The sequence below is a fragment of the Serratia sp. GW822-FHT06D09 genome (genome assembly GCF_058799515.1).
Map to the genome: position 1 here is coordinate 171,745 of NZ_JBXALO010000005.1, position 57,485 is coordinate 229,229.

Here is a 57,485-nt window from a genome sequence, read left to right on the forward strand (position 1 = left end):
GACGCTGCCAATCTTGACGTCCAACTGCGCCTTACCTTTTTCCTGGAACGGCGTCAGCAGCTTCATCATGGAAGGATCTTCTGCGATCTGTTGGGTGTAAAACACGCGCTCACTGGTGCCGTCGGCTTTCTCCACCTTCTTCTTCAGGTTGACCGGGATCAGTTGGTAATGCACCAGCTTCAGCTCACCGTTACGGAACTGGAAATCGGCGCGGCCCACGTACTTGCCCCACTCATGCGCCTGCACAATCCAGGTGCCGTTCTGACGATCCGGCGCGCACGGCGTGCCCGGCACATAATCCACCTGCTTGTGGTTCTCGCCCGCCATACAGACCGGATCCTGCGAATGACCACCAACGATCATGTCCAGATAGCCGGCAGGCAGGCTGCGCGCCATCTCAACATCGCCCGGCGCGTTGGAGCCGTGATTGCCGTCATCGTAATGGCCCATGTGCGTTGCGGCGATAATCACGTCCGGCTTTTCGTCCTTACGCAATTGCTCCACTACCTGTTTGGCTTCCTGTGCAGGCACACGGAACTCGATGTCGGTAAAATACTCCGGGTTGCCAATCTTGGCCGTGTCATCCGTCGTCAGGCCGATGACCGCAATCTTGATCCCCTGCTTGTCAAATAAGGCATAGGGCTTGAACAGACGCTGCTGGGTGCTTTTTTGATAAATGTTGGCCGACAGCAGTGGGAAGGTCGCCCACTTTTCCTGCTGACGCAGCACGCTGAGCGGGTTGTCGAATTCATGGTTACCGATCGCCATTGCGTCGTAACCCACCAGATTCATGCCGCGGAAGTCCGGTTCGGCATCTTGCAGATCGGATTCCGGCACGCCGGTGTTGATATCACCGCCCGACAGCAGCAACAGACTGCCCCCCTGCGCTGCGACTTCCTGACGGATGCTGTCTACCAAGGTTTTCTGTGCACCCAAGCCATATTCGCCATGATCGTTCTGCCAGAAATGGCCGTGGTGATCGTTGGTGTGCAAAATGGTGATGTCGTAGGTCTTATCCTTTTCCCAGGCGCTGGCGGCTCCCGACAGGAAAGTCAGGGATACGGCCAGAGCGCATGCGGTGGTTTTTAGCGAAAAGCGCATGGCAGAACTCCATATGATCATTAACGGCTTTTTTGAGGTGACCGAAATTGTAACGCGAAACAAAGCCCTTTGATTTCAAATTTTTGCGATATACGTCAAATTATGTCGGATATGGCAAATATTGAACAACTTGCTAAGATATCTGCTCTGTCCTCTAAAACTTACCAGGCTAATAATAAAATGACCGACCGTAGCGATACTGCCATGCCACCGGCCAAGGGCAGCGCGGTTAAAGGGACTGCATTCTCGATTCTCGGTGCCATCAGCGTCTCTCACCTGCTTAACGACATGATTCAATCGCTGATCCTGGCGATTTACCCGATCCTGCAGGCTGACTTCAGCCTCAGCTTCGTGCAGATCGGCATGATTACTCTGACCTATCAGCTCACGGCTTCCTTATTGCAACCGTTAATCGGTTACTACACGGATAAACACCCGCAGCCCTATTCGTTGCCGATCGGCATGGGCTTTACGCTGTGTGGGCTGCTGCTGCTGTCCTTCGCCAATACCTTCCCGCTGGTGCTGCTGGCAGCGGCGCTGGTCGGCACCGGTTCCTCGGTATTCCACCCTGAGTCCTCCCGCGTTGCGCGCATGGCCTCCGGTGGCCGACATGGCCTGGCTCAATCGTTGTTCCAGGTCGGCGGTAACTTTGGCAGCTCTCTCGGCCCCCTGCTGGCCGCGCTGATTATTGCGCCTTATGGCAAAGGTAACGTGGCCTGGTTCTCACTGGCCGCGCTGTTGGCTATTGTGGTGCTGTTGCAAGTCAGCAAATGGTATCAACATCAGCACCGGGCAACAAAAGGTCAGCCAAAAGCGTCCTCGACGGTGAAACCGCTGCCAAAACGTACTGTCACCTATGCGCTGGGCATCCTGCTGGTGCTGATTTTCTCCAAATACTTCTACTTGGCCAGTATCAGCAGCTATTACACCTTTTATTTGATACATAAGTTCGGCGTTTCCGTGCAGAATGCGCAGTTTCACCTGTTTGCATTCCTGTTTGCCGTAGCAGCAGGAACCATAATTGGCGGGCCTCTCGGCGACAAGATAGGGCGTAAATATGTCATTTGGGGCTCAATACTGGGTGCTGCGCCATTTACGCTGGCTTTACCCTATGCTTCTCTCTACTGGACCGGCATTTTAACCGTCATTATCGGGGTAATTCTCGCTTCGGCATTTTCGGCCATTCTGGTTTATGCACAGGAGCTGATCCCCGGGAAAGTGGGCATGGTTTCCGGTTTATTCTTCGGTTTTGCTTTTGGTATGGGGGGATTAGGCGCAGCCGTTCTTGGTTATGTCGCAGATTTGACCAGTATCGAATTGGTCTACCAAATCTGTGCTTTCTTGCCATTGATCGGCATTATCACCGCATTACTGCCTAATATGGACCATAACTCGTAATACCCCTGATAAAACCCGGCTGAATCATTGCGCTCAGTCGGGTCATCTCCCGAACAAACCAACGTTATTTGACTTATTTAGTGTTAAATCCCCTTACTGCCCTGCCCAAAGCGGAATCCTCTGCTTTTTCGCAAAAAAGCTCAATTTAGCTAAGCAAGACGCGAACAAATGCAATAAACTAAATGTATCTTTTCGTAACTTTGTTGCGTTTCCCCTCTGCTGCCATGCATAGCTAGAAGGAGTCTGGATGCATAATTCAACACCCTTAATCACCACCATTGTCGGAGGGTTAGTACTTGCCTTCCTCCTCGGAATGCTGGCGAATCGCCTGCGCATCTCCCCGCTGGTGGGGTATCTTGCCGCAGGCGTGCTCGCCGGCCCTTTTACCCCCGGTTTTGTTGCCGACACCTCGCTGGCACCGGAACTGGCGGAAATCGGCGTGATCCTGTTGATGTTCGGTGTTGGCCTCCATTTCTCGCTTAAAGACCTCCTGGCAGTTAAACATATCGCTATTCCCGGTGCCGTGGCACAGATTGCCGTCGCCACTCTGTTGGGTATGGGGCTATCAAAGCTGCTCGGCTGGGATTTGATTTCCGGCCTGGTGTTCGGTCTCTGTCTTTCTACCGCCAGTACCGTGGTGCTGCTGCGTGCGCTGGAAGAACGCCAACTGATCGACAGCCAGCGCGGGCAAATCGCCATTGGCTGGCTGATCGTTGAAGACCTGGCGATGGTGCTGACGCTGGTATTGCTGCCTGCGTTCGGCAACATGCTGGGCAATGACAACGCCAGCAGCGGCCAGTTGCTGACTGAGCTGGCAATCACCATTGGTAAAGTCATCGCCTTTATTGCGCTGATGATTGTGGTAGGCCGCCGGCTGGTGCCGTGGATCTTGGCGAAAACCGCCAGCACCGGCTCGCGCGAGCTGTTTACCCTTGCCGTGTTGGCACTGGCGCTCGGCATTGCCTATGGCGCGGTGAAGCTGTTCGACGTTTCCTTTGCCCTGGGAGCCTTCTTCGCTGGCATGGTGCTGAACGAGTCGGAGCTGAGCCATCGCGCGGCCCACGATACCTTACCGTTGCGCGATGCCTTCGCCGTGCTGTTCTTTGTGTCGGTCGGCATGCTGTTTGATCCGATGATCCTGATCAACGAGCCGCTGGCGGTGCTGGCAACGCTGGCGATTATCGTGTTCGGGAAATCGGCGGCAGCGTTCCTGCTGGTGAAAATGTTCGGCCACTCCAAACGCACCGCGCTGACCATTTCTGCCAGTCTGGCGCAGATTGGCGAGTTCGCCTTCATTCTGGCCGGCCTTGGGATCACGCTGGGCATGATGTCGGAGCACGGCCGCAATCTGGTGCTGGCCGGGGCTATCTTGTCGATTATGTTGAATCCGTTGCTGTTCACGCTGCTTGAGCGTTATCTGGCCAAAACCGAAACCATGGAAGACCAGATAATGGAAGAAGCGGTAGAAGAAGAAAAGCAGATCCCGGTCGATATGTGCAACCATGCGCTGGTGGTCGGCTATGGCCGCGTCGGCAGCCTGCTGGGGGCAAAGTTGGCCGAAGCCGGTATTCCGCTGGTGGTGATCGAGAACTCCCGCCCACGGGTGGAAGCCCTGCGTGAACAAGGCATCAAAACGGTGCTGGGCAACGCCGCCAATCCTGAAGTGATGGATCTGGCGCGACTCGACTGTGCACGCTGGCTGTTGCTGACCATTCCCAACGGTTACGAGGCCGGTGAAATCGTGGCTTCGGCACGTACCAAGCGGCCGAACATCGAGATCATCGCCCGTGCGCACTACGATGACGAAGTGTCTTATATCTCCGATCGCGGGGCGAATCAGGTAGTGATGGGCGAACGAGAAATCGCCAACAGCATGCTGAATATTCTCAAACTGGATACGCTGAGCGAAGAAGAGAAAATGGGCGGTTGCCCGATCTGATCGGCGATTCGATATAAAAAAGGTCCGGCATGCCGGACCTTAATCTGATGACAAGTTGTTTTTGAACCCGAGATAGCCGGGCCTAGCGCACCGAGGGGCGGTTATGGGACACATCCTTGTGTCCCACCCTGCGGGCCGACTTGGACGTCGTTCCCATTTGCTCCCGGCAAATGGGTCGGCGGGCAAGCCGCTACGACCCCTTCGGCACGCTCTCCCTAATAACGGGCTTTATGAGTAATCTAAGGTCCGGCTTGCCGGACCTTTTGCTTGTTAGCGTTCCCAGTAAGACTCTTCCAGACTGTCTTCCCGCTCCGGCAGGCCACGCGTCAGGCGCGGCGAATGCTGATTCAGCACCTGATAGCTGACACGGTTAGCGTATTTACACACCTGCGCCAGCGAGGAATAGGTCAGATAGCTGCGAACGTGCTTGCTGGAGTTAGGCACGTTATTGCGGTGATAACCGTTGGCGGCGATATCATGCAGCAACGCCGACAGTGCGCCATCACCGGCACCGTTGGTGTTCATGATTTTCTCCGGCCCGCCCATGTAAGGCGCGATGTGCGAATAGATGCGGAACGGATTTTCACAGCTTTCACGGCGCATGGCGCGGCTGAACTCATAGCGGTTGAATTCGGCAATATGCCCCGGCAGCAGCGGATGCTGGGTTTCCCGCTTATTCGACTCTTCGGTATAACCCGCCATATACAGACCGTTTGGCCCGGCGGTGCACAGCACCAGATCCACCCATTCAAGCGCCATGTCAGAGGCAGTCAATGGATCGCTCAACCCGGTCAACTCCAGCGCTTCATCTTCGTTCATCGCCAGGATCGACACGTGTTGTTGCAGGAAGTCGCGCCACCATTGCGGGTTATCGGCGATCACGTACTTGGTGCCCAGCGTCAGTACCACCGGTACGTCGTGCTTTTTGGCAAATTCAATTGCCTGCATGGTGGCAGCCGGCATCGGCTCCCCTTCCTTGCAGCGCACCAAATATGACGTCAGCACCAGCGCCGAAGCACCGGCAATCACCTCTTCCTTCACGCTTTCCGGCCGCAGTTGATTCATCTGCCCGGGGCTGATGGCAAAGGTCCGTTCGCCGCTTTCGCCGATCAGCGTAAAGCAGCGGCCAATAGCACCGTCAACCGCCTGCAGGTGGTTAAGATCGGTACGGCTGGAGGTGTTGCACAGATAGCGATAGGCGTAGCTGCCAATCTTGATATTGCTGCACATCACGCCGAGCAGAACGGAACGGTCGTCCGCCAGCACGGAGTAGTTGTGCAGAGTATTGCCGATGGTGCCGCCGGCAAATTGGTGGGTGATCAGATTATTGTCGATCAGTTCCTGATACAGCGCCTCGGCGACGTCATCCTCAATCACCAGGGAGTGCCCCAGGCTCAGACCGTAACGCTGGACGAAGGCATCGTCCACTTTGGCTTCGATATCCACCAGCGTCTGATCGATACCGACGATATAGGAGGTGCTGATTTCATTTTCAGGCTGAGCTTGCTGCAAGAGCGGATCGCGGGCGTTCACCGGAAAATAGTGTTTGGACTTACGTTTACCAGGAAATTTCATTTATTTGGCGGCAGTGGCAGTTAACAGGCAGAGAATGTTAGCACACTCCTGCCCGATTGATGATGACTGTCACTATTTTGCGCTCTGGGGATCAGAGGTGCTGCGCCACCAGTTGCTGCATCATATCAATGTGCGCCGGTTCGTCGTTCAGCGCAGAAATGTACTCAAACTTCTCGCCGCCCGCCTCGAGGAAGATTTCGCGGTTTTGCTCTTTGATTTCTTCCAGCGTTTCCAGACAGTCCGCCGAAAAACCTGGGCAGATAAGCTGAATATGTTTAACGCCTTGCGCAGGCAGGCCTTTGAGGGTTTCGTCGGTATACGGCGTCAACCAGGGTTCACGGCCAAAACGCGACTGGTAGGTCATCATGACCCGATCCGGCGCCAACGGCAAAGTGTCGGTCAATGCACGAAACGTATCCTCACAACGCTGCGGATAATCGTCGCCAAGGCGTGCATAGCGCTTGGGAATGCCGTGGAATGACAGCACCAGCCGGTCCGGTTGGCCATGCTCGGCAAACGAACGCTCCACGCTTTGACGCAATGCGGCGATGTAGGCCGGGTGTTCGGCATAGTCGCGGATAAAGCTGATCGACGGCAGGCGGCGATAGCCTTTCAGTATGCGCGCCACGCCGTCCCACACGGCTGCACTGGTTGAACAGGAGTATTGCGGGTACAACGGCAGTACTACCAGATTGGTCACGCCCTGTGCCAACAGCTTGTCTATCGCTTCGCCCAGGCTCGGTGAACCGTAGCTCATGCCCAATTCAACCGGCGTGTTCGGCATACGTGCGGCCAATGCGCGCTGTTGACGGCGGCTGTAGACCAGCAGTGGTGAGCCTTCGTCCATCCATACCGACTTATACAGCTTGGCAACGCGCGGCGAACGGATCGGCAGGATCGCACCGTTGAGGATCGGCCACCAGATCAATGGGGCTGTATCCACTACGCGGTCGTCACTGAGGAATTCCTTCAGATAGCGTTTTACCGCCGACGAGGTCGGAGCATCCGGCGTGCCCAGGTTCACCAGCAATACCCCGTGTTTCTCTTGCTTCATCTCAGTTCCCCTTGATTCCTTGCAAGCTAACCCCCTGTTCTGGGTCAGGGGGTTAACGTCGATTAATGGCGCCTATTGTAACGGAAAAGCGCCTCGTCGGAACCGATATCAGCAACAGGCGTTGCCCATGATAAAGGGGAATGATATTAACTCTGCGCCAGTCGCCAGACTGCCGCCACATTACGCGCCGTCACCTCCAGGTTATCGGCCGCTTCCGCCAACGCTTCCTCCAGAGAGACAACGCGATCGAGCACCGAAAAAGCGGCGTCAATGCCGTGCTGGTGCACTACCTGATAATCTTTCGACAGGCTGCCGGCAATGCCGATCACCGGCAAACCAAAGCGTTTGGCCACCCGCGCCACGCCAATCGGCGTTTTGCCGTGGATAGACTGACTGTCCAGTCGCCCTTCGCCGGTGATCACCAGGTCGGCATCACGCAACGCCTCTTCCAATTGAAGGGTTTCGATCACGATCTCAATACCGGGGCGCAACCGGGCGTTTAGCATGCCAAGCAATGCCGCACCCATTCCCCCTGCCGCTCCTGCACCGGGCGCGTTGATAACCTCACGACCGGTAGCCTGTTCCAGCAATGTGCCGTAATGGCACAGCGCCGCATCCAACTGCGTGACCATTTCCGGCGTGGCTCCCTTCTGCGGGCCAAACACCGCGGAGGCTCCGTTAGCACCACACAAAGGATTATCCACGTCGCAGGCCGCCGTGATGCTCACCTGCTGCAGACGCGGATCCACCCCGGAAAGATCGATATAGGCCAACTGCGCCAGCGCGGCCCCTCCAGGCGGCAAAGCCTGTCGATTCTCGTCCAGCAGTGTGGCCCCAAGCGCCTGCATCATGCCGGCCCCGCCGTCGTTGGTGGCGCTGCCGCCAATGCCAAGAATAATCGTCTTAACGCCGCGCTCCAGCGCAGCCAGGATCAGCTCACCGGTGCCATAACTGGTGGTCATGCGCGGATCTCGCTGCGCCTTGGGAGCCAGATGCAACCCGGAAGCCGCCGCCATCTCGATAACGGCAGTTTCTCCCTCTCCCAGCAAACCATAGAAGGCCTGTACCGGCTGGCCCAACGGCCCAGTGACCGCGACCGTAACGATTTCCCCGCCGGTGGCTGCCACCATCGAATCCACCGTGCCTTCGCCGCCGTCCGCCATGGGTAGCTTCACATACTGTACCTGCGGGAAGATCTGGCGGAAGCCGCGTTCGATGGCTTCCGCCACCTCCAACGCACTCAGGCTTTCTTTAAACGAATCCGGCGCAATCACCACTTTTTTCAGCGTTTTCATTACTCTTCCTTATCCCGCCAGATTAAATACGCCAAACATCAACGCCGAGACGGCCGCGATGGTAAAGCCGACCAGTGTTTCATAAGGCAGTAGCTTCAACCGTTGATGCACGGCCATATTGACGCTGCCGCCGGTGGCATGGAAGAAGCTGCCGTGCGGCAGGTGATCCAGCACCGTTGCGCCGGCATGGATCATAGCCGCCCCGGCCAGCCCGCTGACGCCCAGCTCCAGCAGAGTGCTGCTGAAGACACCGGATGCCACGGCGGTACCGGCGGTTGTCGAAGCGGTGGCCATCGACATTAATGCCCCAGAAAGCGGAGCCAGCAGCCAGGCCGGCATGCCGGTGCTGGTCAACCCGCTGATGAGCACGTCCTTCAGCGAAGAGTTGGCGATAATGCCTGCCAGCGTACCGGTGCCAAGCAGCATAATCGCCACCGGCGCCATACGGGACAGGCCGGAAACCATAAACTGGTTGCACTGGCGGATGCGGCCCATCAGCAATGCGCCCACCAGACCGCCCAGCGGCAGCGCTATCAGCGGATCGATAGCGATGCCGGCGATCGGCCGCAGCGACAGCAGAACAATGGCAACTAAGGGTGCGCTGATCGCCGCCGCAAAGCCCGGACGAATGCCTTCGGCTTGCTGCGTCAGCTCTTCCGCCATCACCTTATCGCCCTTATCACTCAAACGGCGGGCCAGCAGATAGGCCACCATCAATCCGCACAATCCTGGCACGATACCGGCCATCATCACCGAGGTCAGCGGCACGTGGAAGTTGTCGGCTGCGGCAATGGTGTTGGGGTTTGGTGACATCACGTTACCGGCCTTGCCGCCGCCGATCATCGCCAGCAGTATCGCCGCACGCGAGATCCCGGCCTTCTGAGCGATGGAAAGTGCAATCGGTGCCACGGTGATCACCGCGACGTCGATAAATACGCCCACTGCCGTCAGGATCAGTGTAGCTACCGCCAGCGCTAACAGCGCACGGGTTTCCCCGACTTTGCGGACGATGGTTTCAGCGATGGTGTGCGCCGCGCCGGACTCGATCAACACCCCGGCCAGCACCCCCGCCGCCAAAATGCGCATCACGGCATTGGTAATGCCCTGCGCACCGGTGATCATCAGCGTCACGGTCTGCACCAGATCGGCGCCGCCGCATAATCCGCCCGCCAGCGCACCGGCAATCATGCCGTAGGCAGGCGGGACCTTGCGTAAAATCAGGACGATAGCGACGACCAATGCCACCAGCGCCCCAAGCGTGGATACCGTTGTCATTATTGTTTTCCCCGTTGTTGGTGTGGGGAAAACATATCCTGAGCGCCGGACATTGGCGTGAGAGAAAGCCACAAAAACATGCGTGCGCACACAGCGGAAAGTTGTGGTTTTACACAACTCAGCCGTGCATCAGCATGCCGATATACAGCTGCAAGGCGTCCGTTAACTGATTGATTTTTAATTCAGTAATGGCTTCAATACGCTGCAGGCGATAGCGCAAGGTATTGACGTGAATATGAAGCTCGGCGGCGGTCTGCGTCTGATCACAATTCCGCGAAAAATAGTGCCTCAGCGTGCTGCGTAATACCCCTTTTTCATCCTGTTCGCCCAAAACCTGCCAGGGGCGGGAAAGCTCTTGAGCCCGCCAGTCTTCACCCAGATCGCACAGCAGTGACGGTAGCGGATAATCTTGGTAAAACAGCGTCTTGTGCCGTAACTTCAAGCGTTTCGCCATCGCCTGGGTGGCGCGAGCCGTCAGGCTTGAACGGTGCAACCCTGCTTCGCCGCTAAAGAAACCACCGACAATCAACCGCAGGTTGAAACGCGACTGAAGCTGGCTCTGTAACTGCTGCGCCTGTTTGCGCTCCTGCTTCACATTCCACTCCCCCTGCACCAGACTGGCAGGACGCAGCAGGATCATTTCGTTGAACCCGGTGATGGCGATCAGCGCTTCGCGCTGAGTCTGCTCCAGCTCCGTCAGCAATTCACGCAGCAGGTGCGGCTGCGTGTCCTGTAATTCTGCGATCCAGACAATCCGTGGCTGTTGCAGATCTAACCCCAGGTAGGCGGCCATCGCCTCCAGCGAGCCTGATGCCGGCTGCGGCTGCAGCAACTGATTGGCCAGTTCCTCGCGGTAGCGTTTTTCCCACTGATGTTGATCCAGCAACGCCGCCTGCTCCACCATCATTTCGGCCGCCATTTTCACCAGTTCGGCATAAGCACGTACCTGCGCGGGTTCACCGGAAATACCGATCACCCCCACCTGTTGGCTGTGAAAACTGAAGGGCAAATTGATGCCGGGCCGCACTCCCTTGAGGTGCGCGGCAGTCACCGCATCGATTTCCACCACCCGGTTTTCGGTCAGCGCCAGAACAGCGCCTTCATGACGCTGAAACAGGCGTGAAGGGTTGCCGGAAGCGATGATGACGCCGTTGCTGTCCATCACATTGACAGAATGGCTGATGATGCTCATCGCCCGCTGCACGATCTGGCGTGCGGTAGATTCTGCCAGCAAATGGGTTGGTCTGAGCATGCGGATTGTCCCCGGGGATTAAGATGGGGGAGTTATACGCCATTTCTCTCGGTGGATTAAAGGGCACAGGCGCAACAAGCCACGGCGATCACAATTCGGCGGGTAAATAATAAAAAAAACGCCAGGCGGATGAGGCCTGGCGCTATGCACAGCAATGAAAAACCGATTAGCCGAGGATGTTCGCCAGTTCGGCGCTCACTTCGGTCACTTTGCGGGTGCCGTCGATTTTACGGTATTGGGTGTTACCTGCAGCAGCTTCTTTGCTGTAGTAGGAAATCAGCGGTGCAGTCATCTGATGGTATTCCACCAGACGTTTACGTACGGTTTCTTCCTGATCGTCTTTACGAGTTGTCAGTTCTTCACCGGTCGCGTCGTCTTTACCTTCCACCTTCGGTGGATTGAATTTAATGTGGTACACGCGGCCAGAAGGGGCATGTACGCGACGGCCAACGATGCGATCGATAATCAGCTCGTCCGGTACGTCAAATTCCAGCACGTAATCCACATTGATGCCGGCTTCTTTCATCGCGTCAGCCTGTGGAATGGTGCGTGGGAAACCGTCCAGCAGAAAACCTTTACGGCAATCTTCCTGGGTGATGCGTTCTTTAACCAGTGCAATGACCAACTCATCGGTCACCAGCTTGCCGGCGTCCATGATTTCTTTCGCCTGCTTGCCCAATTCACTGCCGGCCTTCACGGCTGCGCGCAACATATCACCCGTAGAGATTTGCGGAATACCGTATTTCTCCATGATGAATTGAGCCTGAGTACCTTTACCAGCGCCCGGAGCGCCCAGCAGAATGATACGCATTGCGTAAATCCCCTTGCTATGTAGTTTTTATAAAATTGCGAAAACGCTCAACCATACCATTTCAGGGGGGGCTGGCTCAAGGTACGCGAGGAAATCGATTGCGGCGCCAAAGGGAGGAAACAGAGAATAAAGCGCGGAAAATCGGCAGGAAAAACAAAAAAATACGCCCAAAATTCGCGGATTTTGGGCGTATATACTCGGAATTATGCGGACAACAGTTTATTCATACGACGGATAAACTGATTTGGATCCTCCAGGGTGCCGCGTTCAGCCAGCAGAGCCTGATCCAATAACAGATCAATCCATTCGGCGAATTGTTCGTTATCGCCCACATCGGATGCGCGTTTGACCAACGCATGCTCCGGATTCAGTTCGAAAATGTACTTCACCGCCGGCGCTTCCTGGCCCGCAGCGGCAAACAGCTTCGCCATCTGGGTGCTCATTTCGTCGGCATCGGTGATAACGATAGCCGGCGTGTCGGTTAGACGGTGCGTCAGACGCACGTCCTTCACGCGATCGCCCAGCAGGGTTTTCACACGGTCAACAAAGGGCTCCAGCTGCTTCTCGGCGGCCTTCTGCTCTTCGGTTTCGTCTGCCAGCTTGTCCAACGCGTCATCTGCCTTGCTGACGGATTGGAACGGCTTGCCGTCGAACTCAGTCAGGTAGCTCATCATCCATTCGTCGATGCGGTCGGAAAGCAGCAGCACTTCGATGCCTTTCTTGCGGAACAGTTCCAGGTGCGGGCTGCTCTTGGCGGCGGCATAGCTGTCGGCGGTGATGTAATAAATCTTCTCCTGCCCTTCTGCCATGCGGCCCACGTACTCTTCCAGCGAGACGGTTTGCGCCGAGCTGTCATTGTGGGTGGAAGCAAAGCGCAGCAGCTTGGCAATGGCTTCTTTGTTGCCACCATCTTCCGCCGGGCCCTCTTTCAACACCAGACCAAACTGCTGCCAGAACTTCTGGTAGCCTTCCGCATCGTCTTTAGCTAGTTTCTCCAGCATCTGCAACACACGCTTGGTCAGCGCACCGCGCAGGTTCTGGGTCACACGGCTGTCTTGCAGGATCTCACGCGAAACGTTCAGCGGCAGATCGTTGGAATCTATCAGGCCACGCACGAAACGCAGGTAGTTCGGCATGAACTGTTCAGCGTCGTCCATGATGAACACGCGCTGCACGTACAGCTTCAGCCCGTGCTTGTGATCGCGGTTCCACATGTCCCATGGCGCCTGGGCAGGAATGTACAGCAGGCTGGTGTATTCCTGCTTGCCTTCCACCCGGTTGTGGCTCCAGCTCAGCGGATCGGTAAAGTCGTGCGCGATGTGCTTGTAGAACTCTTTGTATTCTTCGTCGGTCACGTCAGCCTTGCTGCGGGTCCACAGGGCCTGCGCCTTGTTGATTTTTTCCCAGGTGACGGTGCCGTCTTCTTCGTTTTTGCTTTCAATCTCAACCGGCAGTGCAATGTGGTCGGAGTATTTGCCGATCACGGAACGCAGACGCCAGGCATCGAGATACTCATCTTCGCCTTCGCGCAGATGCAGGGTAATTTCGGTACCGCGATCTTCTTTGCTGATATCGGCAATGGTGTAATCGCCTTCGCCGACAGATTCCCAGAACACGCCTTGATCGGCCGGAGCGCCCGCGGCACGAGTGCGCACGGTGACTTTATCCGCCACGATGAACGCGGAGTAGAAACCCACGCCGAACTGACCAATCAGCTGGCTGTCTTTGGCCTGATCGGAACCGATGGATTCCAGGAAGGCTTTGGTACCTGACTTGGCGATGGTACCCAGGTTTTCAATCACTTCCTCACGGCTCATGCCAATACCGTTGTCGGCAATGGTCAACGTACGCTGTTCTTTATCGAAAGAAAGGCGCACACGCAGCTCGCCGTCACCTTCATACAGCTCAGGCGTCGACAGTGCGCGGAAACGCAGCTTATCGGCGGCATCCGAGGCGTTGGAGATCAGCTCGCGCAGGAAAATTTCTTTATTGGAGTACAGCGAATGAATCATCAAATGAAGCAGTTGTTTTACTTCAGACTGGAAACCACGGGTTTCTTGACCTTTCATACTCATTGATTACCTCAAAGACAATAGCTACCAAAAGCGAACAATGAGAATTAAGTGGGGACAAGGGCGTTGTTTTTCAAGCGGCTGGCGGGAAATTTTTGCAGATAGCTGACGGGGCCAAATAGCCCCATCAGAGGAAAACATCAAAACTTGATAACGTGACGACCGGCCAATGAATGCGACAACGTGGTACCGTCGACCATTTCCAGTTCACCGCCCACCGGCACGCCGTGGGCTATGCGGCTGGCGACCACGCCATACTGGCCGCACATCTCGGCGATATAGTTGGCGGTTGCCTCACCTTCCACCGTCGGGTTGGTGGCCAGGATCACTTCAGTGATGCTTTCTTTTTCCAGCCGTTGCTCCAGCCGATCCAGACCGATATCACCGGGCCCAATGCCGTCCATCGGCGACAGATGGCCCATCAGCACAAAGTAGCGTCCGGCAAACTGGCCGGTCTGCTCGATGGCGTGAATATCCGCCGGGCTTTCCACCACGCAGATCTGGCCGTTTTGCTGACGGCGCGGATTGGCGCAGATGGTGCAAACGTCCTGCTCGGTGAACGTACGGCAATCGGCACAGTGGCCAATCTCTGACATGGCGCGGGTCAGCGCCTGCGCCAGACGCATCCCACCGCTGCGATCGCGCTGCAACAGCTGGAACGCCATACGCTGCGCCGACTTCGGGCCAACGCCCGGCAGGCAGCGCAACGCCTCCATCAGTGTTTCAAGGAGCGGGCTGGTCTGCATTAGAACGGCATCTTAAAGCCAGGTGGCAGTTGCATGCCGCTGGATACAGACGCCATCTTCTCTTTCTGGGTTTCGTCGATACGGCGCGCAGCATCGTTAATCGCAGCGGCGATCAGATCTTCCAGCATGTCTTTGTCGTCTTCCATCAGACTCTGATCGATCTCCACACGACGGCAGTTGTGCGCACCGTTGATGGTGACTTTCACCAGACCGGCGCCAGATTCGCCAGTCACTTCCAATTTGGCGACTTCTTCCTGCATCTGCTGCATTTTTTCTTGCATTTGCTGGGCTTGCTTCATCAGGTTGCCCAGACCGCCTTTACCAAACATAGTCGTCTCTCGTCGCTAGGGCCGCGCACTTTACGCGGCGTTTAAATGGGGCGAATACTCTCTTCATCCAGGTCTGCGTCGAAGAACCGGCGCAGCGTTTGGATATTGGTATCCGCAACGATCGACTGGCGCGCCTGCGCCAGTTTTTCTTCATAAATGGCTTGGCGCCACTCCAGCGGAGTCCGCTCCGCCGGATTATCGTCTTCCACCACGGTCAGTTCAACCGGACTGCCGTACAGCTCGGTGAGTGCATCGGTCAACACCTTCTGCGCCGAAGGCGAGTTCAGATGGCGCTGCGACGACCGCAGATGGAGACAAATTTTACCTGGTTCCAGCACTTCTTTAACCGCGTTCAACGCCAGTTGCTGCACCAGTTTTGGAATTTTCAGCTTATCGATTTCTGCCGCCCAGGCATCGCGTTCCAGCGACTCCACCACCAGCTTGGCTGACAGTTCGGGCGTTTTTTCATGCTCAAGAGCCGTGCGCAGCGCTTTTGGCGTCGCCAGCGGTTCCGGCTCGGCCTCTGGCTCGGTCTGTGCACGCCAGCGATAAGCTTCCGGCTTGGCCGGTTTTTGCTGAACAAGTTTTTCCGCCTGGCGCTGCTGGCTGCGCTCAGTCACGGAAGCCAACCGCTCCAGTGCTGAGTTTGCCGGCCGCGCTTTTCCTGGCGCCGCCGGTTCACTCTTTTTTGGTGTGGATGCTCCCTGCCGCAACAGCTGGGTGCGCGCCTTTAATAATTGCGCGGTGGCATCCGGTAAATTAGCCTGCTGATTATTCTGTGGCGCAACCTGGCCTAACGGCGGTGGCGCGTCCTGAAACTGTGGTGGTTGAGCCACCTGCTGAGCCTGCGGTTGCGCCATCTGCGCCGGTGCGGTTTGCACCATCGCCACCGGCTCCGGGATCACCGCTTTCGGGTGAAATGCCAGCGCACGCAACAGAGTCATCTCAACCCCCATACGGCGATCCGGGGCAAAGGCCAGCTCTTTACGGCCGACCAGCAGCGTTTGGTAATAAAGCTGTACGTCCGTCGGCGGCAAAGTACGCGCCAGCTCACGCAGCCGCTGTTCAATGGCAGCGTAATGATTGTCCAGTACCGATGGCAGTAACTGCACCATCGCGATCCGGTGTAGCAAGGCCAGCGTTTCGATCAGCAGGTTTTCCCAGTCAACACCGCGTGAAGCGGCTTGCGCGACCTGCGCCATCACCTTTTCGCCATCAGCGCTCACCAGCGCTTCGAGGATTGCCAGCGGCTGTTCGTCGTCCAACGTACCGAGCATTTGGCTGACGGTGGTGGTGGTCACCTGCCCTTGCCCCATCGCGATAGCCTGGTCGGTAAGGCTCAACGCGTCACGCATACTGCCGTCGGCAGCACGTGCTATCAGCTGCAGCGCGCGCTGGTCGCTGGTGATTTGTTCTGCCTGCAGAACCGTTTCCAACTGGTTGCGGATCTGCTCGACATCCAGAGCCTTAAGATGGAATTGCAGGCAGCGCGACAGGATAGTGACCGGCAACTTTTGCGGATCGGTCGTCGCCAGCAGGAATTTGACGTGAGAAGGCGGCTCTTCCAGCGTTTTCAACAGCGCATTGAAGCTGTGACGCGAGAGCATGTGCACTTCGTCAATCAGGTAAACCTTGAAGCGGCCGCGGGCGGGTGCGTACTGGACGTTATCCAGCAGATCGCGGGTATCTTCCACCTTGGTTCTGGACGCGGCGTCGATCTCGATCAGATCAACAAAGCGCCCCTGCTCAATCTCGCGGCAGTTGTCGCATTGACCGCACGGCGTGGCGGTGATGCCGGTTTCACAGTTCAGGCCTTTGGCCAGCAAGCGCGCAATGGTGGTTTTACCCACGCCGCGCGTGCCCGAGAACAGATAGGCGTGATGAATCCGCCCCAGCGAGAGGCCGTTAGCCAGCGCAGTCAGGACATGTTCCTGTCCGACAACATCTGCAAACGTTTGAGGGCGCCACTTACGGGCAAGAACCTGATAGCTCATTAATACCGGAAAAGTCGAGTAATCTGGAGGGTCATGCTAACACAGCCCCGCGGCGATCCGCGAGGCCGTTGTGGTAATGCAGATCAGTGGCCGGCGAAGTTGACCAGGCAGTAGCATTCAATACCCAGTGAGTTCAAACGCGCTTCACCGCCGAGATCCGGCAGGTTGATAATGAAAGCGGCGTCTTTAACCTCACCGCCCAGACGGCGGATCAGTTTTGCGGTGGCTTCGATGGTGCCACCGGTTGCCAGCAGATCGTCCACCACCAGCACTTTATCACCGGCACTAATGGCATCGGTGTGTATTTCCAGTTGGTCAGTACCGTATTCCAGCTCATAGCTTTCGCTGAGCGTCGCGCGCGGCAGCTTACCCGGTTTACGCACCGGAACGAAGCCCACGCCCAGCGCCAATGCTACCGGTGCGCCAAACAGGAAACCACGCGCTTCGGTGCCAACCACTTTGGTCACGCCCGCTTCGCGAAAGCGCTCAACCAGCAATTCGATGCTGGCAGCATAAGCCAGCGGGTTTTCCAGCAGGCTGGTGACGTCACGGAACAGTATGCCCGGCTTAGGGTAATCCGGAATGGTTTTGATACTGTCTTTAATAAACTGAAGCTGCTGTGCAGTAGCGGTCATAATTATTGCCTGATAAAACTGCCTGATGACTTGCGCGCCGATCGTCTGGAACCCGATCCCGGCATAAACAGGGAATGGGAGGCCACCCGCGCACGAAAACGCCCAAATCTATGCAAACTGACGGACAAATGCAACTTTCCCCTGCATCTTTCAAAACGCAGCCTGAAAGCTATTGAATATCATAGGCCACAATCAGCGCTGTTTTTGTTGCGATAAGTCAACAACCGGCAAGCGCAACATGAAGGTCAGCAAAATAGCCAGCATCAGCAACAGCACTCCACGCACCCACCAGATTTTCACTAGCCACAACGAAAGTGCGAATGTCAGCACAATCACCACCACCGCCTTCCATTTAGCCCCTGGCGGTAAGGCGCGATGCTGCTGCCAATGGCGCAGATAAGGCCCGAACCAGGAGCGGTACAATAGCCAACTGTGGAAGCGTGGTGACGAACGGGCGAAGCACCAGGCGGCCAACAGCAGAAACGGCGTCGTCGGCAGCAGTGGTAATACCACGCCCAACGTCGCCAACACTACCGCCAACCAACCGAGGATAATCAATAACCAACGCGTCATGCGAGCCCTTGTCCATCAACCTGTCTGGCGTTACTTTATCACCGCCTTCCCCCGTGCCACCAGCCGCAACGGGCGGAATATATGCACGGCGCTTGTTTCACGACGCGATCGCGGGCAAGCTGAGCCCACTAACACCCCAATGGAGCCGACGTGAGCACCCAGCGTCTTTTAGAAGCGTTAGAACAACAAATCAAGGTATTGGCCAGCGAGATCACGCCCCGCGGCGACGCGCCGATCCCTCAGGCACGCTTCGATACTGCGCTGTTTTCTAACCGCGGTACACGACTGCGCGATTATCTGGCCGAAGTGCAAAAGAACTTCGCCCAGTTGCAGACGGCGGCCAACGACAATCGCACCACTCAGGTGGCCTTTCTGGCTGAAAAGTTGCTGGCGCAGCTCACCGCCCTGCAACGCGAGCTGGCAACCCAGACGCTGCGCCGTAAGAATCAGCCCAAAGAGGTGGCAGCGGTCGATCTGTATCACAAGCTGGCCGAACATCAGGATTATGAACGTCGGATCATTGCAATGATTCAGGATCGGGAAAGCCTGCTGGGAAGGCAGACGACGCTGGCGGCACAGCAAAAGCTTCAACATGAGCTGGCTGCGTTAGAAGGCCGACTGACGCGTTGCCGTCAAGCGCTGACGCGCATTGAGCGCAGTATTGAACGTAAAGAAAACGGTTTTTGAAGATTTATCACAATATTTTAATGATTATTCCCCCCAATCGGGCTTGTTCACTATACTCAGCCGAACGAAGTATCATTCATCTCAATTAAAACGTGGGTTTTATGTCTCTAGAAAATGCCTCACCAGAATTGCAACTGGCGGTAGATCTGATTTACCTGCTGGAATGCAATGAGATCGATCCCGCCACCGCGCTGGCGGCGCTGGATATTGTCAAACGTGACTACCAGGAAAAGCTGCAGCGCAACGGCGTTACCTCCCCATATCTGCCTGTCGGGCAGTGAAAAGGGTTCAGCCTGCGCTGAACCCAGGATCCTCGTTCTACTCCCCTACCGATGAGCCGTCCTTATCCGACGATAGCGTCCGTTTTACTTCCTGCACCTCGTTGCCCTGCTGATTGTGCAAATAGACCTCGAGCTGGTTGAAAGCAATGTTGATGTCGTTTTCGCGACACAGGCGTTCGATAGAGCGATTCAGTTCGTCAACGGTATAGCTGCGGTCGCGTAGCTCACGTACGTAAAGGCGCAGTTCATGATCCAGCGTGCTGGCACCGAAATTCAGGAAGAACACCTGCGGCTCCGGATCGCTCATCACGCGTGGGTTATCATGCGCCGCCTTGAGCAGCACCGCTTTCACCTTATCCAAATCGGATCCGTAGGCCACCCCTACCTTGATTAAAACGCGGGTGATGGTGTCCGACAGCGACCAGTTGATCAGCCGTTCGGTCACAAACGCCTTATTCGGAATGATCACCTCTTTGCGGTCAAAGTCAGTGATGGTGGTGGCACGAATGCGGATTTTGCTGACCGAACCGGAGAAAGTGCCAATAGTAATGGTGTCGCCGATACGGATCGGCCGTTCGAACAGGATGATCAGGCCGGAAACAAAGTTGGCGAAAATCTCCTGCAGCCCGAAGCCCAACCCGACGGTCAAACCGGCGGCCAACCACTGCAATTTATCCCAGGAGACACCTAGCGAGCCCAGTGCAGTGACCGCGCCCACAGTGGTGATCAGGTAGGTGAGTATGGTGGTGACGGCGTAAGACGTCCCCTGCCGCAGTTGCAGCCGCGACAGCACCACCACTTCCAGCAGACCGGGCAGGTTGCGTGTCATCACGTAAGCGACAATCACCGCCGCTATCGCTACCATCATGTTGCCCAGCGTCACCGCCTGCGCCACGCTGCTGCCGGCGACAGTGGTGGTGTAATGCCACAGCGTAATGCTGTCCAGGTACGAAATGACCGTCACCAAATCTGACCAAATGCCATACAGGGCGCTGGCGAAGATAATAAACAGCACCATGGTGGTCAGACGCAGCGACTGCTGGTTGATCTGATCGAGCGCCAAAGGCGGCTCCTCAACCGGTTCAACCCCTTCAGCCCCCTCTTTCTCCTTCGCCAGGCTCTGACGACGAGCTATCGCGCGGCGATAAGCCAGACGGCGCGCCGCGACGCTCAGCCCGCGAATGGCGGTCAGATAGACGATATTCCACAGGAAGAACAGATACAGGCTGTCGATCCAGCGGCCGGCTAACCGCAACGTGGTATAGAAATAGCCGGCGAACATCAGCCCCAGCAGGATCAGCGGCGTAGCGGCAATGGCGGTGACAATGATCAGCCTTACCGCGTGCGAGCCCTTTTCACGCCAGCTGTCGCGGCACAACGGAAACACCAGCACCGCCAGCAGTGCCAAGGTCAACATCACCACCACCTGGCCGATAACGTCTTCCACCAGACGCAGTGGTGCTTTCTCGCCCAGCACCGACCAGAAGATCAGCGGTAGCAGCGCCAGCCCAAGGCGCACCGTCTGACGACGATAATGCGCACAAAGCTCGGCGGCGAAGTTGAAATGCCGTTCGCAGATGCCGCCAGGTGCCAGCGTGCGGTAGGTAAAGCCGAATATCAGCCAGAACAGCGCCAACTGTTGCGACAACGCCCAGAGAAAGTCACTGAGACCGATTTCTGCACGGTAACACCAGAACCCCACCCCCAACAGCAATGCCGAACCGGGCAGAACCTTCAGCAGAGTCAACACAATGGCCCTGGGGGTGTGCATCTGGCTATCACGCTTTAACTGCCCCACGTCATTGGCCAGTTTCTGCAAATGGGTGTCTATCAGCTTGTAACGCCAGCGCAACAGGCCGATCAGCAACAGCAGCGGGATCAGCATGACCAGTGAATTCAGTCCGCCCTGCAGTATTTTGCCGAAGTCGACTTTGAAATCGAGCGCAGCCAGTTGATCTCTAACCGCCCCTGGCAAAGCTTTCAGCCACGCCAGATCGACCGGTTTGTTGCTGTTTACCCAGAAAATCTGCTGAGTCAGGGTATCGCGCAGCGAGCTGTTAACGCTGGTTAACTGCTGTTGGTTGATCTGCAGGCTGATCGATTGTGCCAACTGATTACTGAGCTGTTTGTTTAACTGATCCAACAGTTCACGGCGCATATCGACGATTTCATTCAGAGCATCCAGCACGTCGGCGCTGGCTTTTTCTTTGCTGTCGGCGACCAGTTTGTTGATGTAATCGTCACCCTTGAACAGGTCGTCGCGCTGCTGGTTGATATCAAACTGTTCCAGGCGCAGATCGGCAATACGCGTGCCCATATCCGCCACCAACGTGCCCTGCGGCAAGCTTTGTTGCTGCTGATACAGAATGCGCGACAGCACCAGACTGCCTTTCAGCACCTGGATCTGCTCCTTGAGATTACGCTCCGCCTGCAGGCCGCGATCCAGCCAGTTCTTCACCCGAATATTCTGCTGGAACAGTACGTTGCTCTCTTCCGTGGCGGCAATCAGGCGCTGGCTGAGCTGGCGGTTAACGTCCAGCTCTTTGCTGACCAACTGGTCGTGCTGGATATCCGTAGCGTCTTCCGGATTCTGCGCCTCTTTGGCGGTTTTTTCCGACAGCGTCAGGCGCTTGCTGTTGACCACTTCTTGCAACAGTTGCACGTTGTGGTCGAGCGCATCGATATGCCCGGTCGTATAATCGCGCTGCTTCTGCAGCAAATCTTGCAGGGTAGTGTTGGCTTCCAGACTTTTGCGTTGCAGATCTATCTGCGCGTTGAGCAGCGTTTGCTCGGTGGCCAGCATCACCAGTTGGCTGTCACGCAACGAGTTTTGTCCCGGCGTCTGATCGTTGATCTGGTTACGAATTTCCTGCAGCCGCTGAGACGCGGTATACATGCTGCTCTGCACCCGTTCCGGTTGAGTCTGTAGCGAAACCAGCTGGCTGTTATAGGTGGACAGGTTTTCCTGCGCCGTCTGTAGGTCATCGAGCGTCTGGTAAAGCCGGGTTTCCAATTGGCGCAGGGAAAGCTGCAGCAGTTCGGCCCGGGCGGCCGCACTGTCGACCGGCGTTTTGAGCGCAGCAAGATCGTCGGTGACCTGGCGCAGTTTGCCCGGTGCCAGCTGCAGCTGTTGCTTAAGCTGCGCGCCATCCTGCCTGGTGCGATCGATGGCATCCAGCAGTTCGAGGGTTCGGGTAAGGTCTTGCTGCGTGAGTTTATTGACCGGCGTCAGCGTCTTTTGCTTATTCAGCGCATCAAGCTGGCTTTGTATTTCACTGCGTGACGGCACATCGCCATTGAGTGCCGCATAGGCTGCAGGTTGGCAAACCGCACAGAAAGCGATCAACAAAAACAGGGCGAAGGCGCGGGAGAACTCCACACCGAACAACGACACGAGCGGCAGAAAAAGGCGTTTGGCTAACCTGCGATGCATGATTTGGCTTCGAATCAATAAAGAAGCCTAAAGATTATCACGATCGCAGAGAGCCAAAGAATAAGAAAAGCGTTGCGGGTGATGTACAAATGCCGCGAGCTTAGAAGGTCAATACTTTCTCCGCCGCCAACGTCCACTGTGCCAGTTCCACCAGCGTTCCGATCTCCACCCCGTCTGCCAACGGCAGCCGACTGACTCCGCGCGCATCGGCACAGGTTTTACACAATTTCACCGGCACCTGCTGCGCGGTGAGAATTTCCAGCATTTGCTGCAGGTGATAGCCTTCATGCGGCTGCTGCCCGGCAATGCCCGCGACCACCGCATCGGACATCAAAAACAGTTTCAGGTTGAGATCGCTCTGCTGCTCTTTCAGCGCAATCGCCAGACGCAGCGCGTTAAACAGCGATTCGTGACCATAAGCGGCGCCATTGGCGATCAAGACAACGGATGACATGGTATTTCTCCTATAAATGATGATGTTCTGCACTCAACGGCTGTGCCGCCAGCTCCCCCTCCTCCGGTTTTATTCGCAAGGTGGGGCTGAATTGGGCCATTTCGATAAATGAGTCGATCAACACCGCCGCCTCGGCTTTCAAATCAAAACTTTCCGGCATAAAAAGCCAGTTTTCCATCAGGCCGGTAATGTAGGCGCGCAGAATGATAGAAGCGCGGCGGGTATGTAAATCAGCCGGCAGTTGGCCGTGGCGCATACTGTTGCGCAGCACGGACTCAATACGGTCGTAACCTTCCAGATAGAGGACTTTACGGGCATCTTGCAACGGGAGCATCTCACCGACAAATTCACACTTATGGAAAACGATCTCCATCAGGGCACGCCTGCGTGCGTCATCTACCGTAGCCGTCAGAATATAAATTAGAATTTCGCGTAAAATACGCAGTGGATTCTCAGGGTACTTTGCCTGATACTCTAGTTCGAGATCGCCTATTTTCGACTCTGATAACTCCCAAACTTCGTTAAACAGGTCTACCTTATTCTTGAAGTGCCAGTAAATTGCGCCACGCGTCACCCCAGCAGCGGTGGCTATATCGGTGAGGGACGTTGCAGAAACGCCACGTTCAGAGAATTCTCGCACCGCAGCGTCAAGAATGTGCTGTCGAGTTTCTTGCGCTTGCTGTTTGGTTTTTCGTGCCATGGCGTTGTTTTTTCGGGGAAGTGAGATTTACATACATTCGTGTATGTATGTACCATAGCACGCACTAATAATTAACGCAGCAATGGGTTTTAAAGCTTGTGATCCATTGATCATTTTGAAATCGGACACTTGAGGTTTTTCTATGAACAAAAACAGAGGGTTAACGCCTCTGGCGGCAGTTCTGATGCTTTCAGGCAGCTTAGTGCTAACAGGATGTAACGATAAAGAAACCCAACAGCAAGGCGCCCAGGCACCGGCTCCCGAAGTGGGTGTAGTGACATTGAAGGCAGAACCTCTCAACATCACCACCGATCTTCCTGGTCGTACCGCTGCGTATCGTATCGCCGAAGTTCGCCCTCAGGTTAGCGGCATTATCCTGAAACGTAACTTCGTAGAAGGCAGCGATATCAAGGCAGGTACTTCCCTGTATCAAATCGATCCTGCTACCTATCAGGCAGCCTATGACAGCGCTAAAGGCGATTTGGCGAAAGCCCAAGCCAGCGCGTCTATCGCACGCGTGACGGTTAACCGCTACAAACCATTGCTGGGTACCAGTTACATCAGTAAGCAAGATTACGACACCGCAGTCTCCAACCTGCAGCAGGCGGAAGCCGCTGTTGTGGCTGCCAAAGCCGCTGTGGAAACCGCGCGCATCAACCTGGCTTACACCAAGGTGACTTCACCAATCTCCGGCCGTATCGGCAAATCTGCCGTGACCGAAGGGGCACTGGTCACTAACGGCCAAGCTACCGCTCTGTCTACCGTGCAGCAGCTTGATCCGATGTACGTCGACGTGACTCAGTCGAGCAACGACTTCCTGCGTCTGAAGCAAGAACTGGCAAGCGGTGCGCTGAAGCAAGAGAACGGCAAAGCCAAAGTGAAACTGCTGCTGGAAAACGGCGCGCAATACGCTCAGGAAGGCACGCTGGAATTCTCTGACGTCACCGTTGATGAAACCACCGGTTCCATCACCATTCGTGCGGTGTTCCCTAACCCTAACGATACGCTGTTGCCAGGCATGTTCGTTCGCGCCCGTCTGGACGAAGGTGTGCGCAGCGACGCATTGCTGGTACCGCAGCAGGGTGTGACGCGTAACCCACGTGGCGATGCTACTGCACTGGTGGTAGGTGCTGACGACAAAGTTGAATTGCGTACGCTGAAGGCCGATCAGGCTATCGGCGACAAATGGCTGGTTACCGACGGTTTGAAAGCCGGCGACCGCGTGATTGTCACCGGCTTGATGAAAGTCCGTCCGGGCGCTCAGGTAAAAGTGCAGGAAGTTGACACTCAGGCGCAAAAGCAGCCGCAGTCTGAAGCGCAGAAGTCATAAAAAGGAGCCGGTAAGACATGGCTAAGTTCTTTATAGATCGCCCGATTTTCGCCTGGGTAATCGCCATCATCATCATGTTGGCGGGTGTGTTGTCAATAATGAAACTGCCGATTGCGCAGTATCCAACTATTGCACCACCGGCGGTCAGTATTTCCGCAAACTATCCAGGCGCGGATGCCAAAACGGTGCAAGATACCGTCACTCAGATTATCGAACAGAACATGAACGGTATCGATAATCTGATGTACATGTCTTCCACCAGCGATTCCTCTGGTAGCGTCACCATTACATTGACGTTTGAATCCGGTACCGACCCTGACATTGCGCAGGTTCAGGTCCAGAACAAACTGTCGTTGGCTACCCCGTTACTGCCACAAGAAGTGCAGCAGCAGGGCCTGAAAGTAGAAAAATCCAGCAGCAGCTTCCTGATGGTGGCCGGTTTCGTTTCCGACGATCCGAACATGACCCAGGATGACATTGCGGACTACGTAGCTTCCAACATCAAAGATCCTATCAGCCGTTCATCCGGCGTGGGTGAAGTGCAGCTGTTCGGTGCCCAGTACGCCATGCGTATCTGGCTGGATCCGAACAAACTGAATAATTTCCAGTTGACCACTTCGGATGTCACCTCATCCATTACCGAGCAAAACAACCAGATCGCCGCAGGGCAGCTGGGCGGTATGCCACCGGTGCCTGGGCAACAGCTGAACGCCTCGATCATCGCGCAGACTCGCCTGACCTCTCCTGAAGAGTTCGGTAAAATTCTGCTGAAGGTGAATAGTGATGGTTCTCAGGTTCGCCTGAGTGATGTTGCGCACATTGAACGCGGTGCAGAAAGCTACGCGGTAACCGCACGCTATAACGGTAAACCGGCAGCAGGTTTGGGGATCAAACTGGCCACCGGCGCCAACGCCCTGAACACCGCTAAAGGCGTAAAAGATGCACTGACCAAAATGGAACCCTTCTTCCCGCAGGGGATGAAAGTGGTTTACCCATACGACACCACGCCGTTCGTTAAAATCTCCATCAACGAAGTGGTAAAAACGCTGATGGAAGCGATCTTGCTGGTGTTCCTGGTCATGTACCTGTTCCTGCAGAACTTCCGTGCGACGTTGATCCCAACCATCGCGGTACCGGTAGTATTGCTCGGGACCTTTGCGATCCTGGCGGCGTTCGGCTTCTCGATCAACACCCTAACGATGTTCGGTATGGTGCTGGCGATAGGCCTGTTGGTGGATGACGCCATCGTGGTGGTGGAAAACGTCGAGCGTGTAATGTCCGAAGAGGGACTGTCGCCGAAAGAAGCCACCCGCAAATCGATGGGCCAAATCCAGGGTGCGTTGGTCGGTATCGCCATGGTGCTGTCAGCGGTATTCGTACCAATGGCGTTCTTCGGCGGTTCAACCGGTGCCATCTATCGTCAGTTCTCGATCACCATCGTTTCCGCGATGGCCCTGTCGGTTCTGGTAGCGATGATCCTGACGCCGGCACTTTGCGCCACCATGCTCAAACCGGTCCCGAAAGGCGATCATGGGATTAAAACAGGCTTCTTCGGCTGGTTTAACCGCATGTTCGAAAAGAGCACCAACCACTACACCGACAGCGTAGCCAATATTCTGCGCAGTACCGGGCGTTATCTGGTGATCTACCTGCTGATCGTCGTTGGCATGGGCCTGTTGTTCCTGCGCCTGCCGTCCTCGTTCCTGCCGGAAGAAGACCAGGGCATCCTGTTAACCATGGTTCAGCTACCGGCGGGTGCGACTGAAGCGCGTACCGCTAAAGTACTGGAAGAAGTCACCGACTACTTCATGACCAAGGAAAAGGACAACGTGGTTTCGGTGTTTACCGTAGCGGGCTTCGGCTTCAACGGTAACGGCCAGAACAACGGTCTGTCATTCGTCAGCCTGAAAGACTGGTCCGAACGCTCCGGTGAGCACAATAAAGTGCCTGCGATTGCCGGCCGCGCGATGGGTGCGTTCTCTCAGATTAAAGAAGGCCTGGTATTCCCGTTCAACCTGCCGGCGATTATCGAACTCGGTACTGCGACAGGTTTCGACTTTGAACTGATCGATCAGGGTGGCTTAGGCCATGAAAAACTGACCGAAGCGCGTAACCAGTTGTTGGGCATGGCTGCCAAACATCCGGACCTGCTGGTAGGCATGCGTCCTAACGGCCTGGAAGATACGCCACAGTTCAAACTGATCATCGATCAGGAGAAAGCCAAGGCGCTGGGCGTGAGCATCACCACCATCAACAGTACGCTGACTACCGCGCTGGGTGGCACCTACGTTAACGACTTCATCGACCGCGGTCGTGTGAAGAAGGTCTACGTTCAGGCTGATGCGCCATTCCGTATGCTGCCAGAAGATATCAATAAATGGTTTGTTCGTGGCGGCACCGGCCAGATGGTTCCTTTCTCCGCGTTCTCTACGGCGAAATGGGAATACGGTTCTCCGCGTCTGGAGCGTTATAACGGCCTGCCATCCATGGAAATTCTTGGACAAGCGGCACCGGGTAAGAGTACCGGTGAGGCGATGAACATGATGGAAGAGCTGGCGTCCAAACTGCCGAGCGGTATTGGTTACGATTGGACCGGTATGTCCTATCAGGAACGTCTGTCCGGTAACCAGGCGCCTGCGCTGTACGCCATTTCGATTCTGGTCGTATTCCTGTGTCTGGCAGCGCTGTATGAAAGCTGGTCGATTCCGTTCTCGGTCATGCTGGTACTTCCGCTGGGGGTTATCGGTGCTCTGCTGGCAGCAACCATGCGCGGCATGAACAACGACGTTTACTTCCAGGTGGGGCTGTTGACCACCATAGGTCTGTCGGCGAAGAACGCCATCCTGATAGTGGAATTCGCCAAGGATCTGATGGAGAAAGAGGGCAAGGGTCTGATCGAAGCGACGCTCGATGCGGTACGTATGCGTCTGCGTCCAATCCTGATGACCTCACTGGCCTTCATCCTCGGGGTACTGCCGTTGGTTATCAGTAACGGTGCAGGCTCCGGCGCACAGAACGCGGTAGGTACCGGCGTTATGGGCGGGATGATTACCGCCACCGTGCTGGCCCTGTTCTTTGTTCCGGTGTTCTTCGTGGTGGTTCGCCGCCGCTTCGGCAAGAAGTCTGAAGACATAGAACACAGCCATCCGGTCGAGCATCACTGATAACTCAGTGCTGTTTCCCTCCTGAAAAAAGGCCGCTTATGCGGCCTTTTTCTTTTGCTTCATCTGCTTAATGCAAATCACTCTCATTAATTTCGCTGCGGATGCATTTTGTACTTGATCCGCTCTGCCGTGCAGCGCATAATTATTGTTATAGTATAACATTACATGAGAGTGCATCATGAAAGCAGGTATCCATCCAAATTATCGTACCGTGGTATTCCACGACCTGAGTGCCAATGCCTACTTTAAGGTGGGATCGACCATTCACACCGATCGCACCATTGAGCTGGACGGTGAAAACTGGCCGTATGTCACTATCGACGTCTCTTCCGCTTCGCATCCGTACTACACCGGCAAGCAGAAGGAGTTCTCCAAAGAGGGCAGCACTGCACGTTTCCAGCAGCGTTTTGGCCGTTTTCTTGGCAAGAAGTAAAAGGGAATCAACATGCAGGTTTTGAGTTCATTGCGTTCGGCGAAGAATCGCCATCCGGATTGCAAAGTCGTGCGCCGCAAAGGTCGCATCTATGTGATCTGTAAAACCAACCCGCGTTTTAAAGCGGTACAGGGACGTAAGAAAAAGCGTTAACTTCCGTAGTGTCATCTGTCGCAAAGCCCCGTTGCAGCTCAACGGGGCTTTTTTTATGGAGAAAGCCGAAGTGTCATCAGTGTCCCCGCCATCATAACGGGGACATGAGGGTTTATTTCATACTGCTCAGTAAGGTATCCACATTGTGTTTAAATGCCTGCACGTAGTTCGCTGCCGGCCCCTGCGGTTGGGATAACGCCTCAGGATATAGCTCACCACCGGCTTTTGCCCCGGTCGCCGCAGCAATCTGCTTCACCAGTCGCGGGTCGGTCTGGTTTTCAATAAAGTAGGCGGTCACCTTTTCCTGTTTGATCTGCTTGATCAAACCGGCCACGTCGCTGGCGCTGGCCTCTGCTTCGGTAGAGAAACCGACCGGGGCAAGGAAGGTGACGCCATATTCTTGCCCAAAGTAGCCAAAAGCATCGTGGCTGGTCAGCACCTTACGCTTTTGCTGCGGTACTGCGGCAAACTGCGTTTTGGCCCACAAATCCAGCTTCTGCAACTGCTGGATATACTCTGCGCCGCGCTGGCGGAAATAATTGGCGTCTTCAGGATCGGCGGCAATCAGCGCGTTCATCACGTTTGTGGCGTACTGCACACCATTTTTCATGCTGTTCCAGGCATGAGGATCGGTGATCTCTTTGCCATCGTCTTCCATCTGGCGCGAATTTATTCCCTGCGATGCGGTAATGACCTGCCCTTTATACCCCGAGGCGCTAACCAGCCGATCGATCCAACCTTCCAGGCCTAAACCACTGACGAACACCACGTCGGCCTGTGACAGCACCTTGCTGTCCTTAGGCGAAGGCTCAAAGCTGTGCGGATCGCCGTCCGGCCCCACCAAGGTGGTGACCTTAACGTGCTCCCCCCCTACCTGCTTGACGATATCGCCCAGGATGGAAAAACTGGCAACGGCATCTACGGTTTTCGCCATCGCCAACGGGCTGGACAGCAGAGCAGCGACTGCCAGCGTAATAGGTAAACGTTTCATACTTTCTCCTTGCACATGACACTTCTCAACGGCGCGCCAGGGAAAAGATCCCCCCACGCGTCCCAAACAGAATCGACCCAAAAAAGATCACGCTGGCACTGAGCACAATAGCCGGGCCGGCAGGCAACGAGGCGTAATACGACCACTCCAGGCCGATCAAACTCGATAGCATGCCGATGCCCATCGCCACCGCCAACGTATGTGGCAGATTACGGGCCCAAAAACGTGCGCTGGCGGCAGGCAGCATCATTAGCCCTACCGACATCAAGGTGCCGAGGATTTGGAAACCGGCCACCAAATTGATCACGACCAGCGCTAAAAATAACCCGTGGATCAGTGCTAACCAGCGCGGGGCGCTAACGCGTAAAAAGGTCGCGTCGAAAGACTCAATCACCAGTGCGCGATACAGCGCCGCCAGCGACAAAAGTGAAAAACTGGCTATCGCCCCGACCATGAAAATAGCGTGCGTATCCACGGCAAGGATCGAGCCGAACAGCACGTGCAGCAAGTCGACACTAGAGCCACGCAAGGAGACAAGTGTGACTCCCAGCGCCAGGGATCCCAGATAGAAACCGGCAAAACTGGCATCCTCTTTCAACGGCGTTCGACGACTGACAAGCCCGGACAGCATGGCCACGGCGAGCCCGGCGATAAATCCCCCCACGCCCATCGCCACCAGCGACATACCGGAAATCAAATACCCTATCGCCGCCCCCGGCAGCACCGCATGCGACAGTGCATCACCCACCAGGCTCATGCGCCGTAGCAGTAAAAAAACGCCCAAAGGTGCGGCGCTGATCGACAAGGCAAAGCAGGCCACCAGCGCACGCCGCATAAAACCGAAGGAAGCAAAGGGATCAATTAATGTCTCAAGCAACATCACTGCGCCCTCCTCTGCTGCACAGCGGAGCGCTGGCAATATTTAACGCAGGAATATGTTCCAACACGCTGTCGGCTTTACCCCAGTGGCAACACTCTGCGGTCAGCAACAGCGCCTGTGGGAAGTGATTCGCCACCATCGACATATCGTGCAATACGGCAATTACCGTTTTTCGTTGCTGATGCAAACCTGCGATCACCTGAAGCAATAACTGAACGGTGGAACTATCGATGCCGGTAAAGGGTTCATCCAATAAAATAAGCGGTGCCTGCTGCACCAATAATCGGGCAAACAACACCCGCTGAAGTTGGCCACCTGATAACTCGCCGACGGGAGTGCGCGCCATAGCGGTCATGTTTACCCTGTCCAGCGCCTCGCTAATCTGCCGCTTCGCGTGCTTATTCAACCCACCGAACATCCCACTGGTCGGCCAGCTCCCCATCGCCACCAGATCGCTCACCAGGATCGGAAACTGGCGATCCAGTTCCGCCTGTTGGGGTAAATACGCCATACGCGGTAATTTGTTGCCGCTAAAACGTAAGTTCCCGCCCTGCAGCGGTAAAAGCCCAGCCAGTGTTTTCAGCAACGTAGACTTACCTGCGCCGTTAACACCAACCACGGCGGTCAGCGATCCTACGGCGAAATGCCCGCTAAGTGGGGGAAACAACGGCGTTCCGCCATAGCCGATGACGGCTTTTTGTAGCGTTATCATGGCAGCGCTACCGCCCAATGGATGCCCAACCAGAGTAAGCCGAGCAGCAAAGCGGCAATACCGCAGCGCAGGCCTGCGGAAGCGGTGAACAGCGAGTTCAATGACGGCAGATCGCCATCTTGTGGTGTGGATGTCAGTTTCATGGCCAAACGAGAGAGAATTTATTGTTACAGTATAACATCACAATCATTTCTGTGACTCAAGCACCCTCTCGGTGATTAATGCAACCGAACGTAACAATAAAGTGATACCTACGTTGACCAGCGCCATTTTTGGAACACCAGCGGAACTCTTTCAGGGATATACTGAGAAACGTCAGGGTTATTAACCGGTAAACAACGTTGAGTTACTGTAAAAAAGCATCTGGTTAACGAAAAGTTTACCGACGTATGGATGAAAAAGGAGTAAGATTAATAGATAGGATCGCTATACGGTCAGGCATTAAATGCAGGTAACTCTTAGCTACAGCACAATGATAGAAGCACTTTCTGTTAAAAAACTAAAGAAAGTGATTAACGATAGAATGTCAGAGTTGGTGCCGGCATTGACCAGCGGCTTGAGTTTTTATTCAGAAAACGCACGGTATAGTGAAGGTTCATTAGAAATACTTGATATTCATAAATTGAGCGACCACGAGTATTCAATGAGTTACCGCTATAAATGGACAATTTTCAACGCCTGTCTGGATATCAACGCCGAGGAATACATCAACGAAAGCGTGATTTTTAGCGTGACTGAATCGAGCTTGTGCTTTGACATCATTGATAACTCCCGTCCATCTACTGCAGATGAATTGTAAGTTTACGTAATAACAGCAGGCCAGACGTGGAGAAATGATTTATATTCATTATATAGGAAGTTTATTTTATCACCGTCATTAAGCTACCTCTGTCCATGATGTAAATCAGCTTACTCACAGAGTGTTATCAACACCGAAATTAAGACTTACGGAGGGGATGATATGGATGAGTATTCGCCTAAAAGGCACGATATTGCTCAGCTGAAATTCTTGTGCGAAAATTTGTATGATGAAGGCATAGCCACGCTGGGCGACAGCCACCACGGCTGGGTGAACGACCCAACGTCTTCCGTCAACCTCCAGCTTAATGAGTTGATTGAACATATTGCTTCGTTTGTGATGAGTTATAAAATTAAATACATGGACGAAAGTGATTTATCGGAGTTAGTCGAGGAATATCTCGATGATACCTACACGCTGTTCAGCAGTTACGGTATCAATGATTCCGATCTGCGTCGCTGGCAAAAAACCAAGGCGCGATTATTCAGAATGTTCTCAGGAGAGGGCATCTGTACGACAATGAAATCTTAGGGGATAATTATCCCTAAATTATTCTATTCTACGGTTTATAACACCAAAGGTTATCATGACTAAAACTGATTATCTGATGCGTTTACGTAAATGCACCACTATTGACACCCTTGAACGCGTTATTGAAAAAAATAAGTATGAGCTTTCGGATGACGAATTGGAGCTGTTTTACTCTGCAGCTGACCACCGTCTGGCTGAGCTCACCATGAATAAGCTCTACGATAAAATCCCAACGGCCGTTTGGAAGTTCGTACGTTAATCAAGGCTCGAGATGCGTTGAGCCGATAGACTATCGGCCTCAATGTCAGGCAAATTCTCGTATTTATCTCATTGACTTACTGCACTTTCATCCGCCGTTGAAAATCCTGTAATAACAATTGGAAACAATCCTCAATTAATGCCGGGTGATTTCTGTGTGCACTGCGCATTAATGCCACGGTACGGCTAAGCATCGGTTGCTGCAGTTGAACCACGGTTAATTCATCGTCTTTCAAATGGGTGGTGTAAAGCTGAGGTAAAATAGCGACCGCTAATTCCGAACGTACCAATCCGTATAACGTCTCCAGAAAATCGACCTGGTAGCGTGCGATTAAATTCAGACGGTGGCTTTCTGCCAATGCCAGTACCAGCCGGCTGATATTTCCCTTGGAAAAAACCGCAATATCACGCCGGGCTAATTGCCGCCACGGCAGATGATGTGATTCAGCCAAAGGGTCATCACGGCGCATAACCACCACAAAGGGATCTTCCTGCAGCGGATATATCTCCAACGACTCCGGCACGGAACTATCGAGCGCCCCAATACCAAAATCAATCATGCCGTTCTCTAATTGCAGCAGCAGAGAATCATTAGTTTGATCGTGAAATTCTACCCTCAGCCGTGGAAAGTTCGCCGCCAGCAGCTGTGGCACGGCCGGAAACAACAGCCGGCTGACCGAAGGTACCAACCCGATGCGCAAGGTCCCATCTCCCCCCGCCAACATAATGCGCTGCATATCGTCAAACGACGCCTGCGCCACATTCAGCAGCCGCTCGGCATGCGGCAGAATTGCCGCCCCCTGTTCGGTCAACGTCACCGCGGAAGCCGTGCGATTCACCAATTTTCCACCCAGCACCAACTCTATCTGTCGCAGCGCGCTACTCAGTGCCGGTTGGCTGATCGCCAAACGGTTCGCGGTATCGGTAAAATGCCGTAGCCGCGCCAGAGTAACGAAATATTGAATCTGCTTCAGAGACAGCGCGGGCAAGCGGCGCCAGGGTTCAGACATGTCAGGTTTCCATTCGCCAACCAAGTAAACGTTTGCGACAGCATAAACGTTTCTTATCAGGCAATAAATTAAATCATCTGTGCAAAGCCTGCCCGCCCCCCTAGAGTAACAACCCTGTCATCATGCCGGGTAATTACCATGACCACTCATTACACCAGCGCGGGCGAACGCCAACGCGCGGTGAAGGCCGCATTAGGCCAACTTCCTTTTGATTTGCTGCTGACAAACGCTGCGCTGGTCGATATGGCCACCGGTGAAATCCGTAACGCTGATGTCGGCATCGTCGGCGCACTGATTGCCAGCGTTCATCCCTGTGGCAGTATGACCGAAGCCCTTCAAACGCAAGACTTGGCCGGCGCATATCTGAGCCCCGGCCTGATCGACACCCACGTACACGTTGAAAGCTCGCACCTGCCGCCGGAAAAATACGCCGAAATCGTCGTTGCCCAAGGCACCACTACCATTTTCTGGGATCCACACGAACTGGCCAACGTGCTCGGCGTTGAGGGTGTGCGTTACGCGGTCGACGCCAGCCGTGGTCTGCCGCTCAGGGTGATCTGTGCAGCACCATCAAGCGTCCCTTCCACTCCAGGTTTGGAAATGTCCGGCGCTGATTTCGGCGGTCATGAAATGGAAACCATGTTGGCCTGGCCGGAAGTCGGCGGGGTTGCCGAGGTGATGGACATGCACGGCGTACTGAACGGCAGCGAACGCATGCTGGAGATCCTCAACGCCGGGCTGAACAGCGGCAAGTTGATCGAAGGTCACGCACGTGGGCTGAGCGGCGCTCAGCTTCAGGCCTATCTGGCCGCGGGCGTGACGTCCGACCATGAGCTGACCTCCGGTGCCGATGCGCTGGAGAAACTACGCGCCGGACTGACGCTGGAGATCAGAGGATCTCACCCTTACCTGCTACCCGAGATCGTTGCGGCACTAAAAACGTTGCCACACCTGTCCTCGCAGGTCACCGTCTGCACCGACGATGTGCCGCCGGATATGCTGCTGCAAAAAGGCGGCATTGTAGCGTTACTCAATATGCTGATCGAACAGGGGATGTCGGGAACCGACGTATTGAGGATGGCGACGCTTAACGCCGCTATTCGCCTGCAACGCAACGATCTGGGCTTGATTGCCGCGGGCCGCATTGCCGATCTGGTGGTCTTTGATTCGCTCACTCAACTGAGTGCGCGGCAGGTCTACGTCGCAGGAAAGCTGCTGGCGCAGAACGGAAAAATGCTGACACCGCTCAGTGCAAACCCGAAAGTGACGGTGCCGCGCGATACGCTGCGGCTCCCGCCACTGACTCCCGCAGATTTCATATTGAAAGTCCCGGCGATCCGCCACGGTAAAGCCACCCTGCGCCACATTAAAGGCGCGCGTTTTACCCAGTGGAACGAAACCACCGTCGAGGTTCGCGACGGCGAAGTGCAGATACCGGATGGCTTTAGCCTGATCTGGGTGAAACATCGCCATGGTCGCCACCAGGCCACCCCGCAACTGGCACTGTTGGAAGGCTGGGGAGAACTGCGCGGTGCCATCGCCACCAGCTACTCACACGACTCGCATAACCTGGTGGTTCTTGGCCGTGACGCAACCGATATGGCGCTGGCGGCCAATGCCCTGATCGCCTGCGGTGGCGGCATGGCCCTAAGTCAAAACGGGGAAATTCTGGCTCAGGTGACGATGCCGATTGCCGGCATGCTTTCAGATCTGCCTGCCGCGGAATTGGCACAACAATTTAAAAAATTGCGCGATCTGAGCGCACAAATCGCCGATTGGGAACCGCCCTACCGGGTTTTCAAGGCAATCGAGGGCACCTGTCTGGCGTGTAACGCCGGGCCGCACCTGACCGATCTCGGCCTGACCGACGGCACCACGCGCCAAATTGTCGAACCACTGATCGCCTGCTGGGAAACCCCGGCGTAAAAATAATCATAATAACAATATATACCCTATGGATTTCTAGTTGCAGCTAGACAGGCACGCTCACTCATCCTCAGGCGCTTACTCAAGTAAGTTACTGGGGTAAGTGAGTGTTGCCAACAACGCTGCGGCTTGAAATACGACGGGTAGCAACGGAGATTGTCTATATGGCTGAGAATTCAGTAAATGCTCCAACACCAGGGGGCTGGCTGCAACGGCGTTTTCAACTGCATGCGCGGCAAAGCAATGTCAAAACCGAATGCCTGGCCGGTATCACCGGTTTTCTGGCTGCGGCCTATTTGTTGGTGGTAATCCCCGGATTGCTGGCCATCGGCGGCATGGATAAGGGCGCGGTGACCACCGGCACCATTCTGGTGTTTGTGATCGGCAGCTTGCTTATGGCGTTTTACGGTAATCTGCCGTTTATCGTTGGCCCAGGGATCGGCGGTTCGGTGTTGGTCGGCGTGACGTTGGCGGGCAGCGAAGGCATAGGTTGGCAGATTGGGCTGGGTATCGCCTGCTGGTCCGGCATTTTGTTTTTTGCCCTGACTCGTCTTGGGCTGCGCGAGGTGGTTACCCGCTCGGTACCGCAGTCCATCAAGCTGGGGCTGACCGCCTCTATCGGATTATTTGTTGCGGTGCTGGGGTTCCGTAACGCCGGGCTGGTACTGGCCAATGCCAAATCCAATGCGCTGATGCTGGGTGACTTCACGGCACCCGGTGCGTTGATCGCCCTGTGCGGTCTGTTTCTGGCCATTGGCCTGCAGGCTCGACGTATCCCGGGCGCGATTTTGTGGGCGATCCTGGTCGCGACTCTGGTGGGTATTCCATTCGGCGTCACGCACCTTCCAGCCAGTCTGATGGCAATGCCACACTCATTGGCCCCAGTGCTCGGCCACGTCGATATGATTGGTGCATTGAATATCGCCTTCCTGCCTTACCTGTTTGTCTTTTTCGCCTCGGAGTTTTTCTCCACCATGGGCACCACGCTCGCCGTCGGCGGTGAAGCCGGGTTACTGGACGAGCACGGCAACATGCCGCACATCAACCGGCCGTTTATGGTGGACTCAATCGCAGCGGCTCTCGGGCCCTGGGTCGGCATTCCAGCCGCCACGGCGCTGATCGAATCGTCAGCCGCTGCCGAAGCCGGTGGCAAGACTGGATTAACAGCGCTGGCGGCAGCCATCATGTTCTTGCTGATGCTGCTGTTTACCCCCATTGCCCTGATGATCCCGAAAGAGGCTACCGCACCGGCATTGATCCTGATCGGCCTGAATATGTTCAGTGGATTGCGCAAAGTCGATTTGGCCAACTTTACCGACGGCCTACCGGTGCTGATGATGGTAATGATCACGCTGATTGCCAATAGCTTCGGCACCGGTATCGCAGGTGGGCTGCTGTTTTATATCATCATCAAGGTGATTGCCGGCAAATGGCGTGAAGTCCCGGTCGGGCTTTACCTGTTGGCTATCCCGCTGGCGTACTATTTCGCTACGCTGGTGAAGCACTGAGGTGAATTGCTGGCGAGCAATCGGCGCCGGCAGTTTTCCTGCAGCGAGATTTTTGGGGCGATAGTAAATACGAGAGAGTAGTGAAAGAATGATGCGGCGCTGAAATTGGTGGAGGCCCTGCCAGCTACATCCCGGCACACACGTCACCTGCTGCGGCTGCTTCCTTCCGGATCTGACCGAGTTCACAAGTTAGTGTTGCGGGAGAACCAACAGGGCCCCCATTGACGGCTTCTGGTACTGCGAAGCGGTGGGCATTATCGGTGATGGCCAGCCAAATAGCAAGCCAACCGGGGCCAACCGCTGTTTTCTTACCCACCTCGGCTGTGGCACACTTTGATCTTGGGATTTCGCCGCAGCAGGAACACAGAAATGGAATCAGAAGACGCCTCATTCAGCCAGCGGGTGTTTCACATCGTGGCCGCCATTCCTTATGGCAAAGTGACGACCTACGGTGAGGTAGCGCGTCTGGCCGGTTCACCACGTGCGGCACGTCAGGTGGGCGGCGTATTGCGTCGCCTACCGGAAGGCAGCAGCCTGCCCTGGCATCGGGTGATTAACCGGCACGGGCAGATTTCGCAGCAGGGCGAGGACTTCCAACGCCAACGTCAGGCATTGCTTGGGGAAGGGATCGTTTTTGGCGCCCACAGCACGGTGGATCTGTTGGTTTACGGCTGGCGCTGGTGATAAAAAAACAGCCTTTGGCCGGAGCGCAAAGGCTGTTGATAGCTTACTGCTTCAGGACTACCGGATTACGGCATCGCCGTTGGCGTTGCCTGAACCGGAATGCCTTGCACCGGAACCAGCAGCAGGTCGGCACGGGTGCCGTTACGGTTCACCACTTCCTGGATTGTGTCGGTAATAAAGATCAGCTGCCCATTAACCGTGATTGCCGCGCTCAGGATAATACGCGCATTAGGCTGAATATCAGCCGGGTTGAACGGCAATACAAAATTAAACGGCGCCTGCTTGCCGTCGGTACGTACCGCACGCTGGGCGATCACTTTAGACGGAGCGTCCGCCAGTGAAGCATCAGAGAGCGTGACGGTCAGTATCGCATCCGGCGGCAGCGCAATGCGCTGGCGAATGTTAACCGAACCAGTCACCGCCGGGCCCTGAATCTGCGTTTGTGCAATCGCCGCGCTTCCCGCCGTTGGAGTAGGCACATTGCCACTCTTCTGGGCACAGCCAGCCAGAGTGAGGGTTAATGCTGCAGCTCCACCTACGATTTGCCAGAGTTTCATGGATCGGTCTCCTTTTTTATTATCAACACGTTGGTGGCTTCCACCACCCCACTCATTAAAGTTAGCACAAAACACTGAAAAATCCATTTAACACTGCCTATTAATCACTTACCCCCCTAATAATGTTCAGTATTCAGCCAATTTTCTCTGTGCCATAACGCAATATATTGACGTCTTACCGTGATATTCCGCACACTGAGCAAAATGATTATTATAAGGGTAGTAACTTTATGAGCCAGGCACTGCAAAACCTCCTTGATCTGCTGGATCTGGAGAAAATCGAAGAAGGGTTGTTCCGCGGCCAAAGCGAAGATCTGGGGCTACGTCAGGTATTTGGCGGTCAGGTGGTTGGTCAGGCACTTTATGCCGCCAAACAGACGGTTCCGGCAGAGCGGAGCGTACACTCGTTCCACAGCTATTTTCTGCGTCCAGGCGACAGCAGCAAGCCGATTATCTACGACGTGGAAATCCTGCGCGACGGTAACAGTTTTAGCGCCCGTCGCGTCAGCGCCATTCAACATGGCAAGCCGATTTTCTATATGACCGCCTCTTTCCAAAGCCCGGAAGAAGGGTTTGAACATCAGAACACCATGCCGGATGTGCCGCCGCCGGAAGGACTGATGTCCGAATCGGACATTGCCCAAAAGTTGTCGCACATGCTGCCGGATAAAGTGCGTGAAAAGTTTATCGGCCAGAAGCCGATCGAAATGCGCCCGGTCAAATTCCACAACCCACTGAAGGGCAGCGTGGAAGAGCCGCACCGCTACGTTTGGTTCCGCGCGAACGGCACCATGCCGGACGATCAGCGCATCCACCAATATTTACTGGGTTACGCGTCAGACTTTAACTTCCTGCCGACGGCGTTGCAGCCTCATGGCATAGGCTTCCTGGAGCCCGGCATGCAGGTGGCGACAATTGACCACTCAATGTGGTTCCACCGCCCTTTCCGCATGGATGACTGGTTGTTGTACGTGGTCGAAAGCACCTCCGCTTCCGGTGCCCGTGGATTTGTGCGCGGGCAATTTTATACCCGTGACGGCGTTCTGGTTGCCACTACGGTGCAGGAAGGCGTCATCCGCCAGCGAGAAGCCTAAGCAATTCACCCTTCAATGGAATGCCAGTCAGGTTGGCTGGCATTTTTGCTTTGTGCCTTCACAAATGGGCGGGGCTCCTGCTCAGTCAAGGGTTCCCGGTGCCAAATCCGGATGATCTTTCAGCCACCCGATGACCTCAGCAGCCGCTCTGTTCGCGGGGAAAACGGGATAGAACACATGTTCAATCGTGCCATCCCTGATGATCAGCGTTAAACGCTTAATCAGCCGCATGCCCTCCACGTTCATCGTGGGTAAACGCAAGGCGTCGACCAATGCAAACTCAGCATCGCTCAAGATGGGGAAAGTCAGCCTGAGTCGGTCAGACAGCTCTCTCTGATAATCCGTTGTTTGCGTGCTCAACCCAAAGATCCTGATTCCGAAGGTGGTAAACACCTCCTTTTCGGCCTGAAAAGATAAAGTTTGCGCTGTGCAGCCACGGGCTCCGGGGATAGCGTCCCAACCTGCCGGCAGATTGCCGTGGGGCTCGCCGGTCCTCGGATAGGCATAAACAACCGTTCGCCCCGGCAAGATAGACAAGTCTACCCTCTCACCAAACGTTGAGTGAAAACGCAGGGCCGGCATCGGCATGCCGACCAGATGATCGGCCGCACCGTCATCCACCGGGCATGGCAGGTCGTCTGGCAATAACGCGGGATTGCCCATGTGATGTGTATTCGCCATGCTCTGGCTCCCTATTCAAATGAAAATACTTCCTCATCGTTCGGCGAAGAGTTAACGCTTACTTTTTCATCACGGTGACAAAAGCATCAGAAAACTCAACCCTATTCCCTTGGTTTATGTTACTGAAATCGAGATCCCAGCAGGAATCAAACAGAACTATGACTGTTGACCCCATAGTGAAATAGCCTATCTCCTCGCCCTTCTTGTAAAACAAACAATCATTATAAAAAGACTCATGGGTGTAGAGCCGGTTATAGTTGACCTTCCCTCCCCAAGCAGTGACTATCCCCCCCACCATAAATGCGCCTACAAAAATAACGGACATCCTGCCATGCTCCGTCATAAACTCACAAATCAGTCGTTCATTACCCACATATAATTCTTTATCATTTTTTACATTCTTCTCCCTGACCGATTTAAAATCTCCGGGACAATAAATAGTATTAATCAAGAAACCGTCGAACGGCATATGTACCCTGTGATAATCCTCCGGCGCCAGGTATATATTCGCAAAACGGCCGCCATTGTAGCCCTGCGTCATTTCATTATTAAAACCAAAAAGCCTAAAGATGGAATACTCAACCCCCTTGGCTTGCAGTAACGTATTCTCTTTTATCTCGCCATGTGCCCCCATACGCCCATCACAAGGCATACAAAGCTCCATTGAATTCAATAAATTGACTTTATTCTTTGTTTCTTCGCTGAGCTCTCTGCAAAAAAAATCCTGGAAGCTGCTGTAGTCCTTGATGTTCTTCTTCTGGTAACGTGACAGATCGATTGACCTTGCCTTGCACAGGATAAAAATAAAAATATAGTGAACGTTAAAAAAACTGGCTTCACTCATCCGCTTACCAATTTTGAATAGGTTTGTACGTAGCAGCGATAAAAAATCAACGTACCCTTTCATTTTAATCCTTTTTTCCATGCAATCTTGGCGACCAATCTTCAACAGCCCCAGTGAGCAATCTTTTCATAAACAGTTTCCGCCAAGAGGCAACCAAGGGTAATTCCAACATACTGGTCAGGGTTTCTTCATCAAGAGATTTGGTAAAAATAACTTTCATTATCTCCTGCAAACTCCATTTATCATTGGTCCTGTTAATCAAGGTAATTTCATCGCCCAAACCGACATTTCCCTGCTGAATCACCCTGAAATACCAACCGGTGCGGTAGTTAATTTGTAGCATTTCCGAAAAATAGGGAATGTCGAATCTGTCATTTAACTTCCAACAGGGTAATCGACCTTGTGAAACCTCCACTACTGCCGTCCCTATGCTAAAAATGTCGCCGACAAAGACCTGGCTTTCATCCAAACCGATAGTGCTAAAATTCTCGCCAAATGCGCCGGCATTCTCGAAAAAGGGACAGTCGGGAAATTCTGCCTTCCACTTTTTATAATGTTCCAATGGATAAACGTGTATCGCCTTTTCGGGCCCGCCATGTACCTTCAGGTCGCCGATCTCATCACCCTCAATGCCTTCATAACCTACTGAAACCAGATGATTAACCTCTTTTTTGAATATGCCGGTAAAGCTGTCAGGACGAGTGAAAGGAACCACTTTTCCTATGTAAACAGAATTCACTATTCCTTTCATCGTTATCTCCCACTTAATACGTATTAATACAAATAAACAAAACAAACAGTACAAACCAAGGCCATTATAGAAAAAGCACTTGATAATGCAATTAATATAAGGTCAATAAAAACAGTGCATTACTTAAAAAGGGGGAATATCGTTAAAAAAGAAAAAGGGCGATGTCTCCATCGCCCTTTCTGCATCATCATTATTTTTCGAGTTATTTAGCGCACTGCCCTTCTTCAAGGCTTATTGGTTGTAGGCACTCTCACCATGGCTGTTGACGTCCAGACCTTCGCGCTCCTGCTCTTCCGGTACGCGCAGCCCGACGATAGCACCTGCCACTTTGAAGGCAATGAAGGCGGCCACTCCAGACCATACCAGCGTGATCACCACGCTCAACAGTTGGATCCATACCTGATGCCCCATGGTAACGCCTTCTGCGTACCCGGTTCCGCCCAGCGAGGCGGAGGTGAACACGCCGGTCAGCAAGCATCCGACGATGCCGCATACGCCATGTACACCGAACACATCGCAGGTATCGTCCACTTTCAGCCATTTCTTCAGCGTGACCACGCCCCACAGACCGGCAATGCCACCGACCAGACCGATAATCAACGCCCCGCCAACCCCTACGGTACCCGCAGCCGGCGTGATGGCAACCAGCCCGGCGATACAGCCGGAACAGGCCCCCAGCAGAGAAGGTTTACCGCGCACAATCCACTCGGCAAAAGTCCAGGAAAGAATAGCGCCTGCGGTTGCCACTACGGTGTTCAGGAAAGCCAGGGCCGCAATGCCGTTAGCCGCGCTGGCAGAACCGGCGTTAAAGCCGAACCAGCCGATATACAGGATAGAAGCGCCGGTAAATACCATCGGCAGGTTATGCGGTTTGAAAGCTTCCTTACCGAAACCAGCACGCTTGCCGAGCAGATAAGCGCCCACCAGGCCGGCACTTGCCGCATTGATATGCACCACGGTGCCGCCGGCAAAGTCCAACGCGCCATCAGCTGCCAGGAAGCCACCGCCCCACACCATGTGGGCAATCGGCAGGTAGGAAATGGTGAACCAGATAGCGGCGAAAATCACTACCGCCGAGAAGCGGATACGCTCGGCAAAGCCCCCTACCACCAGCGCGACGGTGATACAAGCGAATGAACACTGGAACGCTACGTGGATCATCTGGCTAAAGGTCCCGGTGACGCTGTCAATGCCAATGCCTTTCAGCATCGCCGTCTGGAAACCACCGAAGAAGGCATTACCTTCGCTGAACGCCAGACTGTAGCCATAAAGCACCCACAGAACACACACCAATGCGAAGGTGACGGTGACCTGGGTCAGCATGGAGAGCACGTTTTTGGAGCGCAGCAAACCACCGTAAAACAGAGCGACACCCGGCAAGGTCATGAACAGCACCAAAGCGGTGCAAATCATCATGAAAGCGTTGTCAGCCTTGTCTGCGACCGCCGGAGCGGCCAGGGCCAAAGAAGGAACCATGGTTACCGTACTCAGGCCCAACATGGATAAAAGTTTTTTCATTATCAATCCATCCCCATTACTTTACTGAGCCTGTGATTACAGTGCTGCTTCGTCTGTTTCGCCGGTGCGAATGCGAATGACACGTTGCAATTCGGCAACGAAAATTTTGCCGTCACCGATTTTGCCGGTGTAGGCCGCTTTACTAATCACATCAACCACTTCATCCAACTGATCGTCGGCGATAGCGATGTCGATTTTTACTTTAGGTAAAAAGTTGACGCTGTATTCGGCTCCGCGATAGAGCTCAGCGTGCCCCTTCTGGCGACCAAAGCCTTTTACTTCGCTTACGGTCAGCCCCTGAATGCCTACAGAGGATAGGGCTTCACGCACGTCCTCCAGCTTGAATGGTTTAATCACCACGGTCACCAGCTTCATATTGCCCCTCCACGAATTAAGCCCAAACTCACCCCGGTACGAGACTTATAAAGCAAAGGCTATGCCACAAATGGTTTTGTACGCGGATTCAGCAAATTAACCGGCAGGATGGGGATCTGGCATGCGACGAGCGGCTAATAGCGCGCGACCAACTGATGGGCTGATTAAATATTGCGCACTAATTTGGTGCGTAGCGCGTCGAAAAAGTGCAGCGAGAGGGATTTTAAACGGACTTGTGCCTGTTTGTGGTGCGTGGCGACAACAGAAAGGGGCCGTTAAAACGGCCCCCAGATCATGCGGGTTGTGTTTCTTCGCGATTGGCAGCGGCCAATTCTTCACCCACCAGTTGCAGCTGGTACATCTGGTAGTAACGCCCCTGCTGAGCCAACAGTTGCTGATGATTGCCCTGCTCGACCGCCTGACCCCGGTGCAGAACCAGAATGGAATCGGCATCGACAATGGTCGACAATCGGTGAGCGATCACCACCAGCGTGGTATGTTCACGAATCAAACGCAGTGCACGCTGAATCGCTTGCTCAGTGCCTGAATCGATGTTGGCGGTCGCTTCGTCGAGGATCAGGATCTGCGGCGCCTGCACCAACACCCTGGCCATCGCCAATAGCTGTTTCTGGCCCACCGACAGGTTGTTACCCTGCTCGCCCAGCCGGGTGTGAATCCCCTGTGGGAAGCTGCGTACCAGCTCAGCCAATTGCACCGTTTCCAGCGCCTGCCACACTATCTCTTCACTGATGTTACGGCCCAGCGTAACGTTGGCCAGCACCGATTCGGCGATCACCACCGGATCCTGCTGCACCATTGCCACCCCCTGCCGCAACGTACGGTGCGACAGGCTGGCCAGCGGACGACCATCGAGACGGACTTCGCCCTGATTGACCGGGTAATACCCCATCAGCAGGTTGGCCAGCGTGCTCTTGCCGCTGCCGGTATGCCCCACCAACGCCACAAAACCCCGCGACGGCACCGACAGCGAAATATGCTGCAGCACCTTTTTGTCATCGCGGTAGGCAAAGCTCAGGTCTTCAATATCAATGCGGCCACTCTCGAGCGGGCGATCGTCCGTTCCATAGCTCTGTTGACGGCGATCCATCAGTTCGAAAATACGCTCGCCGGCCACCACCGCCTGCTGCAGAATCGACTGCTGCGACGTCAGCTCAATCAACGGCTCATTCAGACGCCCGAGGTAGTTGATAAAGGCATAGAGCACGCCCACGCCAATGCTTCCCTCACCGCTGAAACCAAACAACATCAGCAGGCCACACAGCACCAGCGCCGAAAACAGGCTGAGCAGCGGACGCAACAGGAAACCATCCAGCCGCAGAGTCTGCATACGCGCGGTGTAGTGCGAACGGCTGGCGGCGCTCATGCGTTCACCGAAGCGGATCTGCTGGCGGAACTGCTGGATCACGCCCATGCCGTTGATCACTTCGTTAAAGCCGTCGTTGATGTCTGCCAGATAGCTGCGCACCCGGCGCACAATCGGGATGCTGTAGTATTGGTAAATGCCCATCACCACAAACACCGCCGGGAAGATGCAGATCGCCACCAGCGCCATACGCCAGTCCAGGCTGAACATCGCCACCAGCATGGCGCCAATCAGCGCAGCGCTTTTCAGTACGGTGGACACTACCATGACGTACAGGTCTTTAATCACCTCGGTGTCATTGGTCACTCGCGAGATCAACTGCCCCACCGGCTGCGTATCAAAAGCGCTGAGCGGCTGACGCAACGCGGCGTCCATCACGTCGGTACGCAGGCGTTGAACCACCCCGACCGCGGCCTGGTTGAACAACAACGCTTGAAAATAGTGCAGCGCCGCCGCCAACAGCTCCAGCAGAATATAGGCCGCCGCCAGCCCGCAGACGATCATCAGCGGCAACTGGCCCTTAGCCACATAGTTATCGATAAAATAACTGATCAGGATCGGCCCGGCGACTTCCGCTGCCGCCGCAACCCACAACATCAACACCGCCAGCCCCAGAGGTTTGCGGTATGGCGATCCATAAGCCAGCAACCGTTTCAGCGTCGGCCACAGCTTTTGCATCTTATTCATTGGCCAGTATCTCCTCGCCGCTTTCCGGTGCCTCATCCAGCGCCGCTTCCAGTTGCTGATAGCGGTACATATCGCGGTACCAGCCCGGTTGGGCCGCCAGGGACGCATGTTCGCCACGCTGAGCCACGCCGCCGTGTTGTATCACCAGAATTTCGCTGGCTTCGGTCAGTGCCGAAAGCCGGTGCGCGCTGATAATCACCGTCCGGTTTTGTCCCCAACTGCGCAAATTGTGCAGGATTTGGTGTTCGGTTCGACCATCTACCGCCGACAACGCATCGTCGAGGATCAAGATTTCTGCATCCAGTAACAATGCACGGGCAATAGAAATACGCTGTTTCTGGCCGCCGGACAGCATCACGCCACGCTCACCCACTTCAGTTTCATAGCCTTGCGGCAGGCGCATAATGTCTTCATGCACGCTGGCCAACTGGGCCGCACGCTCAATCTGTTCCTGCGTCGCGCCCGGATTCCCCAGCGCAATATTGTTGGCCACGCTGTCCGAGAACAAGAATGGCGTCTGACTCACCACAGACAGGCGCGAGCGCCAGTCGTCCAGCTTCACCTGGGTCAGCGGCAATCCCTGATAGCTAATCTGGCCATCATCCACATCAAACTGGCGCTGGATCAACGACAGCAACGTTGACTTACCGGCACCGGTCGGGCCACACAGGCCAAGCATCTGACCCGGCTCCAGCTTCAACGTGACATCGTGCAACGCCGGGTGATGGTTGCCAGGATAGTGGAAGGATCGGATATCGACGGCCAAGCTGCCACGCCCCGCCGGCAATGGATACTCACCGTCGGTCACTGCCGGCGCTTCCTCCAGCAGGCTGCGAATGCGACCGTATGCCGCACTGCCGCGTTCAACAATGTTGAACATCCAGGCCAGCGCCAGCATTGGCCAAATCATCAGGCCGAGGTACATCACGAAGCTGGTCAGTTGCCCAAGCGTCAGGGAGCCATTGACCACCATCCAACTGCCACCGCCGATAGCCAACAGATTGGCGGTACCGATAGCGATGTAAATCGTCGGGTCAAAACGCGCATCTACCCGCGCTACGTGCATATTTTTGGCGCCGGTTTGGGCGGCCACTTCGGCAAATTGATTGGATTGGTGATCCTCCAGACCAAACGCCTTGATCATGCGGATGCTGGTCATGCTTTCCTGCGCCTGATCGTTCAGGCTGGAGAACGCCGCCTGCGCCGATTTAAAGCGCTGATGCAACTGATCGCCGTAATACTTGATAACGATCGCCATGATGGGCATAGGGATCAACGATAGCAGGGTCAACTGCCAGCTAATTTGGGTGCTCATCACCACCAGCACCGCCAAGCCCATTACCAGCGAATCGACCAGCGTCAACACCCCTTCACCGGCAGCGAAAACGACCCGATCGACATCATTGGTGGCACGTGCCATCAGATCGCCGGTACGGTGGCGCAGATAGAAAGCCGGGTTCTGGCGGCTAAGCTGGCGATAGAAATTTTCACGCAGTTCGACGGCAAGCTGATAAGACGCGCCAAACAGCAACACTCGCCATACGTAGCGCAGCAGGTAGACCACCACGGCGGTGCCGAGCATCAGCCCCAGCCATGCCATCAGCACGCCGCTGGACATCTGTTTTTCGGTAATACCGTCGACAATGATCCCCACCAGCTTGGGTGGCAACAGCTGCAGAATCGCAATGATGATCAACAGCACCACTGCCCCCAGGTAGCGGCGCCACTCGCGGCGGAAGTACCAGCCGATTTGGGTAAATAGTCTCACGCAGTTTTATTCCAGGATGTAGATGTAATAGTTTTTTCTCTCGATCTGCCTCAGCAGAGTAGGATACCACCGTTACTTTGCCAATTTGGTGAACTTTTCACTCAGGAACCGGCAGGGCGGTGGTGTATTTGATTTTTTCCATCGCGAAGCTGGAGGTGACGTCGATCAGCCCAGGTACCCCGTTCACCAGACGCTTGTAAAAACTGTCGTAGCTCTTCATATCAGCCACTTCCACCTGCATCAGGTAATCGTACTCCCCCGCCATGCGGTAAAATGCCAGCACCTCCGGCATCTGCTGGGTCAGTTGCACGAACGTCTGATACCACTCGCTGCTGTGCTGCTGGGTTTTGATCAGCACAAATGCCGTCAGGCCCAACCCGAGTTTTTCATTATCCAGCAGCGCGACCCGCCCACGGATATAGCCTTCCTCTTCCAGCCGTTTCAGCCTTTTCCAGCAAGGCGTCGACGTCAGATTGACCGCATCGGCCAGCGCCTGCAGCGGCTGGGTGCAGTCCTGTTGCAGCATGCACAGTAACTTACGGTCTGTTTTATCTAACATATCGTCAACCAGGAGAAAAATTTTCTCTCATTAAGCGATTAAACAGGAAAAATGGCAATCCTTTTTTCCCGGCGGCAGGCTATATTATGCAGCAAATAAGCCCCCTATTCTGAGGCCAGACGATGACAAACTCTTGGGTAAAATATGCTATCGGTGAAATAGAAGCGGATTTCCAACGCTCCGCCGACACGCACCTGATCCGCCTGAACCTGCCCGAATTTCCCGGTATCTGCCTGTACCTGAAAGATGAAAGCACTCACCCGACCGGCAGCCTGAAGCATCGGCTGGCGCGCTCGCTGTTCCTGTACGGCCTGTGCAACGGCTGGATCACCGAAAACACCACGATTATCGAAGCCTCTTCAGGTAGCACCGCCGTGTCCGAAGCTTACTTCGCCCGGCTGATTGGCCTGCCGTTTATTGCCGTGATGCCTTCCTGCACGGCACGCCGCAAGGTTGAGCAAATTGCGTTTTACGGCGGCCGCTGCCATTTCGTCGATCACGCGGCACAGATTTACGCGGTCTCCGAGCAGTTGGCGCAAGAACTGAACGGCCACTATATGGATCAGTTCACCTACGCCGAACGCGCCACCGACTGGCGTGGCAATAACAACATCGCCGACAGCATCTTCCGCCAGATGGCGCGTGAACCCTTCCCTGTCCCTAAACATATCGTGATGAGCGCGGGCACCGGCGGTACATCTGCAACGCTGGGACGCTATATTCGCTATCAGGGGCACGACACCCGCTTGACGGTCGTCGATCCGGAAAACTCGGTATTCTATGATTGTTTCCACCAGCGCGATCGCACCCTGATCGGCAGCTGCGGCAGCAGGATCGAAGGTATTGGCCGCCCGCGCGCCGAACCCTCGTTTATCCCGTCGGTGGTCGACAGCATGCTGCGCGTTCCGGACGCGGCCAGCGTTGCTACCATTCATTGGCTGGAAACGGTACTGGGCCGTAAAGTGGGCGCCTCCACCGGCACTAATGTGTGGGGCGCGCTGCAATTGGCGAAACAGATGCGGGAAAATGGCGAACAGGGTTCTATCGTCACCCTGCTATGCGACAGCGGTGAGCGCTATCTGGATACCTACTACAACCCTGAATGGGTGAGAAACAATATCGGCGATCTGACCCCGTATCTGGCGCAGCTGGCAGACTTGTAATCGCCCCCGGCAGGCGAAAAAAAGCCGGGTAAGTCATACCCGGCCGGCTGCCAATAAAGCCTCATAATTCGGGGGAATAGGTGAGGTAAGGTGAACGCAGCCAATGTTGCAAATAGTGAGCCACCGCCTGCTGTTCGCAATGGCCGATAACCTGTAGTTGTGGCAGTGAAGACTTCAGCTGCGGCAGGGCATTGCCCATCACCACGCCGTGCCCTACCGTCGCCAGCATTTCCCTGTCGTTCATGGCATCGCCAAACGCCATGCAGTCCGCCATCTTCAGCCCCAGATGGCGGCTCAACGTATCCAGCGCGGTGCCTTTGTTACACCCCAACGGCAAGACCTCCAGGCACTCATAGGCAGAGAAACAGAGATCAACGCGTGTTCCAAACTGTTCCCGTAGCTGAATCTGCAGCTTAAGCAGTTCCACATGTGGTCCAACGAAGCACACCTTGCTGTTGCCGAAGGCCGGTAAACGACGCACTTCGGAAAGCTGATAACGGAAGCCGCTCAGATGATGAGCCCGCAACATTTCTTCCGGTACCGCAAACTCGGTCATCCAGCCTTCGTCACGGAAGACGTGCATGCTGGCAACCGTATGCCAATGGGTGTGCAGCACCTCTTCGGCTATGTCAGCAGGCAAATCGGTGGCGTGAAGTTGTTGCCCCTGATGATCGTAAACCCGCGTACCGTTGCCGGTAATCAGATAGCCTTGCAGACCCAGTTGCGCCATGATCGGCTGCGCGTCCAGGTAGTGACGCCCGGTAGCGAAGGTGACAACCATCTCCCGTTCAACCAGTTGCTTTAGCACCGCCAGAGTTTCCGGCCCGACCCGGTGATCCGGTGTCAACAATGTGCCATCCATATCAAAAGCCGCCAGGCGATACATAAAGACCTCATGAGTGTGAACGCGATTACAGTCCCTGCAGTATGAGATGGTATTTGCGGAAGTAATAGTGAACAATTCTGGAAAACTGTTCCGGATTTCGATCATGCGCCTGACCCATCGTCTCAGCCAGTATCAACGCCTGTATCAACAGCTCGGCGCTGCGCCGGTGGCCATCACCATCGGCGAACTCGCAGCCCTGTTCTATTGCAGCGAACGCCATGCTCGCACGCTGGTACAACAGTTGCAGGATCAGGGCTGGCTAAGCTGGCAGTCACAGCCCGGTCGCGGCAAGCGGGCTCGCCTGCAGTGTTTGAAAACCCCGGACGAGCTGCGCGCCGCCCACTTGCAGCGCTTGCTGCATGACGGCGACCACCAGGGCGCGTTGGAAATGGCGCAGTTGGCGCCGCAGCATTTGCAGGAGTTGCTCAGCCCGCATCTCGGCGGCCAGTGGCAAGCAGGCAGCCCAACGCTGCGTATCCCCTATTACCGCACGCTGGAATCTCTGGATCCACTGACCCTGACCGGCCGCGCCGAACAACATTTGGTTGCCACCCTGCATGCCGGCCTGACGCGATTCATTACCGGCAATCCTGAACCGCAATCCGATTTGGCCCATCACTGGCAAATCAGCCATGACGGCCTGCGCTGGCAGTTCTTCCTGCGCAGTCAATTGCGCTGGCACAACGGTGAAATGCTGACCGGCCAGCAGCTGTTGCAAACGCTGGAAAAGCTGCAACGACACCCTCGCAGTCGCCCCAGCCTGGCCAACGTTAAGGCCATCAGCCTGCCGCATGCGCTGTGTCTGCAGTTTGATTTACAGCATCCCGACTACTGGTTGGCGCATCGTCTTGCGGAATTGCCTTGCCTGCTAACCCACCCGGAGGCCGCAGGCATTGGCGCTGGCCCTTTCAAACTGACGCTAAACGAGGCGCATTTGGTACGGCTGGAACAGCATCCGTTTTACCATTTGCAACATCCTTATCTTGAGAGCATCGAGTATTGGATCACCCCGGAGCTGCAGGTCGACGCGGCTTACACCAGTTGCCAGCACCCGGTGCGCATAACCATCGGCCAGCAGGAAGAGATGGCGCTGGCACGGCCGGTGCAACGCAGCATGAGCCTGGGCTGGTGCTATCTGGCGGTGAATTTGAAACACGGCGTGCTCAACGAAGCCCAGGGCCAAAAACTGCTGATGTTGATCCAGCAATCTGGCCTGTTGGCCAATCTGCCGGTACCAAACAGCGTCATCACCCCCAGCCACGAAATGCTGCCAGGCTGGGCCATCCCTCGGCATCAGGTCGATGATGAGATAGCCCTTCCCGCCAAATTGACGCTGCTGTATCGGCCACCGGTAGAACTGGAAACGGTCACTGTGGCTCTGCAGCAGCTTTTGGCACGCCACGGCTGCGAGCTGGAACTGCGTTATTACGCGGGTAAACGCTGGCAAAGCGCCGAACAAATCGAACAGGCCGACCTGCTGCTGGCCGATAACCTGATCGGTGAGTCACCGGAAGCGACGCTGGAAAGCTGGCTGCGGCAAGATACGCTGTGGCGCGGCATTCTGCCCGACGATCGCTGGCGACATCAGCAGCAAACGCTGCAGCAGATCCAACAGTTGCCTGCGCAGCAACCGCGTTATGAGCAGTTGAAAGAGTATTATCAGCAGTTGATGAGGGCGGCGATCATCACGCCCTTGTTTCACTATCAGTATCAGATCAGCGCACCGCCGCGCATTCATGGGGTTACTCTGACCGCCCATGGCTGGTTCGATTTCTGTCAGGCCTGGCTGCCGCCGCCGCTGGACTCGACAGAGCCGCTTTCCCCAGACTTAATGGGCCCGGCCCAGCGGTAACCCGCTATTTCTGCTACCATTGCTGCCGCAACGCATTTTTATCCTACCGCCCGAGTGTTCATCGGGTTGGGTCTCAGCACTAAATTGAGGTAATTTTATGAAACGCGCGGTTGTCGTTTTCAGCGGTGGACAAGATTCCACGACCTGCTTGATTCAGGCATTGCAGCAGTACGACGAAGTTCACTGCGTCACCTTCGATTACGGTCAGCGCCATCGCGCCGAGATTGAGGTGGCTCAAGCGCTGTCGGTGGCCCTTGGGGCCAAGGCACATAAGCTGCTGGACGTTGGCCTGCTCAATGAACTGGCGATCAGCAGCCTGACCCGTGACAATATCCCGGTTCCGGCTTACGGCAGCACCGAAGCCAACGGGTTGCCGAGCACTTTCGTGCCGGGCCGTAATATTCTGTTCCTGACGCTGGCGGCGATTTATGCCTACCAGGTCGAAGCCGAGGCGGTGATCACCGGCGTTTGCGAAACCGATTTTTCCGGTTATCCCGACTGCCGCGACGAATTTGTCAAAGCGCTGAACCAGGCAATAGTGCTGGGCATCGCACGCGATATCCGTTTTGAAACGCCACTGATGTGGCTGAACAAGGCTGAGACCTGGGCACTGGCAGATTACTACCATCAGTTGGATCTGGTTCGGCAGGAAACCCTGACCTGCTACAGCGGCATTAAAGGCGACGGCTGCGGTGAATGTGCCGCCTGTCACCTGCGCGCCAACGGCCTGAAGCAATACCAAATCAACAAGGCGGAAGTGATGGCGAGCCTGAAACAGAAGACCGGCCTGGTCTGAGTGAATAACGGCGGCAAACATTGCCGCTCGTTGCTTTAGCCTTCTTCCGACAGCGTGAGCACCTGAAGGTGTTCGCGCAGTTGCCCTTCAATCGGCAACGCCCGCTGAGTTTTCAAATCGACGCAGACAAAGGTCAGCATCGCATCCGCGACCGGCGCGCCCGTGGCATCCTGCGTCACTTTTTGGCTCAGCACGCCGCTTTTACCGTTAAGCTGCACCATCTGACTGTCGATACGCAACTTGTCCCCCAGCACCGCCGGCGTGCGGTAATTGATATTGATATTAACCACGATAAAGGCGATGTTGTTTTCCGTCATCCAACGGAAGCCCTCCTGGTTCTCCAGCCAATCCCAGCGCGCCTCCTCGAGAAATTCGAGATAGCGTGCATTGTTAACATGTTGGTAAACATCGAGATGATAACCACGGACTTTGATAAAGGTCTGATGCATAGGGAACGGCCACTCCTGCCTGGTGATTACAGAAAGAAGGAGCCACTGATGGCTCCTTCACCCGTTTGGTCAAGTCGCCAAACTGGTAAGACCTGTAAAATGTAGCAGAGGAAAAAGGGCTGCATCGGCACTTTGCCATGCAGCCGTGATAGATATCACATTTTGAGCCGCGCACGGTTCCGTTCAAACAGGGCGGGCCCAATACCCGGCACTTCCTGAAGCTGCTCAATCTGCGTAAAAGGACCATTCTGCTCACGGTAGCGCACGATGCTTTCCGCTTTCTTCAAACCCACCCCCTTCAGTACGCTGGCCAACTGCTCGGCATCGGCCTGATTGATACTGACCGATGCCTCATCGTCGATGCCGACTGCGGCTTCAGTGCCTTGCCCTGCTTTCACCGCCGGTGCTGATAACACCGGCTGATCGGTCGCGCTCTTTTCCTCAGCGGCCATCGATGGCCCGGCCAAGCCTATCAGGGCCACGGCCAGCAAAACTTTGAGGCTGAAACCATATCCATTAACCGCTTTCATTTCTGCAAGTTGCATGCTGTATCCTCCTTGTGTTTAACAGCAAGCTCACCTTGCCGCAGCGGGTGAACTTCAGCAATTGGCGGATAACAGATATGGAAAAGGCCGCGAAAGCGGCCTTTTGGAATTGCATTGCGTTGCAGAAAACTGCGGCGCGTTACTGAGGCTGTTGCTGCTCAGCGGCACCCATGGTGATTTTGGCTTCTTTACGCAAGCTGGCCAGCAGCGAGTCAAAGGAGACGCCGGTAGCGCCTTCTTCCATTTTGCTGACGAAGGTTTTCATTTCTTCCGCCGACAGGCTGCCTGGCGTCACGGCATCAAGTGCAATCAGCACTACGTTGTCCTGACGGTCTTGCGACATGCCGTATACCGGTTTGCCTTCCTGCGGGTGCGGCAGCGCGAACACGCTCTGCACCAGTTGGCTGTCTTCCGGCGCGCGTGCCATCTTCTGCACGCTGCCAAAGCTCAGGCCGGCCGCTTTCATCGCTTCGTCGCCCTTGCCCTGTTTCAGCTCAACCAACAGCTTTTCGCCCTGCAGTTTCGCTTCCTGTTCGGCTTTGTTGCGCTTGACCAATTCCGCCACGCGATCTTTTACCTGATCGAACGGCTCAATGCCTTCTGGCTTGTGGCCTGAAACGCGGATCACGAAGGCACGGTCGCCATCAACGGTGATTACATCGGAGTTGCTGCCCGGAGAGCCGCCTTCGCCAATCAGTGAACCGTCGAAAATCGACTGGACGACAGGTTTGAAGTTCAGCGCAGCCGGAATGTTGTCGCGGGTGAACCAATCGGTCTGAGTCGCTTTCACGCCGGCGGCTTCTTCGGCTGAGGCCAGAGATTCGTTATCGCTGGTCGCCGCTTCACTCACCTTTTGCTGCAGCGCGTAATAGGCGTCTACCGCCTTCTCCTGCTTAACCTGCTTGGCGATGGCATCACGCACTTCGCTAAGCGGCTTCACTTTTTCCGGCTCGATGTCGTTCAGACGTACGACCAGATAGCCCACAGAGGACTTCACTGCACCGGAAAGCTGGCCTTTTTCGGTCAGGTTTGCCTGTTTCAGCTCGTCTGCCGTGGTGTCCGGCTCCAGCCAGCCCAGCTCGCCACCGGTACGGCGTGAGATGATGTCGGTGGATTTTTCTTTCGCCAGGGTGGCGAAATCGCCGCCTTTTTTCAGCTCGTCCAGCACCGCATTGGCTTCCGCCTCGGTTTTAAGCTGGATCACGCTGTAGTTTTTACGCTCAGGCTGGCCATAGCTGCTTTTGTGCTGGTCGTAATAGGCGCTGATATCCGCATCGGCTACCGTGACCTTGTCCTGCATAGAGGCGGCGTCCATCGGGATGTAGCTTACTTTGACCTGCTCCGGCGCAATGAAGCTGTTTTTGTTCTGGCTGTAGTAGTCTTTCAGCTCGTCGTCGGTCACGGTCTGCTTGGCCTGCAACGCTTTCAGATCCAGCGTCGCCAGGCGCACATCGCGCTGCTGCAGCACCAGTGACGTCATCCCTTGCGCTTCGGTTGGCAGGATGAAACCTGACTCGCCGAAGGCCTGGATCACCTGCTGATTAACCAACTGCTGACGCATTGACTGCGCAAAGTTATCGGCGGTGTAACCCATGCGGCTAATCAGATCGAGATATTTAGCGTTATCGAACTGGCCGTTTGTCTGGAAGTAAGGCGCTTTACGGATGGCTTCTTTCACCTGATCGTCACTGACGCTCAGGCCTAATTTCTTGGCATATTGGTCCAGCAGCATGTTGTCGATCAGCTGTGACAGTGCCTGATGGCGCATCTGCTGCATATAGCCTTCGTTGCCCGCCAGTACGGAGAACTGGTCACCCAACTGTTGCTGCATGCGGCTGCGTTCGCTTTGGAAAGCCTGTTCCAGCTGAGCACGCTCGATCACCTGGCCATTGACCTTCGCTGCATAATCACCGGCACTCCCCTGATAGCTGACCACCCCTGTCAAAAGAAATGACAAAATGATCAAGCCCAGGATGATTTTGAGCACGACGTGATTAGCTGCCGCGCGTAAATTGTCCATCATAGTGTGACAACACTCCGCTGTGATGTGGATTAAAAACACCCTTGTGCAGGCGCGTTCCCTGCGACAAAAATAAAAAAAGCGCATCAATCTGATGCGCCTTATATCTTACCTTACCAGCACCGTTGCGTCAGGTGATTGTTTATTGCTAAACCCTGCAACGCTAAACGGTTAGACGCAAACAATCAGTTTACTGCGTCTTTCAGCGCTTTCCCTGCACGGAAGGCCGGAACTTTGGCTGCCGCGATTTTGATCTCTTTACCGGTCTGTGGGTTACGGCCAGTACGGGCAGAACGCTCACGCACGGTGAAAGAACCGAAACCAACCAGCGCCACGTCATCCCCTTCCTTCAAGGATTCGGTAACAGATGCAATCACTGCATCTAAAGCACGCCCAGCTGCCGCTTTGGAAATATCAGCACCTGCGGCAATTTTGTCGATCAGTTGTGACTTATTCACTCTATCATCCCCTCTAGAATTCAATCGTCGCACCGGAAAATCCCTACGGTTGCGACAGCGCAGCTGTTATATCAATCCCATCGAACCTTGGCAAGCCACCGAAAGCGTGACAAAACGCGGGCCGACAGCTTTCTAACTTAGCGGTACAAAAAAAGACTGGCAAGTCCGAAATGACTTGCCAGCATAAGTTTTATCAATGGTTTTTGCGATTCGTCACTATTTTGCCGCTACCGGAAGTGCGCCGAAGGCCGGATTCTGCAACGCAAGGTTCAAAACCTCATCGATTCGCTGCACCGGATGAATCTCCAGATCGGCGATAACATTGTCCGGAATTTCTTCCAAATCGCGCTTGTTCTCATACGGGATCAGCACGGTTTTAATGCCGCCGCGATGCGCAGCCAACAGTTTCTCTTTCAAGCCACCAATCGGCAGTACCTGACCACGCAAGGTGATCTCACCGGTCATTGCCACATCGGCACGAACCGGGTTACCGGTCAGGCAAGACACCAGCGCGGTACACATGGCGATACCGGCACTCGGGCCGTCTTTCGGCGTCGCACCTTCCGGTACGTGCACGTGAATATCGCGCTTCTCGTAGAAATCGGCGTTGATACCCAGTTTGTCTGCACGCGCACGGACCACGGTCAGCGCAGCCTGAATCGATTCCTGCATCACTTCACCGAGAGAACCGGTGTAGGTCAGCTTGCCTTTGCCCGGCACGCACGCGGTTTCGATAGTCAGCAGATCGCCGCCCACTTCCGTCCACGCCAGGCCGGTGACCTGGCCCACACGGTTTTCGGTATCGGCACGGCCGTAGTCAACGCGTTGCACACCCAAATAATCTTTCAGGTTGTCACCGTTGATCTCGATATGCTTGATCTTCTTGTCCATCAGCAGCGTTTTCACCGCTTTACGGCACAGCTTGGAGATTTCACGCTCCAGGCTACGCACCCCGGCTTCGCGGGTGTAATAACGGATAATGCCAATGATGGCGCTGTCGTCGACCGTCAGCTCACCTTTTTTCAGGGCGTTACGCTCAAGCTGCTTCGGCAGCAGGTGCTGCTTGGCGATATTGAGCTTCTCGTCCTCGGTGTAGCCGGACAGGCGAATCACTT

The 57,485-nt window shown here is 55.1% G+C and carries 54 protein-coding genes, 1 other RNA gene and 1 other annotated feature (2 of these 56 only partly in view); of the genes, 18 read left to right on the top strand and 37 right to left on the bottom strand.

Annotated elements, in window-relative coordinates; all coding sequences use genetic code 11:
• Positions 1-1,101 carry the 5' portion of a bifunctional UDP-sugar hydrolase/5'-nucleotidase UshA gene (ushA, locus tag AC1RKG_RS14075; RefSeq protein WP_020825544.1) on the bottom strand. 552 nt of this gene lie to the left of the window's left edge, so 1,101 of the gene's 1,653 nt are visible here — the first part of the coding sequence; its start codon is at positions 1,099-1,101; the stop codon falls past the left edge of the window.
• 180 nt (positions 1,102-1,281) lie between these two features.
• Between ushA and AC1RKG_RS14080 the strand changes: the two genes are divergently transcribed.
• Both AC1RKG_RS14080 and ybaL read left to right on the top strand, forming a co-directional pair.
• Positions 1,282-2,499: an MFS transporter gene (locus AC1RKG_RS14080; protein WP_493183276.1), complete on the top strand. Its 1,218-nt coding sequence runs from the start codon at positions 1,282-1,284 to the stop codon at positions 2,497-2,499.
• Between the two features lie 247 nt (positions 2,500-2,746).
• Positions 2,747-4,438, top strand: a complete 1,692-nt coding sequence (gene ybaL, locus AC1RKG_RS14085; protein WP_041414282.1) for a YbaL family putative K(+) efflux transporter — start codon at positions 2,747-2,749, stop codon at positions 4,436-4,438.
• A 270-nt stretch (positions 4,439-4,708) separates the two neighbouring features.
• On the opposite strand, the gene AC1RKG_RS14090 is transcribed toward ybaL, so the two are convergent.
• From AC1RKG_RS14090 to AC1RKG_RS14145, 12 genes are all read right to left on the bottom strand, one after another.
• Positions 4,709-6,013 carry an inosine/guanosine kinase gene (locus AC1RKG_RS14090; RefSeq protein WP_020825541.1) on the bottom strand — a complete coding sequence of 435 codons (1,305 nt, stop codon included), beginning with the start codon at positions 6,011-6,013 and terminating at the stop codon, positions 4,709-4,711.
• A 91-nt stretch (positions 6,014-6,104) separates the two neighbouring features.
• On the bottom strand, positions 6,105-7,067 hold the full coding sequence (gene hemH, locus AC1RKG_RS14095) for a ferrochelatase (protein ID WP_044548739.1): 963 nt from the start codon (positions 7,065-7,067) through the stop codon (positions 6,105-6,107).
• A gap of 146 nt (positions 7,068-7,213) precedes the next feature.
• Complete coding sequence (locus tag AC1RKG_RS14100; protein ID WP_493183278.1) at positions 7,214-8,362, bottom strand: glycerate kinase; 1,149 nt, start codon at positions 8,360-8,362, stop codon at positions 7,214-7,216.
• Positions 8,363-8,371: 9 nt separating this feature from the next.
• The gene (locus AC1RKG_RS14105; RefSeq protein ID WP_046374333.1) at positions 8,372-9,637 is read right to left on the bottom strand and encodes a GntP family permease; all 1,266 of its coding nucleotides are present in this window, start codon (positions 9,635-9,637) and stop codon (positions 8,372-8,374) included.
• A gap of 118 nt (positions 9,638-9,755) precedes the next feature.
• Entirely contained in the window at positions 9,756-10,889 is a 1,134-nt protein-coding gene (locus AC1RKG_RS14110; protein ID WP_020825537.1) for a sugar diacid recognition domain-containing protein, read from the bottom strand.
• Between the two features lie 166 nt (positions 10,890-11,055).
• Positions 11,056-11,700, bottom strand: coding sequence for an adenylate kinase (gene adk, locus AC1RKG_RS14115; protein WP_020825536.1), 645 nt, complete (start codon positions 11,698-11,700; stop codon positions 11,056-11,058).
• A 203-nt stretch (positions 11,701-11,903) separates the two neighbouring features.
• Positions 11,904-13,769 carry a molecular chaperone HtpG gene (gene htpG, locus AC1RKG_RS14120; protein ID WP_020825535.1) on the bottom strand — a complete coding sequence of 622 codons (1,866 nt, stop codon included), beginning with the start codon at positions 13,767-13,769 and terminating at the stop codon, positions 11,904-11,906.
• 143 nt (positions 13,770-13,912) lie between these two features.
• Positions 13,913-14,518: a recombination mediator RecR gene (gene recR / locus AC1RKG_RS14125; protein ID WP_020825534.1), complete on the bottom strand. Its 606-nt coding sequence runs from the start codon at positions 14,516-14,518 to the stop codon at positions 13,913-13,915.
• Positions 14,518-14,847 carry a YbaB/EbfC family nucleoid-associated protein gene (locus AC1RKG_RS14130; RefSeq protein ID WP_020825533.1) on the bottom strand — a complete coding sequence of 110 codons (330 nt, stop codon included), beginning with the start codon at positions 14,845-14,847 and terminating at the stop codon, positions 14,518-14,520. The genes recR and AC1RKG_RS14130 overlap by 1 nt, the downstream gene beginning before the upstream one ends.
• A 41-nt stretch (positions 14,848-14,888) precedes the next feature.
• Positions 14,889-16,841: a DNA polymerase III subunit gamma/tau gene (dnaX, locus tag AC1RKG_RS14135; RefSeq protein ID WP_046374335.1), complete on the bottom strand. Its 1,953-nt coding sequence runs from the start codon at positions 16,839-16,841 to the stop codon at positions 14,889-14,891.
• Positions 15,492-15,556 (bottom strand) — a sequence feature (DnaX frameshifting element). It overlaps the preceding gene by 65 nt.
• Before the next feature lie 83 nt (positions 16,842-16,924).
• Complete coding sequence (apt, locus tag AC1RKG_RS14140) at positions 16,925-17,476, bottom strand: adenine phosphoribosyltransferase (RefSeq protein WP_020825531.1); 552 nt, start codon at positions 17,474-17,476, stop codon at positions 16,925-16,927.
• A 192-nt stretch (positions 17,477-17,668) separates the two neighbouring features.
• A complete protein-coding gene (locus AC1RKG_RS14145) occupies positions 17,669-18,049 on the bottom strand; it encodes a DUF454 family protein (RefSeq protein ID WP_020825530.1) in 381 nt (126 codons plus the stop codon).
• Between the two features lie 150 nt (positions 18,050-18,199).
• Here AC1RKG_RS14145 and priC point away from each other — a divergent pair, with 150 nt between their 5' ends.
• Positions 18,200-18,736, top strand: a complete 537-nt coding sequence (priC, locus tag AC1RKG_RS14150) for a primosomal replication protein PriC (protein WP_020825529.1) — start codon at positions 18,200-18,202, stop codon at positions 18,734-18,736.
• Positions 18,737-18,837: 101 nt separating this feature from the next.
• Positions 18,838-19,017 (top strand): pleiotropic regulatory protein RsmS, encoded by a 180-nt coding sequence (rsmS, locus tag AC1RKG_RS14155; protein ID WP_020825528.1) that lies wholly within the window; start codon positions 18,838-18,840, stop codon positions 19,015-19,017.
• Between the two features lie 37 nt (positions 19,018-19,054).
• Here the strand turns inward: rsmS and mscK are convergent, their stop codons facing one another.
• The 3 genes from mscK to acrR all read right to left on the bottom strand — a co-directional run bounded on the left by mscK (position 19,055) and on the right by acrR (position 23,604).
• On the bottom strand, positions 19,055-22,450 hold the full coding sequence (gene mscK, locus AC1RKG_RS14160; RefSeq protein WP_128864429.1) for a mechanosensitive channel MscK: 3,396 nt from the start codon (positions 22,448-22,450) through the stop codon (positions 19,055-19,057).
• 100 nt (positions 22,451-22,550) lie between these two features.
• Positions 22,551-22,904, bottom strand: coding sequence for a DsrE/DsrF/TusD sulfur relay family protein (locus AC1RKG_RS14165; protein ID WP_020825526.1), 354 nt, complete (start codon positions 22,902-22,904; stop codon positions 22,551-22,553).
• Positions 22,905-22,914: 10 nt separating this feature from the next.
• Positions 22,915-23,604, bottom strand: coding sequence for a multidrug efflux transporter transcriptional repressor AcrR (acrR, locus tag AC1RKG_RS14170; protein WP_020825525.1), 690 nt, complete (start codon positions 23,602-23,604; stop codon positions 22,915-22,917).
• 142 nt (positions 23,605-23,746) lie between these two features.
• Here acrR and sdeX point away from each other — a divergent pair, with 142 nt between their 5' ends.
• The 4 genes from sdeX to ykgO all read left to right on the top strand — a co-directional run bounded on the left by sdeX (position 23,747) and on the right by ykgO (position 28,684).
• Positions 23,747-24,934 carry a multidrug efflux RND transporter periplasmic adaptor subunit SdeX gene (sdeX, locus tag AC1RKG_RS14175; protein ID WP_020825524.1) on the top strand — a complete coding sequence of 396 codons (1,188 nt, stop codon included), beginning with the start codon at positions 23,747-23,749 and terminating at the stop codon, positions 24,932-24,934.
• 17 nt (positions 24,935-24,951) lie between these two features.
• A complete protein-coding gene (sdeY, locus tag AC1RKG_RS14180; protein ID WP_046374338.1) occupies positions 24,952-28,098 on the top strand; it encodes a multidrug efflux RND transporter permease subunit SdeY in 3,147 nt (1,048 codons plus the stop codon).
• Between the two features lie 178 nt (positions 28,099-28,276).
• Positions 28,277-28,531, top strand: coding sequence for a type B 50S ribosomal protein L31 (locus tag AC1RKG_RS14185; protein WP_046374339.1), 255 nt, complete (start codon positions 28,277-28,279; stop codon positions 28,529-28,531).
• Between the two features lie 12 nt (positions 28,532-28,543).
• Positions 28,544-28,684 (top strand): type B 50S ribosomal protein L36, encoded by a 141-nt coding sequence (gene ykgO / locus AC1RKG_RS14190; protein WP_012005563.1) that lies wholly within the window; start codon positions 28,544-28,546, stop codon positions 28,682-28,684.
• Between the two features lie 112 nt (positions 28,685-28,796).
• On the opposite strand, the gene AC1RKG_RS14195 is transcribed toward ykgO, so the two are convergent.
• Genes AC1RKG_RS14195 through AC1RKG_RS14210 form a run of 4 tightly spaced genes read right to left on the bottom strand, consistent with a single transcriptional unit; the run spans position 28,797 to position 31,410 of the window.
• Positions 28,797-29,675, bottom strand: coding sequence for a metal ABC transporter substrate-binding protein (locus AC1RKG_RS14195; protein ID WP_020825520.1), 879 nt, complete (start codon positions 29,673-29,675; stop codon positions 28,797-28,799).
• Positions 29,676-29,700: 25 nt separating this feature from the next.
• The gene (locus tag AC1RKG_RS14200; RefSeq protein WP_041414279.1) at positions 29,701-30,558 is read right to left on the bottom strand and encodes a metal ABC transporter permease; all 858 of its coding nucleotides are present in this window, start codon (positions 30,556-30,558) and stop codon (positions 29,701-29,703) included.
• Positions 30,545-31,267: a metal ABC transporter ATP-binding protein gene (locus tag AC1RKG_RS14205; RefSeq protein WP_048759568.1), complete on the bottom strand. Its 723-nt coding sequence runs from the start codon at positions 31,265-31,267 to the stop codon at positions 30,545-30,547. Before AC1RKG_RS14205 ends, AC1RKG_RS14200 begins: the two co-directional genes overlap by 14 nt.
• Entirely contained in the window at positions 31,264-31,410 is a 147-nt protein-coding gene (locus AC1RKG_RS14210) for a hypothetical protein (RefSeq protein WP_020825517.1), read from the bottom strand. The genes AC1RKG_RS14205 and AC1RKG_RS14210 overlap by 4 nt, the downstream gene beginning before the upstream one ends.
• Before the next feature lie 302 nt (positions 31,411-31,712).
• Between AC1RKG_RS14210 and AC1RKG_RS14215 the strand changes: the two genes are divergently transcribed.
• The 3 genes from AC1RKG_RS14215 to hha all read left to right on the top strand — a co-directional run bounded on the left by AC1RKG_RS14215 (position 31,713) and on the right by hha (position 32,856).
• Positions 31,713-32,066 carry a hypothetical protein gene (locus AC1RKG_RS14215; protein ID WP_232807758.1) on the top strand — a complete coding sequence of 118 codons (354 nt, stop codon included), beginning with the start codon at positions 31,713-31,715 and terminating at the stop codon, positions 32,064-32,066.
• Between the two features lie 162 nt (positions 32,067-32,228).
• A complete protein-coding gene (tomB, locus tag AC1RKG_RS14220) occupies positions 32,229-32,597 on the top strand; it encodes an Hha toxicity modulator TomB (RefSeq protein ID WP_020825515.1) in 369 nt (122 codons plus the stop codon).
• 55 nt (positions 32,598-32,652) lie between these two features.
• Positions 32,653-32,856: a hemolysin expression-modulating protein Hha gene (gene hha / locus AC1RKG_RS14225; protein WP_020825514.1), complete on the top strand. Its 204-nt coding sequence runs from the start codon at positions 32,653-32,655 to the stop codon at positions 32,854-32,856.
• Positions 32,857-32,932: 76 nt separating this feature from the next.
• On the opposite strand, the gene AC1RKG_RS14230 is transcribed toward hha, so the two are convergent.
• Entirely contained in the window at positions 32,933-33,865 is a 933-nt protein-coding gene (locus AC1RKG_RS14230; protein WP_020825513.1) for a LysR family transcriptional regulator, read from the bottom strand.
• A 138-nt stretch (positions 33,866-34,003) separates the two neighbouring features.
• Here AC1RKG_RS14230 and AC1RKG_RS14235 point away from each other — a divergent pair, with 138 nt between their 5' ends.
• On the top strand, positions 34,004-35,791 hold the full coding sequence (locus AC1RKG_RS14235) for an adenine deaminase (protein ID WP_493183282.1): 1,788 nt from the start codon (positions 34,004-34,006) through the stop codon (positions 35,789-35,791).
• Between the two features lie 164 nt (positions 35,792-35,955).
• Positions 35,956-37,299 (top strand): NCS2 family permease, encoded by a 1,344-nt coding sequence (locus AC1RKG_RS14240; protein WP_116691057.1) that lies wholly within the window; start codon positions 35,956-35,958, stop codon positions 37,297-37,299.
• Positions 37,300-37,414: 115 nt separating this feature from the next.
• Here AC1RKG_RS14240 and ffs read toward each other — a convergent pair.
• Positions 37,415-37,511: signal recognition particle sRNA small type (gene ffs / locus AC1RKG_RS14245), an RNA gene on the bottom strand.
• Between the two features lie 157 nt (positions 37,512-37,668).
• Here ffs and AC1RKG_RS14250 point away from each other — a divergent pair.
• A complete protein-coding gene (locus AC1RKG_RS14250) occupies positions 37,669-37,983 on the top strand; it encodes an MGMT family protein (RefSeq protein ID WP_020825510.1) in 315 nt (104 codons plus the stop codon).
• 65 nt (positions 37,984-38,048) lie between these two features.
• On the opposite strand, the gene AC1RKG_RS14255 is transcribed toward AC1RKG_RS14250, so the two are convergent.
• Positions 38,049-38,540, bottom strand: coding sequence for a YbaY family lipoprotein (locus tag AC1RKG_RS14255; RefSeq protein WP_020825509.1), 492 nt, complete (start codon positions 38,538-38,540; stop codon positions 38,049-38,051).
• Positions 38,541-38,770: 230 nt separating this feature from the next.
• Here AC1RKG_RS14255 and tesB point away from each other — a divergent pair, with 230 nt between their 5' ends.
• Entirely contained in the window at positions 38,771-39,634 is an 864-nt protein-coding gene (gene tesB / locus AC1RKG_RS14260) for an acyl-CoA thioesterase II (protein WP_128864427.1), read from the top strand.
• Positions 39,635-39,715: 81 nt separating this feature from the next.
• Here the strand turns inward: tesB and AC1RKG_RS14265 are convergent, their stop codons facing one another.
• The 8 genes from AC1RKG_RS14265 to AC1RKG_RS14300 form a co-directional block, all read right to left on the bottom strand.
• Positions 39,716-40,315, bottom strand: a complete 600-nt coding sequence (locus AC1RKG_RS14265; protein WP_236591376.1) for a peroxiredoxin — start codon at positions 40,313-40,315, stop codon at positions 39,716-39,718.
• A gap of 58 nt (positions 40,316-40,373) precedes the next feature.
• Positions 40,374-41,159, bottom strand: a complete 786-nt coding sequence (gene asd / locus AC1RKG_RS14270; protein ID WP_493183285.1) for an archaetidylserine decarboxylase — start codon at positions 41,157-41,159, stop codon at positions 40,374-40,376.
• A gap of 64 nt (positions 41,160-41,223) precedes the next feature.
• Positions 41,224-41,910, bottom strand: a complete 687-nt coding sequence (locus tag AC1RKG_RS14275; RefSeq protein WP_493183286.1) for an MOSC domain-containing protein — start codon at positions 41,908-41,910, stop codon at positions 41,224-41,226.
• 231 nt (positions 41,911-42,141) lie between these two features.
• Complete coding sequence (gene amtB / locus AC1RKG_RS14280; protein WP_020825504.1) at positions 42,142-43,428, bottom strand: ammonium transporter AmtB; 1,287 nt, start codon at positions 43,426-43,428, stop codon at positions 42,142-42,144.
• A gap of 36 nt (positions 43,429-43,464) precedes the next feature.
• Positions 43,465-43,803: a P-II family nitrogen regulator gene (glnK, locus tag AC1RKG_RS14285; protein ID WP_012005549.1), complete on the bottom strand. Its 339-nt coding sequence runs from the start codon at positions 43,801-43,803 to the stop codon at positions 43,465-43,467.
• A gap of 292 nt (positions 43,804-44,095) precedes the next feature.
• Positions 44,096-45,874, bottom strand: a complete 1,779-nt coding sequence (locus AC1RKG_RS14290) for a SmdB family multidrug efflux ABC transporter permease/ATP-binding protein (protein WP_020825503.1) — start codon at positions 45,872-45,874, stop codon at positions 44,096-44,098.
• A complete protein-coding gene (locus tag AC1RKG_RS14295; protein WP_130016235.1) occupies positions 45,867-47,642 on the bottom strand; it encodes a SmdA family multidrug ABC transporter permease/ATP-binding protein in 1,776 nt (591 codons plus the stop codon). The genes AC1RKG_RS14290 and AC1RKG_RS14295 overlap by 8 nt, the downstream gene beginning before the upstream one ends.
• Positions 47,643-47,739: 97 nt before the next feature.
• On the bottom strand, positions 47,740-48,201 hold the full coding sequence (locus AC1RKG_RS14300) for an Lrp/AsnC family transcriptional regulator (protein WP_044548705.1): 462 nt from the start codon (positions 48,199-48,201) through the stop codon (positions 47,740-47,742).
• Between the two features lie 122 nt (positions 48,202-48,323).
• On the opposite strand from AC1RKG_RS14300, the gene AC1RKG_RS14305 reads away from it, so the two are divergent.
• On the top strand, positions 48,324-49,364 hold the full coding sequence (locus AC1RKG_RS14305) for a PLP-dependent cysteine synthase family protein (RefSeq protein WP_020825500.1): 1,041 nt from the start codon (positions 48,324-48,326) through the stop codon (positions 49,362-49,364).
• A 61-nt stretch (positions 49,365-49,425) separates the two neighbouring features.
• Here the strand turns inward: AC1RKG_RS14305 and cof are convergent, their stop codons facing one another.
• Positions 49,426-50,250: an HMP-PP phosphatase gene (gene cof, locus AC1RKG_RS14310; protein WP_493183288.1), complete on the bottom strand. Its 825-nt coding sequence runs from the start codon at positions 50,248-50,250 to the stop codon at positions 49,426-49,428.
• Positions 50,251-50,353: 103 nt separating this feature from the next.
• On the opposite strand from cof, the gene AC1RKG_RS14315 reads away from it, so the two are divergent.
• Both AC1RKG_RS14315 and queC read left to right on the top strand, forming a co-directional pair.
• Positions 50,354-52,102: an SgrR family transcriptional regulator gene (locus tag AC1RKG_RS14315; RefSeq protein ID WP_041415228.1), complete on the top strand. Its 1,749-nt coding sequence runs from the start codon at positions 50,354-50,356 to the stop codon at positions 52,100-52,102.
• A gap of 97 nt (positions 52,103-52,199) precedes the next feature.
• Positions 52,200-52,898 (top strand): 7-cyano-7-deazaguanine synthase QueC, encoded by a 699-nt coding sequence (gene queC / locus AC1RKG_RS14320; RefSeq protein WP_122077502.1) that lies wholly within the window; start codon positions 52,200-52,202, stop codon positions 52,896-52,898.
• A gap of 35 nt (positions 52,899-52,933) precedes the next feature.
• Here the strand turns inward: queC and AC1RKG_RS14325 are convergent, their stop codons facing one another.
• The 5 genes from AC1RKG_RS14325 to lon form a co-directional block, all read right to left on the bottom strand.
• A complete protein-coding gene (locus tag AC1RKG_RS14325) occupies positions 52,934-53,347 on the bottom strand; it encodes an acyl-CoA thioesterase (RefSeq protein WP_020825496.1) in 414 nt (137 codons plus the stop codon).
• 155 nt (positions 53,348-53,502) lie between these two features.
• Positions 53,503-53,892, bottom strand: a complete 390-nt coding sequence (locus AC1RKG_RS14330) for a ComEA family DNA-binding protein (RefSeq protein ID WP_493183290.1) — start codon at positions 53,890-53,892, stop codon at positions 53,503-53,505.
• Positions 53,893-54,031: 139 nt separating this feature from the next.
• On the bottom strand, positions 54,032-55,915 hold the full coding sequence (gene ppiD / locus AC1RKG_RS14335) for a peptidylprolyl isomerase (RefSeq protein ID WP_046374348.1): 1,884 nt from the start codon (positions 55,913-55,915) through the stop codon (positions 54,032-54,034).
• A gap of 182 nt (positions 55,916-56,097) precedes the next feature.
• On the bottom strand, positions 56,098-56,370 hold the full coding sequence (gene hupB / locus AC1RKG_RS14340) for a nucleoid-associated protein HU-beta (RefSeq protein WP_006319790.1): 273 nt from the start codon (positions 56,368-56,370) through the stop codon (positions 56,098-56,100).
• A 216-nt stretch (positions 56,371-56,586) separates the two neighbouring features.
• Positions 56,587-57,485: the 3' portion of an endopeptidase La gene (lon, locus tag AC1RKG_RS14345; RefSeq protein ID WP_020825493.1), read on the bottom strand. 1,456 nt of this gene lie beyond the right edge of the window; the window shows 899 of its 2,355 coding nt (coding positions 1,457-2,355); its start codon lies beyond the right edge, outside the window — the gene reads right to left on this strand; the stop codon is at positions 56,587-56,589.

Bases quoted from the DNA above. Each gene is read 5' to 3' on its own strand.
- AC1RKG_RS14230 (WP_020825513.1), bottom strand. From the start codon at position 33,865: ATGTCTGAACCCTGGCGCCGCTTGCCCGCGCTGTCTCTGAAGCAGATT.
- AC1RKG_RS14290 (WP_020825503.1), bottom strand. From the start codon at position 45,874: ATGAATAAGATGCAAAAGCTGTGGCCGACGCTGAAACGGTTGCTGGCT.
- AC1RKG_RS14275 (WP_493183286.1), bottom strand. From the start codon at position 41,910: ATGAAAGGAATAGTGAATTCTGTTTACATAGGAAAAGTGGTTCCTTTC.
- AC1RKG_RS14185 (WP_046374339.1), top strand. From the start codon at position 28,277: ATGAAAGCAGGTATCCATCCAAATTATCGTACCGTGGTATTCCACGAC.
- sdeX (WP_020825524.1), top strand. From the start codon at position 23,747: ATGAACAAAAACAGAGGGTTAACGCCTCTGGCGGCAGTTCTGATGCTT.
- AC1RKG_RS14255 (WP_020825509.1), bottom strand. From the start codon at position 38,540: ATGAAACTCTGGCAAATCGTAGGTGGAGCTGCAGCATTAACCCTCACT.
- AC1RKG_RS14305 (WP_020825500.1), top strand. From the start codon at position 48,324: ATGACAAACTCTTGGGTAAAATATGCTATCGGTGAAATAGAAGCGGAT.
- recR (WP_020825534.1), bottom strand. From the start codon at position 14,518: ATGCAGACCAGCCCGCTCCTTGAAACACTGATGGAGGCGTTGCGCTGC.
- glnK (WP_012005549.1), bottom strand. From the start codon at position 43,803: ATGAAGCTGGTGACCGTGGTGATTAAACCATTCAAGCTGGAGGACGTG.
- ybaL (WP_041414282.1), top strand. From the start codon at position 2,747: ATGCATAATTCAACACCCTTAATCACCACCATTGTCGGAGGGTTAGTA.
- asd (WP_493183285.1), bottom strand. From the start codon at position 41,159: ATGAGTGAAGCCAGTTTTTTTAACGTTCACTATATTTTTATTTTTATC.
- acrR (WP_020825525.1), bottom strand. From the start codon at position 23,604: ATGGCACGAAAAACCAAACAGCAAGCGCAAGAAACTCGACAGCACATT.
- apt (WP_020825531.1), bottom strand. From the start codon at position 17,476: ATGACCGCTACTGCACAGCAGCTTCAGTTTATTAAAGACAGTATCAAA.
- AC1RKG_RS14195 (WP_020825520.1), bottom strand. From the start codon at position 29,675: ATGAAACGTTTACCTATTACGCTGGCAGTCGCTGCTCTGCTGTCCAGC.
- AC1RKG_RS14315 (WP_041415228.1), top strand. From the start codon at position 50,354: ATGCGCCTGACCCATCGTCTCAGCCAGTATCAACGCCTGTATCAACAG.
- AC1RKG_RS14250 (WP_020825510.1), top strand. From the start codon at position 37,669: ATGGAATCAGAAGACGCCTCATTCAGCCAGCGGGTGTTTCACATCGTG.
- AC1RKG_RS14300 (WP_044548705.1), bottom strand. From the start codon at position 48,201: ATGTTAGATAAAACAGACCGTAAGTTACTGTGCATGCTGCAACAGGAC.
- AC1RKG_RS14210 (WP_020825517.1), bottom strand. From the start codon at position 31,410: ATGAAACTGACATCCACACCACAAGATGGCGATCTGCCGTCATTGAAC.
- dnaX (WP_046374335.1), bottom strand. From the start codon at position 16,841: ATGAGCTATCAGGTTCTTGCCCGTAAGTGGCGCCCTCAAACGTTTGCA.
- AC1RKG_RS14240 (WP_116691057.1), top strand. From the start codon at position 35,956: ATGGCTGAGAATTCAGTAAATGCTCCAACACCAGGGGGCTGGCTGCAA.
- queC (WP_122077502.1), top strand. From the start codon at position 52,200: ATGAAACGCGCGGTTGTCGTTTTCAGCGGTGGACAAGATTCCACGACC.
- cof (WP_493183288.1), bottom strand. From the start codon at position 50,250: ATGTATCGCCTGGCGGCTTTTGATATGGATGGCACATTGTTGACACCG.
- AC1RKG_RS14130 (WP_020825533.1), bottom strand. From the start codon at position 14,847: ATGTTTGGTAAAGGCGGTCTGGGCAACCTGATGAAGCAAGCCCAGCAA.
- ykgO (WP_012005563.1), top strand. From the start codon at position 28,544: ATGCAGGTTTTGAGTTCATTGCGTTCGGCGAAGAATCGCCATCCGGAT.
- AC1RKG_RS14080 (WP_493183276.1), top strand. From the start codon at position 1,282: ATGACCGACCGTAGCGATACTGCCATGCCACCGGCCAAGGGCAGCGCG.
- tesB (WP_128864427.1), top strand. From the start codon at position 38,771: ATGAGCCAGGCACTGCAAAACCTCCTTGATCTGCTGGATCTGGAGAAA.
- sdeY (WP_046374338.1), top strand. From the start codon at position 24,952: ATGGCTAAGTTCTTTATAGATCGCCCGATTTTCGCCTGGGTAATCGCC.
- AC1RKG_RS14325 (WP_020825496.1), bottom strand. From the start codon at position 53,347: ATGCATCAGACCTTTATCAAAGTCCGTGGTTATCATCTCGATGTTTAC.
- adk (WP_020825536.1), bottom strand. From the start codon at position 11,700: ATGCGTATCATTCTGCTGGGCGCTCCGGGCGCTGGTAAAGGTACTCAG.
- AC1RKG_RS14090 (WP_020825541.1), bottom strand. From the start codon at position 6,013: ATGAAATTTCCTGGTAAACGTAAGTCCAAACACTATTTTCCGGTGAAC.
- AC1RKG_RS14215 (WP_232807758.1), top strand. From the start codon at position 31,713: ATGCAGGTAACTCTTAGCTACAGCACAATGATAGAAGCACTTTCTGTT.
- tomB (WP_020825515.1), top strand. From the start codon at position 32,229: ATGGATGAGTATTCGCCTAAAAGGCACGATATTGCTCAGCTGAAATTC.
- AC1RKG_RS14100 (WP_493183278.1), bottom strand. From the start codon at position 8,362: ATGAAAACGCTGAAAAAAGTGGTGATTGCGCCGGATTCGTTTAAAGAA.
- ppiD (WP_046374348.1), bottom strand. From the start codon at position 55,915: ATGATGGACAATTTACGCGCGGCAGCTAATCACGTCGTGCTCAAAATC.
- hha (WP_020825514.1), top strand. From the start codon at position 32,653: ATGACTAAAACTGATTATCTGATGCGTTTACGTAAATGCACCACTATT.
- AC1RKG_RS14330 (WP_493183290.1), bottom strand. From the start codon at position 53,892: ATGCAACTTGCAGAAATGAAAGCGGTTAATGGATATGGTTTCAGCCTC.
- AC1RKG_RS14105 (WP_046374333.1), bottom strand. From the start codon at position 9,637: ATGACAACGGTATCCACGCTTGGGGCGCTGGTGGCATTGGTCGTCGCT.
- AC1RKG_RS14205 (WP_048759568.1), bottom strand. From the start codon at position 31,267: ATGATAACGCTACAAAAAGCCGTCATCGGCTATGGCGGAACGCCGTTG.
- htpG (WP_020825535.1), bottom strand. From the start codon at position 13,769: ATGAAAGGTCAAGAAACCCGTGGTTTCCAGTCTGAAGTAAAACAACTG.
- rsmS (WP_020825528.1), top strand. From the start codon at position 18,838: ATGTCTCTAGAAAATGCCTCACCAGAATTGCAACTGGCGGTAGATCTG.
- AC1RKG_RS14265 (WP_236591376.1), bottom strand. From the start codon at position 40,315: ATGGCGAATACACATCACATGGGCAATCCCGCGTTATTGCCAGACGAC.
- AC1RKG_RS14235 (WP_493183282.1), top strand. From the start codon at position 34,004: ATGACCACTCATTACACCAGCGCGGGCGAACGCCAACGCGCGGTGAAG.
- hemH (WP_044548739.1), bottom strand. From the start codon at position 7,067: ATGAAGCAAGAGAAACACGGGGTATTGCTGGTGAACCTGGGCACGCCG.
- mscK (WP_128864429.1), bottom strand. From the start codon at position 22,450: ATGCATCGCAGGTTAGCCAAACGCCTTTTTCTGCCGCTCGTGTCGTTG.
- AC1RKG_RS14165 (WP_020825526.1), bottom strand. From the start codon at position 22,904: ATGTCATCCGTTGTCTTGATCGCCAATGGCGCCGCTTATGGTCACGAA.
- AC1RKG_RS14110 (WP_020825537.1), bottom strand. From the start codon at position 10,889: ATGCTCAGACCAACCCATTTGCTGGCAGAATCTACCGCACGCCAGATC.
- amtB (WP_020825504.1), bottom strand. From the start codon at position 43,428: ATGAAAAAACTTTTATCCATGTTGGGCCTGAGTACGGTAACCATGGTT.
- AC1RKG_RS14145 (WP_020825530.1), bottom strand. From the start codon at position 18,049: ATGACGCGTTGGTTATTGATTATCCTCGGTTGGTTGGCGGTAGTGTTG.